50 protein-coding genes, 1 tRNA gene and 5 pseudogenes (1 of these 56 running past the window's edge) are annotated in these 55,890 nt (G+C 62.6%); 27 read left to right on the top strand and 29 right to left on the bottom strand.

The window, feature by feature from the left end; translation table 11 throughout:
* On the top strand, positions 1-579 hold a 579-nt coding region (locus C266_RS06655; RefSeq protein ID WP_010808886.1), incomplete at its 5' end, for an IS3 family transposase.
* 142 nt (positions 580-721) lie between these two features.
* Here C266_RS06655 and C266_RS06650 read toward each other — a convergent pair.
* From C266_RS06650 to C266_RS06635, 4 genes are all read right to left on the bottom strand, one after another.
* Positions 722-1,624 carry a hypothetical protein gene (locus tag C266_RS06650; RefSeq protein WP_010808885.1) on the bottom strand — a complete coding sequence of 301 codons (903 nt, stop codon included), beginning with the start codon at positions 1,622-1,624 and terminating at the stop codon, positions 722-724.
* A gap of 332 nt (positions 1,625-1,956) precedes the next feature.
* Entirely contained in the window at positions 1,957-2,436 is a 480-nt protein-coding gene (locus C266_RS06645) for a DUF1348 family protein (RefSeq protein WP_010808884.1), read from the bottom strand.
* Between the two features lie 145 nt (positions 2,437-2,581).
* On the bottom strand, positions 2,582-3,052 hold the full coding sequence (gene cynS, locus C266_RS06640; protein ID WP_010808883.1) for a cyanase: 471 nt from the start codon (positions 3,050-3,052) through the stop codon (positions 2,582-2,584).
* 63 nt (positions 3,053-3,115) lie between these two features.
* Entirely contained in the window at positions 3,116-3,775 is a 660-nt protein-coding gene (locus C266_RS06635) for a carbonic anhydrase (RefSeq protein WP_036661880.1), read from the bottom strand.
* A gap of 152 nt (positions 3,776-3,927) precedes the next feature.
* Between C266_RS06635 and cynR the strand changes: the two genes are divergently transcribed.
* Complete coding sequence (gene cynR / locus C266_RS06630; RefSeq protein WP_010808881.1) at positions 3,928-4,818, top strand: transcriptional regulator CynR; 891 nt, start codon at positions 3,928-3,930, stop codon at positions 4,816-4,818.
* Here cynR and C266_RS28365 read toward each other — a convergent pair.
* Together C266_RS28365 and C266_RS06615 are read right to left on the bottom strand one after the other, a co-directional pair.
* A pseudogene (locus tag C266_RS28365) lies at positions 4,784-5,149 on the bottom strand (sigma 54-interacting transcriptional regulator); the annotation flags it as partial. The gene cynR and the pseudogene C266_RS28365 overlap by 35 nt on opposite strands.
* Positions 5,150-5,702: 553 nt before the next feature.
* Complete coding sequence (locus C266_RS06615) at positions 5,703-6,494, bottom strand: AraC family transcriptional regulator (RefSeq protein ID WP_246831148.1); 792 nt, start codon at positions 6,492-6,494, stop codon at positions 5,703-5,705.
* A gap of 105 nt (positions 6,495-6,599) precedes the next feature.
* Here C266_RS06615 and C266_RS26690 point away from each other — a divergent pair.
* Positions 6,600-6,797 (top strand): annotated as a pseudogene (locus C266_RS26690) (PhzF family phenazine biosynthesis protein); the annotation flags it as partial.
* A 96-nt stretch (positions 6,798-6,893) separates the two neighbouring features.
* Positions 6,894-7,089, top strand: a pseudogene (locus C266_RS28035) (IS3 family transposase); the annotation flags it as partial.
* 27 nt (positions 7,090-7,116) lie between these two features.
* Here the strand turns inward: C266_RS28035 and C266_RS06605 are convergent.
* Complete coding sequence (locus C266_RS06605; protein WP_010808876.1) at positions 7,117-7,704, bottom strand: TetR/AcrR family transcriptional regulator; 588 nt, start codon at positions 7,702-7,704, stop codon at positions 7,117-7,119.
* A gap of 160 nt (positions 7,705-7,864) precedes the next feature.
* Here C266_RS06605 and C266_RS06600 point away from each other — a divergent pair, with 160 nt between their 5' ends.
* From C266_RS06600 to C266_RS28250, 3 genes are all read left to right on the top strand, one after another.
* Positions 7,865-8,113: a hypothetical protein gene (locus C266_RS06600; protein ID WP_010808875.1), complete on the top strand. Its 249-nt coding sequence runs from the start codon at positions 7,865-7,867 to the stop codon at positions 8,111-8,113.
* Positions 8,114-8,239: 126 nt separating this feature from the next.
* A complete protein-coding gene (locus tag C266_RS06595; protein ID WP_036661827.1) occupies positions 8,240-8,719 on the top strand; it encodes a DUF1348 family protein in 480 nt (159 codons plus the stop codon).
* A gap of 242 nt (positions 8,720-8,961) precedes the next feature.
* Entirely contained in the window at positions 8,962-9,093 is a 132-nt protein-coding gene (locus tag C266_RS28250) for a hypothetical protein (RefSeq protein WP_256380696.1), read from the top strand.
* A gap of 28 nt (positions 9,094-9,121) precedes the next feature.
* On the opposite strand, the pseudogene C266_RS26685 reads toward C266_RS28250, so the two are convergent.
* Positions 9,122-9,406 (bottom strand): annotated as a pseudogene (locus C266_RS26685) (sigma 54-interacting transcriptional regulator); the annotation flags it as partial.
* Position 9,407: 1 nt separating this feature from the next.
* On the opposite strand from C266_RS26685, the pseudogene C266_RS28290 reads away from it, so the two are divergent.
* Positions 9,408-9,578, top strand: a pseudogene (locus C266_RS28290) (helix-turn-helix domain-containing protein); the annotation flags it as partial.
* 303 nt (positions 9,579-9,881) lie between these two features.
* On the opposite strand, the gene C266_RS06585 reads toward C266_RS28290, so the two are convergent.
* On the bottom strand, positions 9,882-10,886 hold the full coding sequence (locus C266_RS06585; protein WP_036661823.1) for a site-specific integrase: 1,005 nt from the start codon (positions 10,884-10,886) through the stop codon (positions 9,882-9,884).
* A 189-nt stretch (positions 10,887-11,075) separates the two neighbouring features.
* Positions 11,076-11,162 (bottom strand) — tRNA-Leu (locus C266_RS06580).
* Positions 11,163-11,456: 294 nt separating this feature from the next.
* On the opposite strand from C266_RS06580, the gene hpnD reads away from it, so the two are divergent.
* A complete protein-coding gene (gene hpnD, locus C266_RS06575) occupies positions 11,457-12,323 on the top strand; it encodes a presqualene diphosphate synthase HpnD (RefSeq protein WP_010808871.1) in 867 nt (288 codons plus the stop codon).
* 126 nt (positions 12,324-12,449) lie between these two features.
* Here the strand turns inward: hpnD and C266_RS06570 are convergent, their stop codons facing one another.
* The 3 genes from C266_RS06570 to C266_RS06560 form a co-directional block, all read right to left on the bottom strand.
* Complete coding sequence (locus tag C266_RS06570) at positions 12,450-13,676, bottom strand: DUF1501 domain-containing protein (RefSeq protein ID WP_010808870.1); 1,227 nt, start codon at positions 13,674-13,676, stop codon at positions 12,450-12,452.
* An 87-nt stretch (positions 13,677-13,763) separates the two neighbouring features.
* Positions 13,764-15,482, bottom strand: coding sequence for a DUF1800 family protein (locus C266_RS06565; RefSeq protein WP_010808869.1), 1,719 nt, complete (start codon positions 15,480-15,482; stop codon positions 13,764-13,766).
* Between the two features lie 96 nt (positions 15,483-15,578).
* The gene (locus C266_RS06560; protein ID WP_144265732.1) at positions 15,579-15,908 is read right to left on the bottom strand and encodes a hypothetical protein; all 330 of its coding nucleotides are present in this window, start codon (positions 15,906-15,908) and stop codon (positions 15,579-15,581) included.
* Between the two features lie 169 nt (positions 15,909-16,077).
* On the opposite strand from C266_RS06560, the gene ompR reads away from it, so the two are divergent.
* From ompR to C266_RS06540, 4 genes are all read left to right on the top strand, one after another.
* Positions 16,078-16,803, top strand: a complete 726-nt coding sequence (gene ompR / locus C266_RS06555; protein WP_010808867.1) for a two-component system response regulator OmpR — start codon at positions 16,078-16,080, stop codon at positions 16,801-16,803.
* A 180-nt stretch (positions 16,804-16,983) separates the two neighbouring features.
* A complete protein-coding gene (locus tag C266_RS06550) occupies positions 16,984-18,324 on the top strand; it encodes an ATP-binding protein (RefSeq protein ID WP_010808866.1) in 1,341 nt (446 codons plus the stop codon).
* A 235-nt stretch (positions 18,325-18,559) separates the two neighbouring features.
* Complete coding sequence (locus C266_RS06545) at positions 18,560-19,108, top strand: peroxiredoxin (protein ID WP_010808865.1); 549 nt, start codon at positions 18,560-18,562, stop codon at positions 19,106-19,108.
* Positions 19,109-19,167: 59 nt separating this feature from the next.
* Positions 19,168-19,695, top strand: coding sequence for a carboxymuconolactone decarboxylase family protein (locus tag C266_RS06540; RefSeq protein WP_010808864.1), 528 nt, complete (start codon positions 19,168-19,170; stop codon positions 19,693-19,695).
* Positions 19,696-19,800: 105 nt separating this feature from the next.
* On the opposite strand, the gene ispF is transcribed toward C266_RS06540, so the two are convergent.
* Both ispF and ispD read right to left on the bottom strand, forming a co-directional pair.
* Positions 19,801-20,322, bottom strand: a complete 522-nt coding sequence (gene ispF, locus C266_RS06535; protein ID WP_051126171.1) for a 2-C-methyl-D-erythritol 2,4-cyclodiphosphate synthase — start codon at positions 20,320-20,322, stop codon at positions 19,801-19,803.
* 63 nt (positions 20,323-20,385) lie between these two features.
* A complete protein-coding gene (ispD, locus tag C266_RS06530; RefSeq protein WP_010808862.1) occupies positions 20,386-21,108 on the bottom strand; it encodes a 2-C-methyl-D-erythritol 4-phosphate cytidylyltransferase in 723 nt (240 codons plus the stop codon).
* A 108-nt stretch (positions 21,109-21,216) separates the two neighbouring features.
* On the opposite strand from ispD, the gene mfd reads away from it, so the two are divergent.
* The 8 genes from mfd to serB all read left to right on the top strand — a co-directional run bounded on the left by mfd (position 21,217) and on the right by serB (position 32,715).
* Entirely contained in the window at positions 21,217-24,681 is a 3,465-nt protein-coding gene (gene mfd, locus C266_RS06525) for a transcription-repair coupling factor (protein ID WP_010808861.1), read from the top strand.
* Positions 24,682-24,906: 225 nt separating this feature from the next.
* Positions 24,907-26,124 carry an acetylornithine deacetylase gene (gene argE / locus C266_RS06520; protein WP_010808860.1) on the top strand — a complete coding sequence of 406 codons (1,218 nt, stop codon included), beginning with the start codon at positions 24,907-24,909 and terminating at the stop codon, positions 26,122-26,124.
* A 236-nt stretch (positions 26,125-26,360) separates the two neighbouring features.
* A complete protein-coding gene (locus C266_RS06515; protein WP_010808859.1) occupies positions 26,361-27,647 on the top strand; it encodes an MFS transporter in 1,287 nt (428 codons plus the stop codon).
* A gap of 106 nt (positions 27,648-27,753) precedes the next feature.
* On the top strand, positions 27,754-28,782 hold the full coding sequence (locus C266_RS06510; protein ID WP_010808858.1) for a threonine/serine dehydratase: 1,029 nt from the start codon (positions 27,754-27,756) through the stop codon (positions 28,780-28,782).
* A gap of 98 nt (positions 28,783-28,880) precedes the next feature.
* Positions 28,881-29,906, top strand: coding sequence for an ornithine cyclodeaminase family protein (locus C266_RS06505; RefSeq protein WP_010808857.1), 1,026 nt, complete (start codon positions 28,881-28,883; stop codon positions 29,904-29,906).
* A gap of 156 nt (positions 29,907-30,062) precedes the next feature.
* Positions 30,063-30,629: a cysteine hydrolase family protein gene (locus C266_RS06500; RefSeq protein ID WP_010808856.1), complete on the top strand. Its 567-nt coding sequence runs from the start codon at positions 30,063-30,065 to the stop codon at positions 30,627-30,629.
* Positions 30,630-30,679: 50 nt separating this feature from the next.
* Positions 30,680-31,705: a GlxA family transcriptional regulator gene (locus tag C266_RS06495; protein WP_010808855.1), complete on the top strand. Its 1,026-nt coding sequence runs from the start codon at positions 30,680-30,682 to the stop codon at positions 31,703-31,705.
* 122 nt (positions 31,706-31,827) lie between these two features.
* Entirely contained in the window at positions 31,828-32,715 is an 888-nt protein-coding gene (gene serB / locus C266_RS06490; RefSeq protein WP_010808854.1) for a phosphoserine phosphatase SerB, read from the top strand.
* Between the two features lie 65 nt (positions 32,716-32,780).
* Here the strand turns inward: serB and C266_RS06485 are convergent, their stop codons facing one another.
* From C266_RS06485 to rimO, 4 genes are all read right to left on the bottom strand, one after another.
* Positions 32,781-33,998: a cystathionine beta-lyase gene (locus tag C266_RS06485; protein WP_010808853.1), complete on the bottom strand. Its 1,218-nt coding sequence runs from the start codon at positions 33,996-33,998 to the stop codon at positions 32,781-32,783.
* A 53-nt stretch (positions 33,999-34,051) separates the two neighbouring features.
* Positions 34,052-35,233, bottom strand: a complete 1,182-nt coding sequence (gene bktB / locus C266_RS06480; RefSeq protein WP_010808852.1) for a beta-ketothiolase BktB — start codon at positions 35,231-35,233, stop codon at positions 34,052-34,054.
* 203 nt (positions 35,234-35,436) lie between these two features.
* A complete protein-coding gene (locus C266_RS06475; RefSeq protein ID WP_010808851.1) occupies positions 35,437-36,372 on the bottom strand; it encodes a sugar kinase in 936 nt (311 codons plus the stop codon).
* Positions 36,372-37,739, bottom strand: coding sequence for a 30S ribosomal protein S12 methylthiotransferase RimO (gene rimO, locus C266_RS06470; RefSeq protein ID WP_010808850.1), 1,368 nt, complete (start codon positions 37,737-37,739; stop codon positions 36,372-36,374). The genes C266_RS06475 and rimO overlap by 1 nt, the downstream gene beginning before the upstream one ends.
* Positions 37,740-38,479: 740 nt before the next feature.
* Here rimO and C266_RS06465 point away from each other — a divergent pair.
* Entirely contained in the window at positions 38,480-39,721 is a 1,242-nt protein-coding gene (locus tag C266_RS06465; protein ID WP_010808849.1) for an alkaline phosphatase family protein, read from the top strand.
* 2 nt (positions 39,722-39,723) lie between these two features.
* Positions 39,724-39,978, top strand: coding sequence for a hypothetical protein (locus C266_RS26680; RefSeq protein WP_081636187.1), 255 nt, complete (start codon positions 39,724-39,726; stop codon positions 39,976-39,978).
* 316 nt (positions 39,979-40,294) lie between these two features.
* Here the strand turns inward: C266_RS26680 and phaR are convergent, their stop codons facing one another.
* From phaR to phaC, 4 genes are all read right to left on the bottom strand, one after another.
* A complete protein-coding gene (gene phaR / locus C266_RS06455; RefSeq protein WP_010808847.1) occupies positions 40,295-40,882 on the bottom strand; it encodes a polyhydroxyalkanoate synthesis repressor PhaR in 588 nt (195 codons plus the stop codon).
* A gap of 161 nt (positions 40,883-41,043) precedes the next feature.
* Positions 41,044-41,784 carry a 3-ketoacyl-ACP reductase gene (locus tag C266_RS06450; protein ID WP_010808846.1) on the bottom strand — a complete coding sequence of 247 codons (741 nt, stop codon included), beginning with the start codon at positions 41,782-41,784 and terminating at the stop codon, positions 41,044-41,046.
* A 182-nt stretch (positions 41,785-41,966) separates the two neighbouring features.
* Positions 41,967-43,148, bottom strand: a complete 1,182-nt coding sequence (locus C266_RS06445) for an acetyl-CoA C-acetyltransferase (RefSeq protein WP_010808845.1) — start codon at positions 43,146-43,148, stop codon at positions 41,967-41,969.
* Between the two features lie 60 nt (positions 43,149-43,208).
* Positions 43,209-44,969, bottom strand: coding sequence for a class I poly(R)-hydroxyalkanoic acid synthase (gene phaC, locus C266_RS06440; protein WP_370855823.1), 1,761 nt, complete (start codon positions 44,967-44,969; stop codon positions 43,209-43,211).
* Positions 44,970-45,253: 284 nt separating this feature from the next.
* On the opposite strand from phaC, the gene C266_RS06435 reads away from it, so the two are divergent.
* Positions 45,254-45,493, top strand: a complete 240-nt coding sequence (locus C266_RS06435) for a hypothetical protein (protein ID WP_010808843.1) — start codon at positions 45,254-45,256, stop codon at positions 45,491-45,493.
* Between the two features lie 27 nt (positions 45,494-45,520).
* Here C266_RS06435 and pgeF read toward each other — a convergent pair whose 3' ends face one another.
* Both pgeF and C266_RS06425 read right to left on the bottom strand, forming a co-directional pair.
* Complete coding sequence (gene pgeF, locus C266_RS06430; protein ID WP_036661810.1) at positions 45,521-46,342, bottom strand: peptidoglycan editing factor PgeF; 822 nt, start codon at positions 46,340-46,342, stop codon at positions 45,521-45,523.
* Positions 46,323-47,483, bottom strand: a complete 1,161-nt coding sequence (locus C266_RS06425) for an RluA family pseudouridine synthase (RefSeq protein ID WP_010808841.1) — start codon at positions 47,481-47,483, stop codon at positions 46,323-46,325. The genes pgeF and C266_RS06425 overlap by 20 nt, the downstream gene beginning before the upstream one ends.
* Positions 47,484-47,504: 21 nt before the next feature.
* Between C266_RS06425 and C266_RS06420 the strand changes: the two genes are divergently transcribed.
* Both C266_RS06420 and C266_RS06415 read left to right on the top strand, forming a co-directional pair.
* Positions 47,505-48,332: an outer membrane protein assembly factor BamD gene (locus C266_RS06420; protein WP_010808840.1), complete on the top strand. Its 828-nt coding sequence runs from the start codon at positions 47,505-47,507 to the stop codon at positions 48,330-48,332.
* Positions 48,333-48,464: 132 nt separating this feature from the next.
* Positions 48,465-49,184, top strand: a complete 720-nt coding sequence (locus tag C266_RS06415; protein WP_010808839.1) for a glutamine amidotransferase — start codon at positions 48,465-48,467, stop codon at positions 49,182-49,184.
* A gap of 76 nt (positions 49,185-49,260) precedes the next feature.
* On the opposite strand, the gene C266_RS06410 is transcribed toward C266_RS06415, so the two are convergent.
* From C266_RS06410 to C266_RS26080, 3 genes are all read right to left on the bottom strand, one after another.
* Positions 49,261-51,486 (bottom strand): ATP-dependent DNA helicase, encoded by a 2,226-nt coding sequence (locus C266_RS06410; RefSeq protein ID WP_036661872.1) that lies wholly within the window; start codon positions 51,484-51,486, stop codon positions 49,261-49,263.
* Positions 51,487-51,605: 119 nt separating this feature from the next.
* Positions 51,606-51,809: a YdcH family protein gene (locus tag C266_RS06405; protein WP_010808837.1), complete on the bottom strand. Its 204-nt coding sequence runs from the start codon at positions 51,807-51,809 to the stop codon at positions 51,606-51,608.
* Positions 51,810-51,923: 114 nt separating this feature from the next.
* Positions 51,924-52,820 (bottom strand): hypothetical protein, encoded by an 897-nt coding sequence (locus C266_RS26080; protein ID WP_144265731.1) that lies wholly within the window; start codon positions 52,818-52,820, stop codon positions 51,924-51,926.
* 105 nt (positions 52,821-52,925) lie between these two features.
* On the opposite strand from C266_RS26080, the gene C266_RS06395 reads away from it, so the two are divergent.
* On the top strand, positions 52,926-55,280 hold the full coding sequence (locus C266_RS06395) for a Tex family protein (RefSeq protein WP_010808835.1): 2,355 nt from the start codon (positions 52,926-52,928) through the stop codon (positions 55,278-55,280).
* Between the two features lie 173 nt (positions 55,281-55,453).
* Here the strand turns inward: C266_RS06395 and C266_RS06390 are convergent, their stop codons facing one another.
* Positions 55,454-55,890: the final stretch of a potassium transporter Kup gene (locus C266_RS06390; protein WP_010808834.1), read on the bottom strand. 1,456 nt of this gene lie beyond the right edge of the window; 437 of the gene's 1,893 nt are visible here — the last part of the coding sequence; its start codon lies beyond the right edge, outside the window — the gene reads right to left on this strand; the stop codon is at positions 55,454-55,456.

The raw sequence follows: 55,890 nt of genomic DNA, 5'->3' as shown, positions 1-55,890 counted from the left end.
AACCACGCATACAAGCGCGCCACGGTGGAGCGCATCGACATTCCCAACGTCCTGAATCGGGAGTTCGACGTGGCTACGCCGAATCAGGTCTGGTGCGGCGACATCACGTATTTATGGGCGCAGGGGCGCTGGCATTATCTGGCCGTGGTGTTGGACCTGTTCACGCGCCGCGTTGTCGGCTGGTCATTCTCGACGAGCCCCGACGCCGACCTCGTAGTGAAGGCATTAGACATGGCGTTCGAGCAACGCGGTCGGCCCACGGGCTTGATGTTCCACAGCGACCAGGGCGGTCAATATGCTAGCCGGAAATTCCGTCAGCGACTGTGGCGCTATCGAATCAGGCAGAGCATGAGTCGGCGTGGAAATTGTTGGGATAACAGCCCGATGGAACGCTTGTTCCGAAGCTTGAAAACGGAATGGGTGCCAAGCACTGGATATATAAGTGTTCGAGAAGCACAGCGGGACATCAGCTATTACCTGATGCAGCGATACAACTGGACTCGACCACATCAATTCAACGAGGGTCTAGCCCCGGCAGTCGCAGAAGAAAAACTTAACTCGGTGTCCGGCGTGGGTTGACCACTACACTATGCCCGGTCATCCTAGCTAGATCCAACGGCGGTAGCGTCTTCGCCAGGCGAGTGATTGACCTGACTGATTTTTTCGTACCACGGGCGTCTAGAGATTCACGGCCCCTTGATCCGAGTCGAAAGCGCACCCTTTAACCGAAGATTTTCCACCATGGTCGTTTCATAGGACCAACGCTGTTACGCGTAGAAGCCGCTCGACAAATACTCCCCATGGCAGAGGTGTTTGTTGCGGCCACAATGGCTCGGTTTGAAATGCGATAGAGCGCTTCCGACAAGGATTCATATGTCGCTTGATCTTCGCCATCAAAGCCAAGGTCATTCCATGACCCCATACCTCCGAAAACCCACGAGGACTGAGCGGCCGAAAGAAGTTGGATCGCCTCCCTCGAAATAAGAGAGGAGTTGGCAAATTCCTTATGGAAACCGTGAATCGGCGACTCTGCGGAAAGATCCTCCAACCCTCTGGCAAAGCAAGCTGCGAAGCCGTCCAGCCCCTTTTGAGTTGCGAATGCTTCGACTCGCATAAGGACACCGCAAAACTGGTCGCGAAGCGACTGAAGATCGACTTGCTCGATTTCGCTTGGCGGTCGGTTCCCTGCCACTCGTCCGTAGGTCACTCGCCATATTCGCCTGTCGGCGCTCTGCTGGTCACCAACAACCCAGCGAGCCGCCCAATAGTCGGAACTATTGGGCTTATTAGCTTGCACGGACCAGACCCCGCCGCCGCCAACGAAACCTACAAGCATCCTGTCGGTCACTGCCACCCCCTCGACATTGGGATCATTTGATGGCCCATGCGACATCCTCAACTCCATAAAACCATGCTCCTTCAGGTATTGGAACCATGCGGTCGGGTCAGCAGCAATTTGTCGTTCGGACCAGCCGGTCGGCGTCTTGTCCAAATCCACAAAGTGAACGAATTCGCAGAATGTGTTCGCACTGTGCTCCATACCCATGCCAGGGGAGTCGACATCTCGCAACACAGCGTTTCCTTCGAGAACTAGCGCAACGATTTGGGCGATGGTCCCTTGCATGTTTTTCCTTACGGGTAGTGATGCTTCTAGGTAGCTTGTGTTTCACCCGTATAGGGCGAACATGCGGTAAGGAGAGTGTCCCCTTAGCCAACTGCGGCCGATCGTCGATTCCGCAGACCGGCGATCTGGAAGACTGCTTTGCAGCTCAGACCTGACACCGGACACAAATCATACTTTCACCCAAGAGGAGCAAACGAAAAGTCGCGAATAATTCAACGACATTTAAGTCGCTGCATCCCGACGGCGCGCCGGCGCACGCCCAACAATCCGTCATTCGTCGCCACTGGATTGTTGGGCGCTAATCGCTCATCGCGGCTGTAACGATCCGGGCTTCAAAGTCCCAACTCGCTCAGTCCCGGATGATCGTCCGGCCGACGGCCCAAGGGCCAGTGATACTTGCGCTCCGATTCCTTGATCGGCATGTCGTTGATGCACGCATAGCGACGTTGCATGAGACCATCCTCGCCGAACTCCCAGTTCTCGTTGCCGTAGGAGCGGAACCAGTTGCCCGAGTCGTCGTGCCATTCGTAGGCGTAGCGCACGGCAATGCGATTGCCGCCGAACGCCCACAGTTCCTTGATCAGACGATACTCGTGTTCCTTCTTCCATTTGCGCTCGAGGAACGCCTGCGCTTCCGCGCGATTGTTCGCGAACTCTGCGCGATTGCGCCATTTCGTGTCGAGCGAATAGGCGAGCGCGACCTTGGCGGCGTCGCGCGAATTCCAACCGTCTTCCGCGAGACGGACTTTCTCGATGGCCGTCTCCAGCGTGAACGGGGGAAGCGGCGGGCGAATTGCTGCGGGTGAAGTCATTTCGGATCTCCTTGTGGGGTACAGCGCGTTGCTGGTGCTCGACGTGGAGCGCGGCCCCGTCATCGTGCAACCCGAGAGGGCAAGGCCGCCCGAAGCAAGCCCGGCACCGGTGCTCAGTAAGAATTTTCGTCTTTGCATCATGGGTTCAAAACGGCTTGGTCGGCAGATACTTGCCGTCGAGCGTGATGACGGCACGCTCGCCGCCTTCAGGGTCCGGCACCTTCTGGATATCGAGTTTGAAGTTGATCGCGCTGATGATGCCGTCGCCGAATTTCTCGTGAACCAGCGCCTTCAACGTCGAGCCGTACACCTGCACCATTTCGTAGAAGCGGTAGACGGTGGGATCGGTCGGCACGCCACCCGGAATGCTGCCGCGCACGGGAATGGTTTGCAGCAGGCGAACGGCGGCGGCGTCGAGCCCGAGGCGTTCGGCGACGAGCTTCGCCGCATTCTCCGGCAGCGCATGCTGACCGAGTAGCGCGGCTGTCGTGTATGCGAGGCTCAAGCCCGTGCCTTCGTTGATGGCTTCGAAGGTGAGGTTCTTGCGCACCTTCGCGTCGACGATCGTTTCCGTCAATGCTTCGCGTGCGTTCGGTGTGACTTGCGATTGGGTCATGATGTTGCTCCTTGGGTAAAAATCAACCTGGTGAGATCGACAGTCGGTGTGACAAGCCGGGAATCAGAGCGCAGCCACGCACTCGGCGGGCGTCGCGGTGACATCGGGATGCGCAGCGAGCGGCACGAACTGGCGGGTCGCGGCGTCGAGCGCGTCGATCGAGCCGGATTCGATGTCGTAGACCCATCCGTGCAAATTTAGGCGGCCTTGCGCGAGTCCCAGTGCAACTGAGGGGTGGGTCTTGAGGTTGTCGAGCTGGGCGATGACGTTCTCGCGCACCATCGAGTCGACGCGCTCGCGCTCGCCCGCATGTTCACGCGCCTCGTTGACGAGCCTCGCCGAGTCGGCGTAGCGCAGCCAGTTCGCGACAGCGGGCATATGGTCGAGGCACTTGCACGTCGCGACGGCCGTCATCGCGCCGCAGTCCGAGTGGCCGCATATCACCACATCCGTCACGCCGAGCGCGGCCACCGCATATTCGACCGTTGCCGACACACCGCCGGGCTCAGGACCGAACGAAGGCACGATGTTGCCGGCATTGCGGATCACGAACAGATCGCCCGGTTCGCGCTGCGTGACCAGTTCGGGAACCATGCGGCTATCGGAACAGGAAATGAACAGTGTGCGCGGCGTCTGACTGGTGGCCAGCTTGCGGAACAACTCCCTGCGCGCGGGCATGATGTCCCGCTGAAACTTCAGAAAACCGTCGATGATCTCTTGCATGGTCAGCTCCATTCAATCTGGCGTTCGTTGCCGTGTCGGTCAGTGCGGTGCGTTGGACAGAGAATGGACCTGTTCCGTCATAGCGTCCAAGACGGGTTTATGATGCTAACCATAGGAATCACCAATAGTTATCGAGGACGAGGAGATTCACCATGCTGTTGCGTCATATCCGTTACTTCCTGGCCGTCGCGGAGCACCGCAATTTCACACGCGCCGCCGAGGCGCTGCACGTTTCACAGCCCACGCTGTCGCAGCAAATACGGCAACTGGAAGACACGCTGCGCACGCAGCTCCTAGACCGTTCGGGGCGGAACGTGCAACTCACGGATGCCGGCGCGGCGTGGATGCGCTATGCGAAGCTCGCGCTACAGGATCTGGATGCGGGCGTGCGGGCGATACATGACGTTGGCGAACTGAGCCGCGGCAATTTGCGCCTTGCCGTGACGCCGACCTTCACGGCGTATCTCGTGGGGCCCGTGATCGATCGTTTTTATGGCCTGCATCCCGGCATCGCGATCGACATTCAGGAAATCACGCAGGATCAGATCGAAGCGCAGCTCGCCGATGACAGGCTCGACGCCGGCATCGCGTTCGAGCCCGTCCACACTGCGGAAATCGAAAGCGAGCCGTTGTTTCGCGAGACGCTGAGCCTCGTCGTCGGCGGAGGCCATGCGCGCGCGACGCGCCGCAAGCCGCTGTCCGCGCAGGACTTCGCCAACGAACGGCTGGTGCTGCTGAACAAAGCGTTCGCGACGCGGCGTTACATCGACGAATACTGCGCGCGGAACCGGATCCGCCCGCAGGTTGCCATCGAGGTCAGTTCGATCAGTGCGATCGTCGAGATCGTGCGGCGTGGGCAGCTCGCAACCGTACTGCCCGATGGCATCGCGCGCGAGCATACCGCGCTGCACCCCGTGCTGCTCGACCCGCCGCTGCAGGCGCGCACGGCTGTGCTGCTGCAACGCAAGGACGCGTATCGGACGGCGGCGAGCAAGGCCTTCGTCCAGGTGTTGACGGAATTGACGAAGAACTTCCGACGCTGATGGAGATCGCGTACGTGACGCGCAAAGCGAAGAGATCAACACGCAACGCGCGCTCCGTTAACTTCGACACCTGCGATGCCGACACCACCGGCGTGGGTTGTTACGAAGCGGCGTGCCGCCGCCACACGAAGTGCTCGAGCAGCAGCGGCACGTCTTCGCGGCGCTCGCGCAACGGCGGCAGCCCGATCTGCGCAACGTACAGCCGATACAGCCGATCCGCGCGAAAACCGCCTTCGGCGGCCAGCGCCACGAGATCGGCCTTCGATGCCGCGATCACGCGGCAATCGACGGGAATCGACTCGTTCGCGCCGAGCCGTTCCAGCGTGCGTTCCAAGACATGCTGAGGCGTCACAACGGTAACGTCGCCGAGGCGAGCGATGCGCTCGACATGTCGAAAAAACGCTGTGTCAGCTGAAGAGCATGACCGTACGGTGAGACGGTGAGGAGTGGGCGCGACTTCGGCCAGGAACTGAATAAGATTGACGCGGCGTTGAAGACAGCCGGGGTCGACGCTAAGCAACTCGAGCACCTGGGCCTAGAGGCGCGTTCACGAATACCTGGAAAGAGGTTTATCGTCAGGCTAACGCCCGCAGTTTTGCTGGCGTTCAAGCTGAATCAGGGCCGTGGCTTGAACACCGACGGGATCGACGATGAACCTGTTGTTCATGCCCTTGCTCTGGGCGCCTGCGGTAATCTCGTCGTGATGCCAGCTTTAAACACGTTGACGTAAATATAGCCTTAGCAGGTCACGGAAATGGATGGCAAATTCTAGACTGACGATACGTCCTCCTCGCGCCTGAGTACTGAGGCTGGCACATTTCAGCCTTCAGAAGATCCGAGGATGCCGCGTCGCCATCGGCGCTTCGGGCATGTGCACTTCAAGGTTACGCCTTGAAGGATCGCGGTAGCGCCAATCCGTGCTTCCGAAACAGGCGGGCGACATAGGACGGGGAATCGAGACCGACCGCTGCCCCGCCATAACGACCGTCATGCCGGCTGATTGCAATAGCTGCGTGGCGTGATGCACACGCCCGCGATTGATAGTCGACGATGGATTCGCCAGTGACGTCGCGAAACAGGCGCGTCAACGTGCGCCGTGACAGGCCGAACTCGTAGGCAATGCGATCGAGCCCCATCGATTGATCGAGCGTCGCGTCGAGAAATCCCTGAATGTCTTTCACGAGGTCACGGCGCGCGTCGATGGGTGTCAACGGCAGACGGCCCGCGATCAGTCCCGCCTCGACGCACGTGGCCGCCAACGTCTTGTTAGTCAGTTCCCGCCGATAGGCCGCGAGTTCGCCGACGTCGTGCTGACCGGTGTCGGTGGCGAGACGCACCGCGTTGAGCAGCGCCAACGGCTCGGACCGGATTGCAATCTTCGCGCACGACAGGCTTCTTTGCGCCTTGCGCTTGCAGAATGCGACGAAATCACTCGCCACGTAGACGGCGACGTGTCCCTGCTCCATCCGATAGCCGTGCGTATCGTGCAGGCTCTGCGGCGGCACCACGACAAACGACTTGGGCACCAAGCGCAAGGGCGAGGCGTTCGATTCGACGTTCAGGATCAGTTGGCCCGTGCGCGGCAGCAAGAACATGTACTCGTCATGCTCGTGGGACTGCGTGCGGTAATTGCCGATCGAAACCTGCCGAACATTGGCAATGCGATTTTCGGACAAATGGGTATTGGCATCGGATAGTGCGTCACGAATTTACCCTTGGGCGCTCCATGCGGTGGGTAGCGACTGGCCATAGCGGATGCGGATTCGCTTTCGGCGGACGAGATGATGGCGATCGCCGCGCGCTACGGTCACGAAAGCGCATTCGTGTGCGAACCGCGTGATACGGGCAGCACGTATCGTCTTCGCTTCTTCGTCCCCCGGCACGAGATGGAGATGTGCGGCCATGCGACGCTCGGTGCATTGTGGCTTCTGCGGCGGCTTGGCCGATGGACATCCCGCGTCGCGACGCTCGAGACGTTGAGCGGCATCGTCGACGCTCGCTTTGACGAAAGCACGCAATCCATCGAAGTGAGCCAGCCCAAAGGCATCGTGCAATCGATCGAAGACGCGCGGTGGAAATGCGTGGTTGGCAAGGCCGGCCGACCAACTGCTTTATTGGTGTGCGAGCAGGCCACGGCGTACGAACTGTGCACACGGGAAGCAAGTGCACAGGCGGGGCGCGAAAGCCGGACGACGACAGCGTGCCTCTGTACAACTGGAAGAACTGTTACGCGGATGAGAGGCCTCTGCGTCCATGAAACTCGACACGGGTGTTGACGTCCACGCAGAAATGGCTCCGTCAGGCAGCTTTGGACCTGCGCCTTTTCGACGCGCCTTCTTCGATTCTCGCCAGTACACGCTTGCCCGAATCCACCACTGTGGGATCATGTGTCACCTGATAGCGCACAATCATGCCTTCTACGCAGAGCATCGCATCTGCGGCGACGGTAGCAGGCGACTGGAGCCCGAGGCGGCCAGCAAGTTCAGAAATGTACTGCTCAAGCGCGTGCTTATGGGATACGGCCTGCTGAAGGTGCCCCGGGTCTCCCGTCGATCCGGCTTCGGCGACCACATTGATAAAGGCGCAACCACGGAAGTCTTCCTGCGCGAACCATTCACCTAAGGCTTCCGCGATGACGGACAGCTCGGCACGCTGAGCAAAACGAGCCTCCACCTCTCCGACAAACCAGCGCATCCAGAACTCATGACGACGGTCCAGGAACGCTGCAATAAGTTCGCTCTTGGAGGCGAAGTGCCGGTAAAGCGACATTTTTGCGACGCCTGACTCGGCGATGATCTTGTCGATGCCCGTGGCACGGAACCCGTCCTGATAGAACAGGCGCGCTGCGGTTTCCAATATCCGGTCGCGTGCGGAGGGTTGTGACATTTCGGCCCCTTTTTTGCCAAATCATGTCTGCATTATCGCAGACAGACCTGTCTCTGCATAGCCACCGAGAGGCGCAGAAATTTCTTGACAGACAGACCTGTCTACACCAACATTGATACAGACCTGTCTGAATCAATCAAGGTCCGTCAAGGAGACTGTCATGTGCCCCTCAGATTTCGAAGTCACTGCCCTTCATCAAGCTCTGCAGGCGGATAAGTCGAATCCGGCCACATGGCGCTGGTACAGCGATCTGGTCGACAGCCAACGACTCGCGCTTCGCCTCAAAGAAGACCAGTGGGTCGTCGCGATTGACGGCAGCGACTTTGCATGCGCCGAGGGCCTGTACGCGGCCGTGCGTTGGACGCACATCATGACGCACTCCGGCGGTTACATCACCTTCGCGGCGTAAGCGAGCGAAGTCCGCCATGCACACGCGCTAATCGCCAGACTAAACGATCAAGAACACGCAGCACTGCTCTTATCCACTCTTCGGCCCGGCATCGGGTCTTCATCCACCAACCACTGAGGTAATACCATGTCGACTAATACTGAAATCCGTCCGCCGCTCCCTCCTTTCACACGCGAATCCGCCGTCGAGAAAGTGCGTCTGGCCGAGGATGGCTGGAACACCCGCGACGCTGCCAAAGTGTCCCTCGCGTATAGCCTGGATACTCGCTGGCGCAACCGTGCTGAATTCGCAAACGGCCGCAATGAAGCCAGAGGGTTCCTTGAGCGCAAATGGTCGAAGGAGCACGAGTATCGTCTCATCAAGGAGCTGTGGGCGTTCACTGGTAACAGGATCGCCGTGCGTTACGCCTACGAATGGCGTGACGACTCTGGTAACTGGTACCGGTCCTATGGCAACGAGAACTGGGAGTTCCGCGAGGACGGTCTGATGGTGAATCGCTACGCTTGCATCAACGATTTGCCAATAAAGGAAGAAGAGCGGAAATTCCATTGGCCGCTCGGCCGTCGTCCGGATGATCATCCCGGCTTGTCGGATCTCGGCCTCTAATAGCTGGGCTGATCGTATCGCTTCGATTGGAAGCACGCGGGGAAACAAAGGCAAAGGTGAGGCAGTCTCTGCGACGACGGGCTCCCGACGCTTGGTATGAAGCAGCAACCCAACCCAGCTTGGGAGTTCCAGGGTGTCACGCTGTCCTTTCTCACCTAGTCCGCCCTCAAACGAATGCTGCCCACTCCCATGTGGGCAGCAAACCTTGCAGCCCTTGCTTCTGGAATCCACTTGGTGTCCTCGTGTGGCTAACGCACGGACTGAACGGCATCCTGTCTGTAATTGAATCGGAGAACCTTGGTGGGAAGGTTGTGCTGCTCGACCCGCCGCTGCAGGCACGCACGGCTGTGCTGCTGCAACGCAAGGACGCGTGACGCGCAAAGCGAAGAGATCAACACGCAACGCGCGCTCCGTTAACTCCGACACCTGCGATGCCGACACCACCGGCGTGGGTTGTTGCGAAGCGACGTGCCGCCGCCACACGAAGTGCTCGAGCAGCAGCGGCACGTCTTCGCGGCGCTCGCGCAACGGCGGCAGCCCGATCTGCGCAACGTACAGCCGATGCAGCAGATCCGCGCGAAAACCGCCTTCGGCGGCCAGCGCCACGAGATCGGCCTTCGATGCCGCGATCACGCGGCAATCGACGGGAATCGACTCGTTCGCGCCGAGCCGTTCCAGCGTGCGTTCCCAAGACATGCAGCGGCGTCACACCGGCAACGTCGCCGAGGCGAGCCATGCGCTCGGCATCTCGAAAAAGACGCTGTATCACAAGCTGCGTCAGCGTCCGCTGTCTGGCCATTCACATCGTGCCCGGCTTTTTCTGTCGCTACTCGGAGTCAACACGAACTCATTTAGATAAACTTAGCAGCAGCCGCAAACAAATCATCGTAATTTATGGGGCTCAATCCTGATAACGTTTATATCGGTCCAGCAACTTTGTCGCGTCGTCTGGAATCCGAATGACCGGTGATTGCCCCAGACCTGTCACAGCATCACAGTCGTTGCGAACGTCTCAGTTGGGTCGACAGCGGACGCTCTTACCCAATACCCAAGAGAAAAAAGCCCGTCCCCCGCATAATCAACGGGCAATTTTGCTAATCCCAGATCTGGTGAAATCGCGACTCCCGGAGTGAATGTTGCGCATTCAGTATCTCCGCGGCTATTAGCCGAGGCGTCCCGCTATATCTGTTGCCGTCGCGTTGTAATACGTCATCAGTTCAGAGATGTTTCTGTGGCCAGTCATCCTAGCGAGATCTAACGGTTGTAATTTCTTCGCTAGGCGAGTGATGGCTTCGTGTCGCGTATCGTGAAACGTCACATCCGGGATCTGTGATCTGTCTCGCGCCTTCCGAAATAGCGCGTCGCGGCTCGACGCAGACAAGGCGAATAGCGATTCGCCTTTCGGCACCGCCGGAAGCATCTTCAGAAGCTCAATCGCGCGGGAGGACAGCGGCACGTTGCGTGCCGTGCCATTTTTCGTCATTGGGAGCCGTGCGAACTTGCCGTGGTAGTTCACCGACGAGGCTGTAAGAGCCAGGATTTCGCTAGAGCGCATCGCCGTCTCTATCGCGAACAGAAAGGCAACTGCCACACGCTGCATCGGCGTTTCTACGGGCAGTCCCTCTTCATAGCCCAGGCTCGCAAGCAGCAACTCGATTTCCTCTTGCGAAATCAACCGTTCCCGCCCCGGCGGGTCCGGCGGGCGCTTCACATCCGCCATCGGGTTCGTCACCAGCCAGCCCCACTCCTTCCGGGCCACCAGGAACGCGTGCGACATCAGCGACATTTCCCGTGACGCGGACGCACCCGACACCTCACGCATCCGCGCGTCCCGCCAAGCCGCGATATGGCTTGGCCGAAGGTCGATCAACTTGATGTCTTTGAATTTCCGTCCGCCGATCTCCTTGCCGCCGATCAGGGGCAAACGCAACCTCTCCCATCTCGCGCCACGCTTCGTGTGGGTCACCTTCAGCTCATACTCCTTGAGCACATCCCCAACCGTCAGCGTCTTACTCCCTGCCCCGCTGGCAATCGACCGCAACTCCGTCTCTCGTTGCGCGCTCCACGCCATCGCTGCCGCTCTCGTATCAAACGTCCTGCTATCTCGCTGGCCATCAACCATCACTTGCACGCGCCAGCCCTTCGCCACCTTTTGAATTGATGCCATTTCGTGGGGAAACCTCGGGTAAAAAATGGGGGACCCAGCACGATTTTAGGTGTGAAGAGGTGAGTTTTGGAGCAAGTGGGGGAACAATCAGAATCGACGCAAAAACCCCGCCTCGCCTTATTCGGCGAGCGTTTGCGAGTTTTTGCGGGAAGAAGTGAGACCTACGTAACCGATGCCAAAACGGGGAGTTGGTGCGAGGAAGGGGACTCGAACCCCTACACCCTTGCGGGCGTCAGGACCTAAACCTGGTGCGTCTACCAATTTCGCCATCCTCGCAGCCCGTGGGCGTCGTCACCTTTATGGGGAAACGACATCCCGGCATCGGGTTGACGGCATGCGTGTCCTGGCGGACATGAAAAGGGGCGACTCGTCGCCCCGCTGCATGCGTCAAAGCAGGCGAGCATTCTACATGATGTGCATTTGACCGGCAATCTCTTACAACGCCATCTCCCTCACGCCCGCCCCCAGGCCCGCAATGCTAGAATTCGCACCAATTCATGGCTCTTGCCCCCGGTTGCGCGCCCGCGCACCGACATCCGGGCACCTGGCCAAACCGATACCCCCATTCGCATGCAACCCCACGAGACCGCCGACGACTCCCCCGGCACCCCCGCGCAAGCCAGCGACTACTGCCGCCAGAAAGCCGGCCCCGCCGGCTCCGCGCTCTATTACGCGCTGCTCCAACTGCCGCCGTCCAAACGCGACGCCGCCTACGCCGCCCATGCCTTCTGCCAGGAAGTCGCCGATATTCACGCCGCCGTCCACGACCCCGGCGTCGCTCACGCAAAACTCGATTGGTGGCGCCAGGAACTCGCGCGACTCTTCGCCGGCACCCCCGCACACCCCGTCACGCGCGCACTTGCCCCTGTCGTCAAAAACACCCACATCGCACGCGCCTCATTCGAAGCCGTGCTGCATGGTGCCGAGATGGATCTCTCCCAGATGCGCTATCTCGACTTCGCCGGCCTCTCGCACTATTGCGACGCCGCCGGCGGTGCCCCCGCCGAACTGGTCGCGCACATCTACGGTTTCGACGACCCGCAAACCCCCGCGCTTGCCCGCACCCTCGGCCACGCCATCACACTCGGCCGCCGCGTCACCGACGCAGGTGTCGACGCACGCGCCGGCTACGTCTATTTCCCCATCGACGAATTGCAACGCTTCGGCGTCACCGCCGCCGATCTGCAAAACGGGAAGTACTCGCCAGCCTTCATCGAACTCATGAAGTTCCAACACGCCCGTGCGCGTCAGACCATCGCCGAAGCCGCCGCCGCCATCCCCAAACAAGACCGCCGCAAGCAAAAGCCTTTGCTCGCCCTCGCCGCACTGCAATTGGCATTGATGGATGAGGTCGCCGCCAGCGACTATCAGGTGCTGCACCAGCGCATCGATCTCACACCGCTACGCAAATTCTGGCGCGCCTGGCGCGCTCGCTGAGACCTGCCGCCCCGCTTCCGTTCGCAGATCCGCGACTTCGCCCTGACGATTCGCGGATCCCGCAAACGCACACAGCAACCGTCCCCTGCTCACCTGCACAACTCCAAGCCCCACCGCACCAGCACCTCAAACCCGTAACACATCCAACGGCTTGAACGCACCACTCAACACCGTCTGCGGATTCAGCCCCCACCAGCGCTGCAGCACCGTCGCATACACTTCGCGGAAATCGACGGCAAATGGCAGATTGCCATTCCCATCGAGCCGATCCAATCGCGGCACGTCCCCGTAGAGGCCGCCGCGAACACGCCCGCCCGCAATGAAATGCGGCGCCACCGTCCCGTGATCCGTCCCCTGGCTCTGGTTCTCGCGCGGACGCCGGCCAAACTCCGCATACGTGACGATCATCGTCGATTGCCAACGATTCAACTCGGTCAGCCCAGCCCGCAACGCCATCATCCCCAGCGACAACTGACGTAATAGATTCGCCTGCTGCCCCGGTTGATTCTGGTGCGTATCAAAACCGTTGAGCGTCAGACGCAACACAGCAACGCCGCGCCCCGGCAGCGGCACGCCCGCCGAAGAGTCCGCCGCCGCAACAACCTGCAGCGCAGTTTTCACCACGTTACCGAACGCCCCCGGCGGCATCGGCGTGCGCAGCACGTACTGTCCCTGACGCGGCCGCAGTCCGTCCGCCGCCTTCACGATGTCGTTCTCCACACGCAGCACATGCGCGAGCGCCGGGTTGCTCACCTGCACCGCATTCGCCGACGCCAGCGTCGCATCCCGCAAGAACTGCGCGGGATTGGTCAACGTCACTGCCCGGGCACCACCGCCCAATGGCCCCAACTCCGCACTGCCCACAATCACGCCATCGGCGTCGAAACCCGGTGGCACCGCTTGTTCCGCGAACGCGCGCGACAACCAGCCGTCGCGCAAATACTCGTCGGAACGCGACGCCGTATTCCATATCTCGATAGACCGGAAGTGCGACAGATTCGGCTGCGCATACCCCACACCCTGCACGATCGCCAACTCCTTCGCCTGCCACATCGGCAACAACGGACGCATCTCCGGATGCAAGCCACTATGCCCGTCCAGTTGCACCACCTGCTCACGCTTGATGCCAATACTCGGGCGCAGACTCGCATACATCGGGTCAGCATAGGGAATGACGGTGTTCAACCCGTCATTGCCACCTTTGAGTTCGATCAGGATCAGCAGATTGCCGTAGTTCCCGCCCGCCCCCGGCAGTGTCCCGGACAGATCATGCGCAGCCGCCAAGACCGGCCCTGGTGCCAGCCATGCAGCACCAAGGCCACCGGCAAAAGTCAGAAAATCGCGTCGACGCATCTCACACCTCTCACGGCTAGTCCCGTACGAATGGATACGCAGACGTCGCCCAATGACACTCATCCCGTGCGGCCCGCCATCACTTCATCACTTCAATTGATAGGCGGGGTCCATCAATAACGCCTGCAAATAGGCTGCACTGTTCACGCCGGCCGTTTGCGGCACCGCAGGCGCGAACGGCAACACCGCCCGCTGCAACGCCTCGCGCGCCCTCTCATCCGGAACGTCGACCGGCCCCAGCGCGTAAGGTTGCAGCCAGCGCGATAGATCGAAACGCACGCCCGCGACGGTTCTCGGCATCGCTGCCGCAGGACGAAGCGCCGTGCGTTGCACACCAGAACTCGCCGACGACGACGGCAACACCATCGACGGTCCACCGGCATTCGCGTTCTCCGTCGCCCGGAACATGCGCTCCACGAACTGCTTTCGCGCCAACAACGTAGTGCTGTCGATCCATGCATCGCCGCCGGGCCACCCCTTCACATTCGGCGGACGAAGCAGGTCCTGCCCAAGTGCCCGCATCTGCTGAGCCAGCATCTGCGGATCGTCGTAGCCAATGTCGAACTCGCGCACGGTGTCCGTCACGAACTCCGACGGCGACTTGACCAACGTACCCCGTGTTCGCGCATCCCAAAAGGCAGGCGTCAGCAATAGCGCACGCATCGCTACACGAATGTCGTATCCGCTCGCGCGAAAGGCGCTCGCCACACGTTGAACCTGCGACGGCTCTGGCGTCGGCGATACGAACTCGCGCCACAATTTGCCGGTGATGAACGTCGCTGTCTCCGGACGCGCCAGCAAAATGTCGAGCATCTGATCGCCATCGAAGTCGCCGGTCTGGTTCAGCACGGTCTTCGCGCCCACGTCATGAACATTGGCGCGCCAGACATAGCTCATCGTCGGCCGATCAATACTCCAGCCGGTATAGGCGCGCGCCGCCTCACGGACATCCTGCTCGGTGTAATGCCCCTCGCCCAGCGTGAACAGCTCCATGACCTCACGCGCGAAGTTCTCATTCGGATGCCCCTTCCGGCTGCCCGCACCATCGAGATAGACGAGCATGGCCGGGTCCTTCGACACCTCGTGCAGCAACACGCCGAAATTGCCCAGCGCATTCGCACGCAGCAGCACGTTCTGACGGTAAAGCACGACCGGCTCGCGAACCTTGTCGTCGCTCGACACGAAGTGGTTGTGCCAGAACATCGTCATGCGCTCAGTGAGCGGCGACGGCGTGCTCGCCATCTCCTGCGCCCACCAGGCAGCCAGCGACGCCGCCATGCGATCACGTCGCTGGTTCAGCTCACGGCGCTGCTCGTCGGTCATGTTCTTGACAGGCGCGCCATAGAGCGGCGGATCGGCCGCCCATGCGGGGGGTGGCGTCACGGCAGTACGGCGTGTTTGCTCCAGCAGGCGGTCGACGGCCTGCGCGCGCGTCAATCCGACGAATGGCGCCAGTTCGCGAGCGTCGGGCGAGTAGCCGGTGCGGGTGAGGAGGTAGCGAGCGTCGTCGGTTGTAAGGGCACGCGTCGAAGGATCGACGGCAGTGTTCGTTGCATGCGTCGACGTCGAACGCGCCGTATGCGTCACGCCCGCGTGCTTCGCCCCCGCAGCGTGGACCACCAACGGCGACGCCAGCCAAAAGGCGGCGAGCAAGCCCGGCACGAGCCGCCGGCAGGCGAGCGGTTTCAGGTAGACGGATAGTAACGGCGGCGGTGCGATCCGTTCCCTCGCCTTCTCGTTACGCTTGCGGCGAGCGCAAAAAAAGCCAGCGTCGACAGCGGCTGGCGATGTTGGATTCGGCTTCATGGGACGCTCGCGTCAAAGTGACATCACTGGCGTTTTGGGAGAAGCGTTTGGCGACGTTTCCGAAACTGATCTGGCACCAACGTAGTGCGCGTCATGCTAGTGACTGTACAACTCGCGCACAGCGTCTTGAATATGTTGACGAAGCAAGCGCCGGTCTTCCGGCGACATATGACCATTCGGACGGCGGCCCGGCGGCGTGTTCTGCAGATCGTCGTTGCGGCGCTCGGCAGAGGTATCCCCCTGCGACTGCCCATTCTTCGACGGATTGCGAGGCGACGGCGCTGGCACCGAGCGCTGCTGTCCAGACGGACTCACGCCATGAGATTGCGTGCTGAAATGGGCCACGGGACGGGCATACGTCACACCCAGGTGTCCCCAGAGCATGATTCCCCCGAACAGTAGCGTCAACTCAGCAGCCCATCTCATCTTGTGCGTATGTCCTTCATGCCATGCGGCAGGTTTTCGCCCTGGCAGGGGTGCAAGTGTACCCACTGCCTATGGTCAGCGCACAAGGGGTAGGGTAAATTGTGTAACCCTTTGTAACCCGCTTTGGCGGCCTCCTCAGTTCGCAACATTTCGGGCTAAGATACGTGGCATGGAAAACAAAAATTCTCCCAAAATTCTGGTTGTCGACGACGATCCGCGCCTGCGCGACCTGTTACGTCGTTACCTCGGGGAACAGGGTTTCAATGTCTTTGTGGCCGAAAATGCAACGGCCATGAACAAGCTTTGGGTACGCGAGCGCTTCGATCTGCTCGTGCTGGACCTGATGCTCCCCGGTGAAGACGGTCTTTCTATTTGTCGCCGCCTGCGTGGCGCGAATGACCGCACGCCGATCATCATGTTAACGGCCAAAGGCGAGGATGTCGACCGTATCGTCGGCCTCGAAATGGGTGCCGACGATTATCTGCCGAAGCCCTTCAATCCGCGCGAACTCGTCGCCCGAATTCATGCCGTATTGCGCCGTCAGGCGCCGCCTGAACTTCCCGGCGCACCCAGCGAAACCATGGAGACGTTCGAGTTTGGCGACTTCGCCCTGAACCTCGCCACGCGCACGCTCACCAAAAACGGTCAGGAAATCGCGCTCACGACGGGCGAGTTCTCGGTGCTCAAGGTATTCGCGCGCCATCCGCGCCAGCCCTTGTCCCGCGAGAAGCTGATGGAACTCGCACGGGGGCGCGAATACGAAGTGTTCGACCGCAGCCTCGACGTGCAGATCTCGCGCCTGCGCAAGCTCATTGAACCGGACCCGGGCAGCCCTCGCTTCATTCAGACCGTCTGGGGCCTCGGCTACGTGTTCATTCCGGACGGCGGCGCGTGATCGGCCACCTTCGCGTCTCACGCTGCAAAACGACGCCGGTCGCAACAAGCTCGCGCACCGGCGTCGTGTCTTGTTTCACGTCGCATCCCATGCCGCACGTCGCGCTTCGTCCCGCCCCCCGTCATCCGGCACACCGGGCCTGCGGGCACGCACAAATCACGCTTTAGACGGAGCAACCCCATGCATCCGATCCGGATGGTACGCGGGCTGTTCGGCGGTCTTTTCTGGCGTACCTTTTTCCTCATCGCACTGCTTATCGGCGTCAGTCTGGCCGCCTGGTATCAGAGCTTTCGCGTGATCGAACGCGAGCCGCGCGCACAACGGGTTGCGCAGCAGCTCGTGTCGATCGTCAAGCTCACGCGCACCGCCCTGCTCTATTCCGAACCCGATCTGCGCCGCGCATTGCTCCAGGATCTGGAGAGCAATGAGGGCATCCGCGTGTATCCGCGCGAACCGGCAGACAAGGTCGAGAAGCAGCCGGGCGGCGTGGTGCAGGATCTGATCGTGCGCGACGTGCAACGGCGTCTTGGCACGGACACGATCATCGCCGCCTCGGTCAACGAGATCCCGGCCATGTGGATCAGCTTCAAGATCGACGAAGACGACTACTGGGTCGCCATCGAGCAAGACCGGATCGACACGGCCACCGGCCTTCAACTCTTCAGTTGGGGGACCTTCGCGCTGGCACTCTCGCTCATCGGCGCCGCCTTCATTACCGCGATCGTGAACCGGCCGTTCGCCCGGCTCGCCCACGCCGCTCGTGCCATTGGCGAAGGGCAACGCCCCGATCCGCTGCCCGAGCGCGGCATGGGCGAGGCCGCCGAGGCCAACCGCAGCTTCAACCAGATGGTGGACGAACTCGAGCGCCTCGAAGCCGACCGGGCACTGATGCTCGCCGGCATCTCGCACGACCTGCGCACACCACTCGCCCGGCTACGGCTGGAGACGGAGATGAGTCCGTCCGACGAGAACGTCAAACGCGACATGATCAGCGACATCGAGCAAATGGACGAGATCATCGGCCGCTTTCTCGATTACGCCCGCCCAGCGTCGCGCACGATGCAGGCGCTGGACCTGTCGGATATCGTGCGCGAGACCGCCACCTCGTTCGACGGCAGGGAAGACCTCAACGTCACCATCGAACTTGCCGAAGCCACCGCAGTGCTGGCCGAGCGCACCGACCTCAAGCGCCTGCTCACGAACCTGCTCGAGAACGCGCGCAAGTATGGCCGCGACGCCGAGACCGACATCGCCAACGTTCACATCACGACGCGCGTGCTCGGTGAACGCGTCGAGATGCGTGTGCGCGATACCGGCCCCGGCATTCCCGAGGAGCAACTAGCCCTCGTTTTCCGCCCGTTCTATCGGGTGGACACGGCACGAACCAAGGCAGACGGCACCGGCCTTGGCATGGCAATCGTCCAGCGCATTGCCACACGCTACAAAGGCATCGCCTCGCTGCGCAATGTTCGTCCGGGCACCGGCCTTGAAATCATCGTGTCATTCCCGCTAGCTAAATAGATGTGATCGCGCGGGAATTTGGCTATGCTCAAGGCTTCTTCCGCGCGGCATCACACAACATCCTATCGACGGGATTTGATTTAACTATCCCCGGCATAAAAATAAACTATTGCTGCCATTGATTTGATAGCGTATACTGCCTTGGTTGACCGGGATCGCATGATCCCGGTCAGTTGCTGGTTGCGATGTACCTGTGACATCTCGACATAAACCGCACTAATTTAGGAGTAAATCGATGAAGACTGTCGGCGACAAACTCGAAGCGTTCTCGGTAGTAGCTGCCAAGCCCGGTTTCAACAACCACGAAGAAAACGGTGTGTCGGCTTTCGAAACGATCACCGAAGCCTCGTTCCCGGGCAAGTGGAAGATCATTTACTTCTACCCGAAGGATTTCACCTTCGTGTGCCCGACCGAAATCGTTGAGTTCGCCAAGCTGGCCAACGACTTCGCAGATCGTGACGCTGTTCTGCTCGGCGGTTCGGGCGACAACGAATTCGTGAAACTGGCATGGCGCCGTGAGCACAAGGACCTGAGCAAGCTGAACCACTACTCGTTCGGCGACACCACGGGTGCTCTGATCGACCAACTCGGCGTGCGTGAAAAGGAAGCCGGCGTGGCCCTGCGTGCAACGTTCATCGTTGACCCGGACAACGTCATTCAGCACGTTTCGGTGAACAACCTGAACGTCGGCCGTAACCCGGAAGAAGTTCTGCGTATTCTGGACGGCCTGCAAACCGACGAACTCTGCCCGTGCAACCGCGCGGTCGGCGGTGCAACGCTGTAAGCGTCGTCTCGAAGCCCGCGCAAGCGGGCTTTTTCAGCCCAAAGCAATAGGAGAAATTTATGGAATTCATCACCGCGATTAAGGCGCAGATCCCTGACTACGCCAAGGACATTCGCCTGAACCTCGACGGCACGATCGCCCGCTCCTCGCTGGAAGGCAACGACGCCGTTGGTGTGGCCCTCGCGGCCGCCTTCGCGGCCAAGAGCCAGCCGCTCATCAAGGCGATTCGCGAAGCCGGCGTATTGTCCCCGGAAGAGCTTGAAGGCGCGTTGACCGCCGCCGCGCTCATGGGCATGAACAACACGTGGTATCCGTACCTCGAGATGGCCGATAACGCCGAACTCAAGAACGAGAAGGCCCAACTTCGCATGAACGGCTACGCCACGCGAGGCGGCGTCGATCAGCGTCGCTTCGAGATGTATGCCCTGGCGGCGTCCATCATCGGCAAGTGCCACTTCTGCGTGCAGTCGCACTTTCAGTTGCTCGCCGCCGAGCATGGGATGAGCACCGCGCAACTGCGTGACGTCGGCCGTATCGCCGCTGTCATCAACGCCGCTGCGCAAGTCCTCGCCGCCGAGGCAGCGTAAGGTAAGGCTTGGCGCGGTGCCTCGACACTGCGCGAGCCATCAAAAACAAAACGGCGCTACCGGCTTTGTCCGGTAGCGCCGTTTTGCTTTGGGTCTGACCGGCGCTCAGCGCCCGACGAGCAATGCCGCCGCCTGTGCTTCAATCCCTTCCTGGCGGCCGAGATAGCCCAGCTTCTCGTTGGTCTTCGCCTTCACGTTCACCTGACCGGCGGTGATGCCCAGCGCATCGGCAATCGATTGGGTCATGGCGGCAATATGCGGTGCGAGCTTCGGCGCCTGCGCAATGACCGTACAGTCCACGTTGACGATCTCATAGCCATGCTCGCGCACACGACGCATGGCTTCCTTGAGCAATACAACGCTGTTTGCGCCCTTGAACGTGGGATCGGTGTCAGGGAAATGACGCCCGATGTCGCCCAGCGCCGCGGCACCGAGCACGGCGTCGGTGATGGCGTGCAGCAGCACGTCGGCGTCCGAATGGCCCAGCAGGCCGCGGTCGAACGGAATCGTCACCCCCCCCATCACGAGCGGGCGGCCGGGCACGAGGGCATGCACGTCGTAGCCCTGACCGATGCGGAGCTTGAACAACGTAGCGAGCGAGACATTGGAAACAGCGGGTTCAGTCATGGGGAATCGCCAAATGCGAAAAAACAGTACGTCAGATCAATGCAGCCGGTAATCACTGCGCCTTCACGCGGACTTGGCCGCACCGAGGAATGCTTCGGCAAGCACGAAATCTTCGGGATATGTCACCTTGAAGTTGCGCAGGCTGCCGCGAACGAGTTTCGGTGTGAGGCCGATACGCTCGATGGCGCTGGCCTCGTCCGTGACTTCGGCTCCCGAAGCAAGCGCGTCTTCCAGCGCCTGACGCAACATGCCAAGGCGGAACATCTGGGGCGTCTGTGCCTGCCACAGCCCATCACGCGATTCCGTGGTCTGTACGGCGGCCAACCCGCCCTTCTCGGCCGGCGCCTGCTCACGCTTGAGGGTATCGGCCACGGGCAACGCGAGAATGCCGCCGACCGGATCGTCGCGCAGCGCTTCGACGAGTGCGCGAATCAGCGCAGGAGTGATGCCAGGACGTGCAGCATCGTGCACAAGCACCCAATCGCTGTCCTGCGCCCCGAACTCGGTGAGTGCCTGCAGGCCGCCAAGGACCGACGCATGGCGCGACGGGCCGCCGCAACGGCGCACCGCAAAGCGCAGCGTGCCGAAGCGCCGCCCGTCGAAGTGATCGTCGTCGGGCGCCAGCACCAGCACGGTCTGAGCGAACTCGGAACAGGCGTCGAATGCGGCAAGGGCATAGTGAAGCATGGCACGTCCGCCGACGCTTCGGTATTGCTTGGGCACGTCGGCCCCGGCGCGTACACCGGCCCCGGCACACGGGATGACGGCAAAAAGTCGGTCGCTCACGATAAAACGCAGGTAAGGATAAAGCAGGGATTTTATAATAGACGCTGACTGTCACGGGGCCCCATGCGAGTGGAGCCCCGTGCTTTGCCATTTCTGCAACGTTTTCCTATGTCCTCCGCCAACGCCTTATCCCGTAGTACCGTGCCTGTGCCGCTCGTGAAAGCGGGACAGCGTTACGCTTTTGCCGGCTCGCACGCGTCCAGTGACGCCCTGCTCATTGCCCGTTATTTCGAAGAGAATCGCGAGCGCCTGCCGCTGCTCGCCGTCGTGTGCGCCCAGGCCACCGACGCCCTGCGCCTGCAGCAGGAACTGAAGTGGTGTGCACCCGAGGCGCGCGTGCGGCTGCTGCCCGACTGGGAGACGCTGCCCTACGACACGTTCTCGCCGCACCAGGATCTCGTGTCCGAACGGCTTGCCACCCTGCACGATCTCGGCGAGAAGCGCTGCGACATCGTGCTGGTGCCCGCGACCACTGCGCTCTATCGCATGGCGCCGGCAAGCTTCATGGCGGCCTACACGTTCTTCTTCACGCAGGGCGAACGTCTTGACGAGGCCCGGCTGAAGTCGCAACTCACACTCGCGGGCTACGAGCATGTGAGTCAGGTGATGCGCCCCGGCGAGTACTGCGTACGCGGCGGGCTGATCGATCTCTTCCCGATGGGCTCGGCACTGCCCTATCGCCTCGATCTGTTCGACGATACCGTCGACAGCATTCGCGCGTTCGATCCCGACACGCAGCGCAGCCTGTATCCGGTCAAGGAAGTCCGTCTGCTGCCCGGGCGCGAATTCCCATTCGACGAACCCGCGCGCACGGCGTTTCGCGGCCGCTGGCGCGAAGTCTTCGAAGGCGATCCGAGCCGCAGTCCAATCTACAAGGACATCGGCAGCGGCGTGCCGTCGGCAGGCATCGAGTACTACCTGCCGCTGTTCTTCGAAGAAACGGCCACGCTGTTCCACTATCTGCCCGCCGACGCGCAACTGGTGTTCGTGGGCGATCTCGACGCGGCGATCCACCGCTTCTGGAACGACACGCGCCAGCGCTACAACTTTCTGTCGCATGACCGCGAGCGTCCGGTGCTGCCGCCCGAGCAATTATTCCTGCTCGATCAGGACTTCTTCGCGCTCGCCAAGCCGTTCGCACGGCTGACGCTGCCCGCGCCGGGCGATGGCAGTTGGGCCACCCCGCTGCCGCCGCTGGCGGTCAATCGCCGCGCCGACGACCCGCTCGCCGCGCTGCGCGCCTATCTGGCCCGTACACCGGCGCGCGTGCTGTTGGGCGCCGATTCGGCCGGCCGCCGCGAGACGCTGCTGCAACTGCTGCACGACAACGATCTGCGCCCCTCCACGGTCGAGTCGCTCGAAGACTTCCTGACGTCAGACGCGCGCTTCGCCATCGGCGTCGCCCCGCTGGCCGCCGGCTTCCTGCTGCCGGCCGAAAACCTCGCGTTCATCACCGAAAACGAGCTGTACGAAGGACTTGCGCGCCGCGCGGGCAAGCGCCGCCAGGAACAGGCGACGTCGGTCGACTCGATGGTACGCGACCTTGCCGAACTCAAGGTCGGCGACCCCGTGGTTCACAGCCAGCACGGCATCGGCCGCTATCAGGGCCTGGTCAGCATGGATCTCGGCGAAGGTGAAACCGAATTCCTGCATCTCGAATACTCGGGCGCGAGCAAACTGTATGTGCCGGTCTCGCAGTTGCACCTGATCTCGCGCTACAGCGGCGCCGACCCCGACACCGCGCCACTGCACTCCCTCGGTTCGGGCCAATGGGAGAAGGCGAAGCGCAAGGCCGCACAGCAGATCCGCGATACGGCGGCGGAACTGCTCAACCTGTACGCCCGCCGTGCCGCGCGCTCGGGCTACGCTTTCGAGTTGTCGCCGCGCGATTACGAGAAGTTTGCCGACAGCTTCGGCTTTGAGGAAACACCGGATCAGGCGGCCGCGATTGCCGCCGTCATGAGCGACATGACCAGCGGTCGTCCGATGGACCGTCTGGTGTGCGGCGACGTCGGCTTCGGCAAAACCGAAGTGGCCTTGCGCGCCGCCTTCATTGCCGTGCTCGACAGCAAACAGGTCGCTCTGCTCGCGCCCACCACGCTGCTCGCCGAACAACACGCGCAGACCTTCTCCGATCGCTTTGCCGACTGGCCGGTGCGCATCGCCGAACTCTCCCGCTTCAAGACCACAAAGGAAGTGAACGCGAGTGTGAAGGCGATCAACGAAGGACAGGTCGATATCGTGATCGGCACGCACAAGCTGCTCTCGAACGACATCCAGTTCCAGCGCCTGGGCCTCGTCATCATCGACGAAGAGCACCGCTTCGGCGTGCGTCAGAAGGAAGCCCTCAAGGCACTGCGCGCCGAGGTCGACGTGCTCACGCTGACTGCCACCCCGATTCCGCGCACGCTCGGCATGGCCCTCGAAGGATTGCGCGACTTCTCGGTCATCGCCACCGCGCCGCAGAAGCGCCTGGCGATCAAGACCTTCGTGCGACGCGAGGAAGATGGTGTAATTCGCGAAGCCATGCTGCGCGAACTCAAGCGTGGCGGGCAGGTGTATTTCCTGCATAACGAAGTCGAGACCATCGAGAACCGCAAGGCTCAGTTGGAAGCCCTTGTGCCCGAAGCCCGCATCGTGGTCGCCCACGGCCAGATGCACGAGCGTGATCTCGAGCGCGTGATGCGCGACTTCGTGACACAGCGCGCCAACGTGCTGCTGTGTACGACCATCATCGAGACCGGCATCGACGTGCCGACCGCCAACACCATCCTGATGCATCGCGCCGACAAGTTCGGTCTCGCGCAGTTGCACCAGTTGCGTGGCCGCGTGGGCCGCTCGCACCATCAGGCGTACGCCTATCTGCTCGTGCACGATCCGAAGGCCCTGACCAAGCAGGCACAACGCCGTCTCGAAGCAATTCAGCAGATGGAAGAACTGGGCGCGGGCTTCTACCTCGCCATGCACGATCTCGAAATTCGCGGCGCGGGCGAAGTGCTGGGCGACAAACAATCGGGCGAAATCCATGAAATCGGCTTCCAGCTCTACACCGATATGCTGGCCGACGCGGTGAGTGCGCTGAAAGCCGGCCGCGAGCCGGATCTCACTGCACCGCTCGCCGTGACGACCGAGATCAATCTGCACGTCCCGGCCATTCTGCCAAGCGATTACTGCGGCGACGTGCAGGAGCGTCTCTCGCTCTACAAGCGGCTCGCCAACGGCACGAATCCCGATGCCATCGACACGACGCAGGAAGAACTCGTCGACCGCTTCGGCAAGTTGCCGCAACAGGCGCAGGCACTCATCGAGACGCACCGTCTGCGGTTGCTGGCCAAGCCGCTGGGTATTGTGAAGATCGATGCGAGCGAAGAAGCCATTGCCCTGCAATTCGAGCCGACGCCCGCCGTCGACCCGATGCGCATCATCGAACTGGTGCAGAAGCATCGCCACATCAAACTCGCCGGGCAGGACAAACTGCGCATCGAAGTGAAACACGCAGAACTGACCGACCGCGTGCGCGCGATCAAGGAGACGTTGCGAGCCCTCGGCTCACCCGGCGCAAAAGCCGCCTGACACACCCGGCAGCGACGGCACACCGAAACGCTCGAAAAGACCTCGAATCCGGTGTGCGCCGCAGCAATTTCAGTCGTTCGCCGGGCAAGCGCATCCGGACAAACCCCCGTCCGGCGCGCAAATTCCCGCGAGGCAGGAATGGTTGTTCACACAATCTTTTACCTCTAAATTATTTTTGAGTACCATTTCCCAGTACGTATGACTGGAAGATTCCCGGAGATTCGAATGACAAGCGCTTCCCCTCAAGCCATCGCGCCGCAAGCCGCCAGCGAGGCCCAGCCAGCATCGCTCGACTGGATCACGAAGCTGGTCAGCATCGATACCACCAGCCGCGAATCGAACCTCGGCCTGATCGAGACGGTGCGCGACAGCCTCAAGCATTCGGGTGTCGAGCCGTGGCTCTCGTATGACGCGACCAAGCGCAAGGCCAATCTGTTCGTGACGCTGCCCGCCGCTGACGGCAACACCCAGGGCGGCATCGTGCTGTCGGGTCACACCGACGTGGTGCCGGTCGACGGCCAGCCGTGGGATACCGATCCGTTCAAGCCCGTGGTGCGCGACGGCAACCTGTATGGCCGCGGCACCTGCGACATGAAGGGCTTCATCGGCGCTGTCATGACGATGCTGCCGGAAATGCGCGACGCCAAGCTCAAGACGCCGTTCCATTTCGCTTTTTCCTACGACGAAGAGATCGGTTGCGTGGGCGCGCCCGTGATGCTGGCCGAGCTGCGCGAGCGCGGCATTCGCCCGGACGGTTGCATCGTCGGCGAGCCGACGAGCATGCGCGTGATCGTCGCCCACAAGGGCATCAACGCCTACCAGTGCTGTGTGCGCGGTCACGCAGCGCACTCGTCGCTCACGCCGAAGGGCTCGAACGCCATTGAATACGCGGCACGTCTGATCTGCTACATCCGCGATCTGGCCGATCACTTCAAGCAGAACGGTCCGTTCGACGAGTTGTTCGACGTGCCGTTCACCACGGCGCAGACCGGCACGATCTCGGGCGGCATCGCCCTCAACACGATTCCGGCACTGTGCGAGTTCGTTTTCGAATACCGCAATCTGCCGGGCGTCGACGCCGAAGGCATCTTCCAGCGCATTCAGCAATACGCGCTGGACGAGCTTGTGCCGAAGATGCAGAAAGAGCATCCGAACGCCGGCATCGAGTTCAAGCGGATTGCCGCCGCCCCGGCGCTGGACGCCTCGGAGCAGGACGCCATCACGCAACTCGTGCGCGCCCTGACCAAGGACACCGACAAGCGCAAGGTCGCCTACGGCACCGAAGCCGGTCAGTTCCAACTGGCGGGCGTGCCGTCGATCGTATGCGGCCCTGGCAATATCGAGCAAGCGCACAAGCCCAACGAGTTCGTGTCGCTCGAACAGATCGCGCAGTGCGAGTCGTTCCTGCGCAAGCTGATTCGCAGCAATACCGTCGACGCCTGAACCGTCGCCTGAATCATTTCAGGCCAAGGCGCCGGCTGTCACCTTACCGGGCCGTATTCCGCTAGCGGGATGCGGCCCGTTGCCTTGGCGGCGCCGGTCCGGCATCGCGCAAGGCAACAAAGCAGCAAAGCAGCACGCCGTACACAGTCACAGACGTCTATTGCAAAGGCGCACAAGACATCCCTTCGCAAGATAACAAAGCACATACGCCAGACAAGGTATTGGAGATCTCGCCCATGAGTGCAAGCGCAGCCCCCAACGCGACGGCCCCGTCCGCCCGCACCACCCCGCACGCCTGGCGTGTGATCGTATCCGCATCGATCGGTAACGCCCTCGAGTGGTTCGATCTCGTGGTGTACGGCTTCTTCGCCGTGACCATCGCGAAACTGTTCTTCCCGACCGGCAACGACACGGTGTCGCTGCTGCTCACGCTCGGCACGTTCGGCGTGTCGTTCTTCATGCGCCCGCTCGGTGCCATCGTGATTGGCGCCTACGCCGACCGCGCCGGCCGCAAAGCCGCGCTCACGCTGTCGATTCTGTTGATGATGGTCGGCACGCTGCTCATCGCGCTCATGCCGACGTATACCTCCATCGGGGTGCTGGCGCCAGTGGGTATCGTCATCGCCCGCATGGTGCAGGGCTTCTCGGCCGGCGGCGAATTCGGTAGCGCCACGGCGTTCCTCGCCGAGCACGCGCCGCAACGTCGCGGCTTCTTCTCGAGCTGGCAGGTCGCCTCGCAAGGTCTCACCACGCTGCTCGCCGCAGGTTTCGGCGCGCTGCTCACCGGCAATCTGTCGCCGGAAGCGATGGCGTCGTGGGGGTGGCGTGTCCCCTTCTTCTTCGGCTTGTTGATCGGCCCCGTGGCGTATTACATTCGCCGCCGTCTGGACGAGACGCCCGAGTTCCTGGACATCGAGCCCACGCAAAACCCCCTGCGCGATACGTTTGCCAGCCAGAAGGAACGCCTGCTGCTCGCCATCGGCGTGGTCGTGATGGCCACCGTCGCGACCTATCTGGTGCTCTACATGCCGACGTATGCGGTCAAGCAACTGGGTCTGCCGTCCTCGGCCGCATTCTCAGCCGTGCTGCTCACGGGTGTCGTGCAACTGATCGTCGCACCGATCGTCGGCCACTGGTCGGATACGCACGGCCGGATCAAGCCGATGCTCGCCGCCGCCGTGGCATTGCTGGTGCTCGTCTACCCGATGTTCCGCTTCCTCGATGCGAATCCGACGTTCGGCTCGCTGATGGTGTTCCAGATCGTGCTCGGCCTGCTGATGACGACCTACTTCGGCGCCCTGCCCGCACTGCTCACCGAATTGTTCCCGACACAGGTGCGCACCACGGGCCTCTCTCTGAGCTATAACATTGCAGCAACGGTGTTCGGCGGCTTCGCACCGTTTATCATCACGTGGCTCATTGGCGCAACGGGCAACAAGCTCGCGCCGAGCTTCTATCTGATTTTCGCTGCCGTCATCAGCATTACCGCGCTGCTGCGCAGCCGCAAGCTCGGCCTTCGCTGAACCATCGAGCCCGGCAACGCCAAGCGGCTACGGGAGCCGCGGCGCACATCCGCTCACCGGTGTGCGCCCCCTCCCGGCATTTCACGACTAAGGAGACAACGCCCAAGTGACGCAATCGACCCACGACCTGCACGCCGAAACCATCGACGGGCAACCCGCGCCGACGAAAGACGCCATCGCCGCCTTGCACGAGAAGCTGCTTCCTTATGTGCGAACGACGCCGGTATTCACCCGCCGTGACTTTCCGACGCTCGGCGACACCCAGGTGACATTCAAGTACGAACTGTTGCAGGCGTCGGGCACGTTCAAGGCGCGCGGGGCGTTCTCGAACCTGCTCTCACTCGACGAAGCGCAGCGCAAGGCGGGCGTGACGTGCGTGTCCGCCGGCAACCACGCCGTGGCCGTGGCCTACGCCGCGCGAGCAACGGGCATCGGCGCCAAGACGATCATGCTCAAGACCGCCAGCCCGGCACGTTCCTCGCTGTGCCGTGAATACGGTGCGGAACTGATACTCGCTGACAACGTTCACGAAGCGTTCGACATGGTCAAGCGCGTAGAACAGGAAGAAGGCCGCTACTTCGTGCATCCGTTCAACGGTTACCGCACGGTGCTCGGCACGGCCACGCTGGGCTACGAATGGGCGAAGCAAGCCCCCGACCTCGACGCCGTGATCGTGCCCATCGGCGGTGGCGGCTTGATTGCCGGTGTAGCCACCGCGTTCAAGCTGTTCGCGCCACACGTGAAGGTGTACGGGGTCGAACCGGCCGGTGCCGACGCCATGGCACAGAGCTTCGCTGCAGGCGGCACTGTCAAGATGGGGCCGATGACCGGTATCGCCGACAGCCTGATGGCACCGCACACAGAGTTGTACAGCTATACGCTGTGCCGCCGTCATGTCGATGAGTTGGTCACGGTCACCGACGACCAGATGCGCGCGGGCATGCTCACCCTGTTCCGTCAATTGAAGCTGGCTGTAGAACCCGCCTGCGCGGCGGCGACCGCCGCGCTGATGGGACCGCTGCGCGAGACACTCATGGGCAAGCGCGTCGGCGTGCTGCTGTGCGGCACCAACACCGACACGGCGACGTTCAACCGCCACATCGAAGCGGCGCTCGCAGCCGAAGCGAACGGCTGAACACCTTTTCCCCCTCTGACGAAACGCCTGACGCGACCTGACGGTCGCGTCTTCGCTTGGCGCCTCGGTCACTGCCCGCACGTTCACAAGGAACTCGCATGTCCGCCACCTCCTTAACGCCACCCGTTCTGCTGCTCGACGCTGCGCAAATCACCGCGCTCATGCCCGTGGCCGACGCGATCCCCGTCATGTCCGCCATGTTCGGCGCGCTCGCCCGTGGGCAGATTCACCTGCCGTTGCGCCAGATCATCCGTGCGCCGGAAGCGCTCGGCGCAAAAGGCATGCTCGGCATGATGCCCGCATTCCTCGGCAGCGCTGCGGCCGGCATGCCGGTCTATGGCGCCAAGGTCGGCACCTTCTTTCCCGGCAACAGCGCGCACGGCAAGGACCCGCATCAGGGCTGCGTTCTGTTGATGAGCGGGGAGACGGGCGAACTCCTCGCCGTCATGAACGCGGCGGAGATCACCGGCATTCGCACCGCCGCCGTGACCGGACTGGCGACACGTCTGCTCGCCCGCCCCGACGCCTCTCGCCTCGCCCTGATCGGGGCAGGTCATCAGGCGCACTGGCATCTCGCGGCGCTCGCGGCGGCGCGCCCGTTGCGGCACGTGTATGTGGCAAGCCGCTCGCTCGCCACGGCACAGGCTTTCGTCGACAAGGAACAGTCGAACTACAGCTTCCCCCTCGAAGCCGCCGAGAGCGCGAAAGCGGCCGTGTGCGACGCCGATATCGTCGTGACGGTGACGAACGCAACGGACCCGGTGTTGCAAGCCGGCTGGATCGCGCCGGGCACACACGTCAATCTGGTGGGCAGCAGCACACCTCGTCATCGTGAAGCCGATACCATGCTCATGGCGCGAGCCCGGTTGTTCGTCGACCGGCGTGAATCGACGATCAACGAGTCCGGCGACTATCTGGCGGCTGCCGCCGAAGGCCGTATCGGACCGGAGGACCTGCTTGCAGACCTCGGGGAACTGGTCATTCGCACGCATCCCGGGCGCACCAACGCCGAAGCCGTCACCTTGTTCAAGTCGCTCGGCATGGGGGCGCAGGACGTCGCACTCGCCGCCGCGCTGTATCAGCGGGCGCAAGCCGCCGGCATTGGCACGCACGCCGCGATCTGAACGCCTGTCTATCCGGCATTCGGGGCATTCGATCGGTTGACAGGCATCGACCGTTGATGTCCGGATACGTCCGATTCCGGTCTGCGAGCGGTCTGTCGTGGTCCCTGAGCGCCTCGTAACATGGCCTCACCGTCACCCAACCTAACGGAGTCGCTCATGTCGCAAAATCAAACCGCCCAAACGTCCCGCACCGCCCTGCTCGTCATCGACGCCCAGGAATCGTTCCGTCAGCGTCCGTACTGGCGCGAAGACGATCTCGCCACGTACTTCAGCCGGCAACAAGCGCTCGTCGACGGTGCGGTGGCGCGTGGCGTCCCCGTCGTGCAGGTGTTCCATATCGATTCGGGCGTGTTCTCGCGTGACTCGGGCTTCGTGCGCACGCTCGAAGAACTTCGTATCGCCCCGGTATTCACGGTGGACAAGGTGAAGCACAGCGCGCTGGCCGGCTCCACCCTCGGCGCGTGGCTCGTCGAACATGGCATTACCCGTCTGATCGTTTCCGGCATCCGCACCGAGCAATGCTGCGAGACGACGACCCGTGCGGCGTCCGATGCGGGTTACGAAGTGGACTTCGTCACGGAAGCCACCCTCACCTTCCCGATGCAACACCCGCGCACCGGACGCGAGTTGTCGGTGGCCGACCTCAAGGAGCGCACCGAAACGGTCCTCGTCGACCGCTTCGCCCGTATCGTGACGGTTGAGGAAGCGCTCGCGGCGGTGTAATGTCGCTCTCGAGCCGACGTTGTCCGAATTTGTCCTGAAGGCCTGCTGCGATGCCACGACTGCAACCCGTCTATCTGCTGGTCATGCCCAATACGCTGCTGCTCGACATCGCAGCGCCGGCCGAGGCGTTGCGCATCGCCAATCATCAGCAGGACGACGTGCGCTTCGTGTTGCGCTATGTCGGCACACAGCGCTCGGTGGCCACCTCCGTCGGCCTGCGCCTCTCGCCGCTGGACGTGCTGCCAGGCGACGTGCCCGACGACGCCTGGCTGGTCGTCGCGGGCACCGTCGAGAAGCCACTGCCGGAGCAAGTGACGGACGATGGCACGATGACGGACTTATCCAACTTATCGGACGCCCCGGCAGAAGACGCCGAAGCCCGCGCCGTTGCGTGGCTTCGGCAAGTGGTACGCCCCACGCACCAACTGGCGTGCATCTGCACGGGCGCGCTGCTGGCCGCACGCGCGGGACTGCTCGATACGCGCGCCTGCACCACGCATCACGGCAGTTGCGACGAGTTGCGCGCACTGGCCCCAAGTGCGCGCGTAGCGGACAACCGGCTCTACGTGCATGACGGGAACGTGTGGACGAGCGCCGGCGTCACCACCGGGCTGGATCTGATGCTCACCCTCATTGCCAACGCCACCGGCCCGCTGTGCGCGGCTGCGGTGGCGCGCCAGATGGTTGTCTACGCGCGGCGTGCCGGCGCCGACCCGCAGTTGTCTCCCTGGCTCGAAGGCCGCAACCACCTGCACCCGGCATTGCATCGGGTACAGGACGCCATCGCCGCCGATCCCGCCCACGACTGGACACTCGCCACCATGGCCGACATCGCCTGCGCGAGCGAACGGCACGTGACGCGACTCTTCCGCGAACACGCCGGCGTCGCGCCCATCGACTATCTGCATCGACTGCGCATCGCGCTCGCGCGCGAGATGCTCGGCAACAGCCATCTCGATCTGGAGCGCATTGCCGAGCGCACCGGTTTCGGCTCCAGCCGCCATCTGCGGCGCGTCTGGCACAAGTTCGAGGCACTTCCGCCGAGCCGCGCGCGTCGCGCCACGAACGACGGCTGAGGCGCGCCCCGTGCGACGGATGGGCATCCGGAATCTCGCGCCCGTCCGGGAAACCGGCGCGAGGCCGCCGCAACCCGGTAGAATGTCGGTCGCACGTAAAACGCAAGACTCTCGACTTCAAGATGGCCAACGACCTCGTCATTCTGGGCAGCGCTTCACCCGCCACGCCCGCCGCTCCCGCTACGGCATTCCCGCCTCACCTGCAAGCCGCCGTCGGTGCACTCGTGCCCGGTGCCAGTGTCACGTTTACGCCGGGTGCGGCGCGCATCGCCGATGTCCCCGACAGCCCGGCCCTGCGCACCGCGATGCATGCGTTTGCCCAGCAGCACGAGGTCGATGCCGTACTCGTCGACAGCCAGCGCCGTCTCACGGATTTCAAGCTGGTGGCCATGGATATGGACTCCACGCTCATCACCATCGAGTGCGTCGACGAAATCGCCGATTTCTGCGGATTGAAGGCGGAAGTTTCGGCGATCACCGAGGCCGCCATGCGCGGCGAGATCAAGGACTTCAACGAAAGTCTCACGCGCCGCGTAGCCTTGCTCAAGGGGCTCGATGCCAGTGCTTTGGAGAAGGTGTTCGACGAGCGCCTGCAACTCTCGCCCGGCGCGCAGACCATGCTGCACGGCGTGCAGTCGCTCGGCATTCGCACGCTGCTGGTGTCGGGTGGCTTCACCTTTTTTACGGAACGCCTGAAGACGCGTCTGAATCTGGATGTCGCCCGCGCCAACACGCTGGAGATTGTCGACGGCAAGCTCACCGGTCGTGTGCTGGGAGAGATCGTCAACGCCGAAGTGAAGGCGCGCACGGTGGCCGAAGTGGCGACCCAATTCGGCATCCGTCCCGATCAGGCCATTGTTATGGGCGACGGCTCGAACGACCTTCAGATGATGGCGATTGCCGGGTTGTCGGTAGCGTTCCGTGCAAAACCCGTGGTGCGCGAGAAGGCCTCCGTCGCATTCAATTACGCCGGGCTGGACGGTCTGCTCTCACTGTTCCGCAAGGGCTGAACGTGCCCCCGGGCGGACACGGCTTGCGCAATCCGCGAGCCGTTCCTCCGCCCCGGATCGCAACATCAGGCGCCGAGATGCGCCTTGAGGCTCGCCTCGATATCCGCCTGCAAATCCCGCACGTCTTCGAGACCGATGTAGAAGCGCACCAACGCGCCCTTATGCGGCCACGGCGTTGCCGTACGCATCGACGGCACGCGGTATGGCACGACAAGGCTGTGCGCCCCGCCCCAGCTGAAGCCGATCTTGAACAAGCGTAGCGCTTCGATGAACGCATCGATCTGCGCTTGCGAGTAGCGCTCGTCGAACACCACGGAGAACAGACCGCCCGCCCCCGAGAAGTCGCGACGGAAATGCTGATGACCCGGGCAGTCCTCGAATGCCGGGTGCAGCACCGCCGCAATCTCGTGGCGCGTTTCCAGCCATGTAGCCAGTGTCATCGCAGCGCGGTCGTGCGCCTCGAAGCGCAGTTGCATGTTCGGCAGGCTGCGCAGCACGAGACTGCAATCGTCGACCGACACCCCCACACCCATACGCATGCGGGCGCGCTTCAGACGATGGTGCACGTCGTCGTCGACGGTCACGACAGCGCCCATCAGCACATCGCTGCCGCCCGACTGGTATTTGGTCAGCGCCTGCACCGAGATGTCCACGCCGTGATCGAATGGGCGGAACGCCAGGCCAGCCGAATAGGTGTTGTCGATGGCGGTGAGCACACCGCGCTCGCGCGCAACGCGTGCGATGGCCGGCACGTCCGGCACTTCCATCGTGACCGAACCCGGCGCTTCGAGCCAGATCACCTTCGTATTGGGTTGAATCAGTGCACCGATGCCGTTGCCGATCATCGGATCGTAATAGCGCACCGTGATGCCGAACGATTCGGCAAGCCAGTCGCCGTGCTCACGATTCGGGCTGTAGGCATTGTCGGGAATGAGCACGTCGTCGCCGCTCTTGACGAGGCCGAAGTACACATTGGAAATGGCCGCGAGGCCAGACGGGAACAGCAGGCAATGCTTGCCGCCTTCGAGTGCCGCAAGACGCCGCATCAACTCCATCGATGTCGGCGTCGCATGCAGGCCGTAGCGCCACTGGCTGTCGTTCTTCCAGTCGAGCGCACGCATGGCGGCCAGATCGGGGAAAATCACCGTCGACGCACGGGCGACAGGCACCGGCATGGCGGCAAACCCTGCGGGCAATTGTGTGTCGGTATGCAGAATATTGGTCTGCCAGTGCCAGCCGTTGGCTTCCGGCGTATCGAGGGGCTTGCGGTTGTCTTGCGTCATCACGGCTCCGGAATGGCTCGGGCCGGCAACACCGCCGGCCCCCGGGGTGTAACTTACACGCGCTCGAACACGGCTGCAATGCCCTGCCCACCGCCGATACACATGGTCACCAGCGCGTAACGGCCACCGATGCGCTGCAACTCATACAGCGCCTTGACCGTGATGAGCGCACCGGTGGCGCCGATCGGGTGCCCCAGCGATATGCCGGAACCGTTCGGGTTCACCTTGGCCGGATCGAAGCCGAGATCGCGCGTGACCGCGCATGCCTGGGCCGCGAACGCCTCGTTGGCTTCCACCACGTCGATGTCATCCACCTTGAGACCCGCACGCTCCAGCGCCTTGCGCGACGCCGGCACGGGGCCAATCCCCATATAGTTCGGATCGACACCGGCGTGGGCGTAGCTCACCAGCCGTGCCAGCGGCTTGGCGCCGCGACGCTCGGCTTGCGCGCGCTCCATCAGGATGAGGGCCGCAGCGGCATCGTTCAGTCCTGAAGCATTACCGGCGGTCACCGTACCGTCTTTCTCGAACACGGGGCGCAGCTTCGCCATGTCTTCCATGCTCAAACCGGCGCGCACGTGCTCGTCGGTCGTGAACGAGATATCACCCTGCTTCGACCTGATCGCGATCGGCACGATCTGATCGTTGAAATAGCCGGCCGCCATCGCGTGCGCAGCACGCCGATGCGACTCGACAGCCAGACGGTCCTGATCGTCGCGCGTGATGCCCCACTTCTTCGCGATGTTCTCCGCCGTCACCCCCATATGGATGTCGGCAAACGGGTCGTGAAGCGCGCCGAGCATCATGTCGACGAGACGCGATTCGCCCATGCGCGTGCCCCAGCGGGCACCCGGCATGACGTACGGCGCGCGGCTCATGCTCTCGGCACCGCCTGCCATCGCGATGTCGGTGTCACCCAGCAGGATCGACTGCGCTGCGGAGACCACCGCTTGCAGACCTGAGCCGCATAGGCGGTTCACGGTCATCGCGGGCGCGTTCTGGCTCACCCCTGCCTCGATGGACGCCACGCGCGCCAGATACATGTCTTTCGGCTCGGTATGGATGACGTTACCGAACACGACCTGTCCTATGTCCTCGCCACTGACCTTCGCGCGGGCCATGGCCTCGCGTGCGACGATGGCGCCAAGTTGCGTCGGCGCGAAATCCTTCAGGCTGCCGCCAAAATCACCAATGGCAGTGCGCACACCGCTGACGATCACGACCTCTCGTTGCATGTCTCTTCTCCTGGTGGATATCAGTTCGTAACGAGTATAGCGCTATGGGGGTTACCGCGATGGCAGGGTCTGCGGAGGGAAACTTCGATGAGGTGGTTGGTGCCGGGGGCAGCACGGTCGTGCGCCGCCCGTCGCTCGCTGGGACTGCTGGAAGCGCCGGGGCAACGATTGTGCCCCGGTCATGCGCTGACGAGGCTCAACCCTCAGCCCGCCAATTGCCTGAGCACCTGCTCCGCACGCGGCACGGGCGCGACCGCGCCGTATCCGGTTGTCGACAATGCGGCGCACACGTTGGCGTAGCGTGCCGCAGTGAACGGATCGTCGCCCAGCGCCAGGCGGGCCACGAACGCGCCGCCGAAGCAGTCGCCTGCCCCAGTGGCGTCAATCGCCTGCACCGGGTATGGCGCGACGATACGACGTTCCTCCGGCGTGGCGACATAGCATCCCTCGCGGCCCAGCTTGAGCGCCACGACCTTCACCCCATGGGAGAGAAGCTCGTCGAGGATGGCGTCGCGATCTTCCAGTCCGGTGATGGCCGTCACGTCGTCCCAGCTCGGCAGGCAGACGTCGGTCAGACTGAACGCTTCGCGCATCGTGGCGCGAGCGCGGGCCAACGGCCACAGCTTCAGACGCAGATTGGTATCGAACGACACGTTGCCGCCAGCGGCACGGATCTTCGACATGGCGTCGAAGGCGGCGTCGCAGGCGCTCACACTGATCGCCAGGCTGATGCCGGACAGATGCAGGAACGATGCCCCCGCCAGCGCCTCGCACGGCAGGTCCTGTGCGTGATAACGGCTGGCAGCGGAACCCGCGCGCAGGTAATCGAAATGGTGCCCGCTCTCGTCGTGCGACACGAAATAGACCCCGGTCGGCGCTTGCGCATCAACGCGAACGTAACGCGTATCGACCGCTTCCTCACGCCACAGATCGAGCAGCATGCGGCCGAAGAGGTCATCGCCAACCGCGCTCACGAAACCCGTGCTCACTCCTTGACGACGCGCCGCGATGACGAAATTGGACGTGTCGCCGCCGAAGCCCTGCAAGTACCGACGGGCATCGTCGGGCGACTGATTGAATTCCACCATGGCTTCTCCCATGGCGAGCACTTGCGGAATGGACGGACCCGCTTGCGTCATCAGGCCACCTCACCCCACAGGTCGTGGCCATCGGCGCCGGTCACGGTCACGTTCACGAACTCGCCGACCTTCAGGCGCTTGGCCGCCTTCGGCGTGGGTTCGATGTACACGAGGCCGTCGATTTCCGGGGCGTCCGCCGCTGAACGGGCAACGCCGCCGTCTTGGTTGATCTCGTCGACAATGACCTGAATCGTGGTGCCGACCTTGCGCTGCTGGCGCTCCGCCGAAATCGCTTCGGCCACTTCCATGAAGCGCGCGCGACGTTCTTCGCGAACTTCGTCGGGCAACGCGCCCGGCAGTTCGTTGGCCTTCGCACCCTCGACCGGCGAATAGGCAAAGCAGCCCACGCGGTCCAGCTCGGCCTCGCGCAGGAAATCCAGCAGATACTCGAATTCGGCTTCGGTCTCACCGGGGAACCCGGCAATGAACGTGCTGCGAATCGTCAGGTCCGGGCACACCTTGCGCCACGCCTGAATGCGCTCGAGATTCTTCTCGCCCGAGGCGGGACGTTTCATGCGCTTGAGCACGTCCGGATGCGCGTGTTGCAGGGGCACGTCGAGATACGGAAGGATGTGGCCCTGCGCCATCAGCGGAATGATTTCGTCGACGTGCGGGTACGGATACACATAGTGCAGACGCACCCACGCGCCGTACTGCTTGGCCAGTTCGCCCAGCGCCGTCACCAGTTCGGTCATGCGGGTCTTGAGCGGACGGCCCGCCCAGAAACCGGTGCGGTACTTCACATCGACACCATACGCGCTGGTGTCCTGCGAGATCACCAGCAACTCCTTCACGCCGGCCTTGAAGAGATTCTCGGCCTCAAGCATCACTTCGGCGACGGGGCGCGAATCGAGATCGCCTCGCATCGACGGGATGATGCAGAACGTGCAGCGATGATTGCAGCCTTCTGAGATTTTCAGATACGCGTAGTGGCGCGGCGTGAGCTTGATCCCGGCCGGCGGCACGAGATCCGAGAAGGGATCGTGCGGCTTGGGCAGGTGCAGGTGCACCGCGCTCATCACTTCGCCCACGGCGTGAGGGCCGGTCACGGCCAGCACCTTTGGGTGCACGGCGCTCACGATGTCCTGCCCCGCCGCGTCCTTCTTCGCGCCCAGGCAACCGGTGACGATCACTTTGCCGTTCTCGGCGAGCGCCTCACCGATGGCGTCGAGGCTTTCCTGCACCGCGTCGTCGATGAAGCCGCAAGTATTGACCACCACGAGGTCTGCGCCGTCATAGGTACCGGAGATGGCGTAACCTTCGGCGCGCAGTTGGGTCAGGATCTGCTCGGAGTCGACCAGAGCCTTGGGGCAGCCGAGCGAAACGAAGCCGACTTTAGGGGTGCCGGCGGGCAATGGGCGGGACATGGGGCGAAATCCTGATCTAGTAAATACGTGTGACGATCGAGCGGCGAAACACCGGAGAGGCCTCAGAGCCATTCCGTCTGCGTCACCGGCAATGCCAACGCAATGCCCGGGAACGCGAAAAACCGCTTGCCGCCGAAACCGCCGCAAGACCTGACCTGCGGCGAAGAACCGCGTATTTTACCTTGTTCGCCCGCGGCGCGTTCCAACTATCGTTGCGATGTCCACCCCGTGGGCTCCCGCAGGCGACTCATGCCGACAATGACGAAGCGTTCTGCGCTCGGGCGATGCTGAAGACAGGGAGACGTGACCGGCCATGCAGGGACATTCGCGCCCGTGTGCCGGGCGATCGTCTTACCGGTGAGTCCTGCGCCCTCTGCTCTCACTTCTTGAAATAACGTTCGTCGTGTGCTTTTATAAAAACTCACTCAACGTACTACGAACGGTATGTGAGACGGGAACGCTGAAGGGCCGCGCACAAAAGCCATCGTGTTGCCTGGTACGCGCTGATCCATTGACGATCAACGCGGAAGACCTTCAATCTGCAGCGATTTGACCGACCTGAAAAAAATCGAAGATGACTCGGCAATCGATGTCGGAGCTCAAATACTGAATGTACAAATGCTCCATGGGAATGACGCTCTCGCCGAGGCCCGGGATCAACACCACGCACTACGCAAGTGGACGCCTTAATGAACTGCAACCCTTAGTCGAGGGCCGACAAACGACAGGAGGAGGCATTCATGAATGTAAACGCATCGATCGCATCCGCACCGGCCCAGACTCCCATCCAGCATGTGTTCGTGCTGATGCTGGAGAACCGATCGTTCGACCACCTGTTTGGACTGTCGGGCATCCCCGGCATCGTCGCGGCCACGTCCGGGAATGCCAACGCCTACGGCAGCACTGACTATCCGTTTGGCCGCGACGCGCCCGACCAGATGCCCACCGACCCCGGACATGAGTTCACGGACGTGATCGAACAGCTTTGCGGTGCGGGCGTCCCGCCCCCGAATGGACGAGCTTACCCGCCGGTCAATAACTCCGGCTTCGCTTCGAACTACGCGACGACCCACTCCGAAGGCAATCCACCACAGACCGCCGACGTGGGCAAGATCATGCTGGGTATCAACACCGCCAGTCAGTCGCCCGCGCTATACAAGCTGGCGACACAGTTCATGCTGTGTGACGGCTGGCGCTCGTCGGTGCCCGGCCCCACCTGGCCGAACCGGTATTTCGTGCATGGTGCGTCCTCGGCGGGCCTCGACCATTCGCCGACCTCTGCCGAAATAAACGAATGGGAGACTTTGGACGGCTTCGTCTACCCGAACGGTTCGATCTTCGACGCGCTCGCCAACCTCAAGTACCGCCTCTACCAGGATGACTCGGGCTCACTTCTGGGGCGCGTGCCGCAGGTCTCGTCCATCAAGGGCATTAGCTTCTTCGACATCGACGACCTGTCGCACTTCGAGGCCGATCTCGCGGCAGGCTATACCGCCCACTACACATTTATCGAGCCGGACTACGGCGATATCGTGCACCACACTTACGAGGGCGGAAGCTCGCAGCATCCGATGGACGGTCTAACCGGCGGCGACCAGCTCGCGGCCCGCGTCTACAACGCGATTCGCAACTCGCCAATCTGGGAGAGCAGCCTGCTAGTGATCCTGTATGACGAACACGGCGGCTTCTACGACTCAGTCAACCCCGGCACCGCGCCCCCGCCGAACGACGGTGCGGCCTCGACCCTGAACAAAAATGGATTCCTGTTCGATGTCTACGGCGTGCGCGTCCCCGCGATCGTGGTATCGCCCTGGGTAGCGCAAGGCCAGGTGGATCACACGGTGTATGACCACGCCTCAGTACTCGCAACCGTCGAGCGCCTGTTCGGTCTTTCGCCGCTGACCGACCGCGACCGGAACGCCAAGGATCTGCTGCCCCTGATCACAACGACCTGCCGCACTGACTGCCCTCAGAGGATCTGAACATGGCCCAAGCACCTTCCCCGGATCCGCGCAACAACAAGCCTCTGCGCGACGGCACCAGTCTTATGGCCTACCTGCACGTACTGAGGAAAGCCCATATTGCCCTGGTTGGGCGCGATAAGGGGCATCAGCGCTTCCAACAGGTGGTCACGCTTGGTCATGCCAAGAAATACATCGAGGAACTGATGCCGCTGCTGCTGGCAGAGCGAGACAGACACCGGAAAGCCCGGCGCAGTGACGGGTTGCGCCATACATGACGGCCGTTTTGAGGCCAGATAGGCCAACCTGGCGGGCCGTGTGTTGATGCGAGGCACGCCAGCCGTTGCAAAGGTTGCTCACAACACCCCGCCCGGCGGCTACACCATCGTTCGTCAGCGTGACGACGACCCGCAAAGCAACGGAAAGGGCCTCAACCATTCTGTCTGCGTGTCCGGCAATGCCCTGGAGCGCAGAAACCGCTGCAACTCAGCCAGAAGCGAAGAACCGCGTAATCTTCACCTCGTTCGCCCGCAGTCCAATCCAACTCTCGTTGCGATGTACGCCCCGTGCCACATCGCAACGTCGCCAAACCATTCAGGGCTTCTTGTTCGGGTCCTTGCCCGGTGCGCCGGGTGCACCCGGTGTTCCAGGGAACGGGAACGTGCTGAACATGTTCTTCGCCTGGCTCTGCATCTGCTCCTGCATCTGCACGAACAGGTTCTTCGACTGCTCGATGTAGTTGGTCATCATGCCCTGCATCATCGGCGCCTGCATGTTCATGAATTGCGCCCAGACGTCCGGGTTGAAGGCGGCGCCTTCATAGATGCCCTTCGACTGATCGGCCAGCTTGTTCTGAATTTCGATGAACGTCTGGATGTTCTTCTCGAGATACGTGCCCATCATCCCTTGCAGCGCATGGCCATAGAAGCGGATGATCTGGGACAGCATGGCGCTCGAGAACATCGGCACGCCGCCGGTCTCTTCTTCCAGAATGATCTGCAGCAGAATGCTGCGGGTCAGGTCCTCGCCCGTCTTGGCGTCGACGACCTTGAACTCCTCGGTCTCAAGCACCAATTGCTTCACATCGGCAAGGGTGATGTACGTACTGGTTTGGGTATCGTACAGACGCCGGTTCGGATACTTTTTGATCAGGCGCTCGTCAGTCTTCTTGCTCGCGGTCATGCGGTGGGTTTCCTGCATTTATGAAGGACTTCCCCGACCGACGGTCGGGGTTAGTCACATATTATCGATTCTAGGACGTTTGCTGCTATGCGGCAAAGCCCTAACCCTCAATGGGGCGCGCGGCTCACTTCGGCCCTCGCCGGCCCCCGCCCCATTACCGCTCAACCCATGTGCAGGCCGCCGTTCAGCGAGAAGTCTGCGCCCGTCGAGAAGCCCGAATCGTCCGATGCCAGCCACGCCACGATGGAGCCGATCTCGCCCGGCTCGCCCAGGCGCCTGACCGGGATCGTCGCAATGATCTTGTCGAGCACGTCCTGACGAATCGAGCGCACCATGTCGGTTCCGATGTAGCCTGGCGACACGGTATTGACCGTCACGCCCTTGGTCGCCACTTCCTGCGCCAGCGCCATCGTGAAGCCGTGAATCCCGGCCTTGGCCGTCGAGTAGTTCGTCTGACCGAACTGCCCCTTTTGTCCGTTGACCGACGAAATGTTGATGATGCGGCCCCAACCGCGCTCGCACATGCCTTCGATCACCTGCTTGGTGACGTTGAACAGGCTCGTCAGGTTGGTATCGATGACCGCATCCCAATCCTCGCGCGTCATCTTGCGGAAGACGATATCGCGCGTGATGCCGGCGTTGTTCACCAGCACGTCGACCTCGCCGACTTCGGCTTTCACCTTGTCGAACGCAGCCTTGGTCGATTCCCAATCGCCGACGTTACCTTCTGACGCGATGAAATCGAAGCCCAACGCCTTTTGATCTTCCAGCCACTTCACGCGGCGCGGCGAATTCGGACCGCACCCTGCCACGACCCGGAAGCCATCCTTGTACAGCCGCTGGCAAATGGACGTACCAATACCGCCCATCCCGCCTGTCACATATGCAATGCGTTGAGTCATGGAACGCTTCCCCCTAAATAACGGCATATCTGCCGCCCGTTGCGACTGCCGATTGACCGACGCGCAGGCCACGCGTTCCCGCGCGACCCTTTCGTCTCCTGACTACCCCGGCATGAACCCGTGCGCGTTGCACGCACGGGCGATGCCGATTCGATTCTTTTGCGCTGCGATTCGGCCGCGCGTCAGACGCGCTCAACGGCCAGTGCCACGCCCATGCCGCCGCCGATACACAGCGAGGCCAGGCCGCGATGGGCGTCGCGACGCGCCATTTCATGCAGCAGCGTCACGAGAATACGGCAGCCCGACGCCCCGATCGGGTGACCGATGGCAATCGCGCCACCATTCACGTTGATCTTCGAGGTGTCCCAGCCCATCTGCTTGTTCACCGCCAGTGCCTGCGCCGCGAACGCTTCGTTGATTTCCATCAGATCCAGATCGCTCGCCTTCCAGCCTGCACGCGCAAGGCAACGCTGCGAAGCCGGCACCGGACCGATGCCCATCACCGACGGATCGACACCCGCGTTCGCATAAGCCACGATGCGTGCGAGCGGCGTAAGCCCCAGCTGCTCGGCGCGCTTGGCCGACATCACCACGACAGCAGCGGCGCCGTCATTGATGCCCGAGGCGTTTGCCGCAGTCACCGTGCCGTCCTTCGCAAACGCGGGCTTCAGGCCAGCAAGCGACTCGGCCGTCACGCCATGGCGCACGAATTCGTCGGTCTTGAAGACGACCGGATCGCCCTTGCGCTGCGGAATCGAGACCGGCACGATTTCGGCGTCGAAACGCCCGGCCTTCTGAGCCGCTTCCGCTTTGTTTTGCGACGCCGCAGCAAAGGCATCCTGCATTTCGCGGGTAATGCCGTACTCCTTAGCGACGTTCTCGGCCGTGATACCCATATGGTATTGGTTGTACACGTCCCACAGGCCGTCGACGATCATCGTATCGATCAGCTTGGCGTCGCCCATACGGAAGCCGTCGCGCGAGCCCGGCAGCACGTGCGGTGCGGCGCTCATGTTCTCCTGCCCACCGGCCACGACGATGTCGGCGTCGCCCGTTGCGATCGCGTTGGCGGCGAGCATCACGGCCTTCAGACCCGATCCGCACACCTTGTTGATGGTCATGGCCGGCACCATCGCGGGCAACCCCGCCTTGATCGATGCCTGACGCGCCACGTTCTGCCCCGACCCTGCGGTCAGCACCTGGCCCATGATGACTTCGCTGATGTCCTCGCCCTTGAGCTTCGCGCGCTTGAGAACCTCATCGATCACGATGGCCCCCAGATCCGGCGCTGCCACCTTGGCAATCGAGCCCCCAAATTTACCGACTGCGGTGCGCGCAGCCGACACAATCACGATATCCGTCATGTCTCTTTCCTCGCTTTCAAATGAGTCGAACCAGGGGGATTCCCTTGAATTGCCACTCGCTCACGCCTTGGTTTTGACGTAGCGGCCAGGCGCCGGTTCGATGGGTGCATAAGCAACATTACCATACGCTTTTGGCGGTTTGACGCGTTTTCCTGCGTAGCCCGCCAGCCACTCGCTCCAGTCGCTCCACCAACTGCCGGGGTGCTCCGTCGCGCCGGCGAGCCAGTCGCTTGAGTCGACACCGACATCGTCGTTGCGCCAGTAGCTGCGCTTCTTCTTCGCCGGCGGGTTGACCACGCCGGCAATGTGACCCGACGCGCCCAGCACGAAGCGGCGTTCCCCCCCCAGCAGCGGCAACGACCGGAACGCGGAGGTCCACGGCACGATGTGATCTTCGCGCGAGCCGAACACGTAGGCCGGGGCATCGATCGTCCCCAGATCCACAGGCACGCCGCACGTCTGCACCACGCCAGGCCGCTTCAGTTCGTTCTGCAAATATAGATGACGCAGATACCAGCAGAACATCGGCCCCGGCAGGTTGGTGCCATCGCCGTTCCAGTACAGCAGATCGAACGGCTGGGGCGCATTGCCCTTCAGATAGCTGTCGACCACATAATTCCAGACCAGATCGTTCGGACGCAGGAACGAGAACGTATTCGCCAATTCCACGCCGCGCATGAGGCCCGGCGGTTGACCCAGCCCGCCCCCGATCGTCTGCTCGCGGAACTGCACATGCGGCTCGTCGACGAAGACATCCAGCACGCCGGTATCGGAAAAATCGAGCAGTGTCGTCAGCAAGGTCACACTCGCCACCGGTGACTTGCCGCCCTTTTGTCCCTTCGCCGCCAACACGGCGAGCGCGGCGGCGAGCAATGTCCCGCCGACGCAGAAACCGAGCGCGTTGATCTGCGGCTGTCCGCCGATTTCGCGAACGACGTTGATCGCTGCGATCGGCCCTTCACCCACGTAGTCGTCCCACGTTTTGTGCGAGAGCGACGCGTCGGGATTACGCCAGGACACGACGAACACCGTATGCCCCTGCTCCACCGCATAGCGGATCAGCGAGTTCTCGGGTTGCAGATCGAGGATGTAGTACTTGTTGATACACGGCGGCACGACGAGCAACGGGCGTTGGTGCACCGTCGGCGTCAGCGGCTTGTACTGAATGAGCTGGATCAGGTCGTTCTCGAAGACCACGGCGCCTTCGGTCGTCGCCACGTTGCGGCCGACTTCGAATGCGGCCTCGTCGGTCTGCGACACTTTGCCTTTGCCCATGTCGACAAGCATGTGCTGCATGCCGCTCAGCAGACTGTCGCCGTGCGTTTGCACGAGGCGCTGCTGCGCATCCGGATTGGTCGCAATGAAGTTGGCCGGCGAACTGGCCGCCACCCATTGCTCGACCGCGAAACGAATCCGTTCACGCGTCTTGGCATCCGCGTCGACCAGATCGGCCATGCGCATCAGGAAGCGCCCGTTGAGCAGATAGAGCGCCGCGGGCAACGCGTAAAGCGGATTACGCCAGCCGTCCCCCGCAAAACGCCGGTCGCCTAATGCAGGCGCCGTGTCCAGACCGGGTTGATTGAAGCTGGCGACAAGTTCGGAAAATTCACGCGCGTATTCCGTCTGAAGTGCGTTCAGACGTGTCGGATCGACGTGCAGCGACGTCGGTGGCGGAAAGCTGCCCGCCTTGTTGAAAAGCTCGAAGAGTCCCGCGAACGGATTCGCGGCACTCGCTGCCCCATTGGCAGCAGAGAACGACGGGCCGGCAGCTCCCGGCAAAGCCCCGAACAGTTGTTGCGCGGCCTTGAACCACTGCGACATGTCCTGAGCGGAGAGCGAAGCGGAGGGAAACTGCTGAGCAAACGAGGCGGCAAACGAGGCCGGATCGAAGTTGGCACTGGCGCGATTCATGATAGCCTGAGTGTCACGTCCGTTGCGTTCACGGGCCGGCGCCCGAAACGCGGCAGCGTGCTTCGCTTTATAAGCGATGCGCCCCGCCTGTGAAGCATTCTTGCGTGCGCGCGCAGGTGTGTCAATGCTTGCGGCGAACGTCCAGAGCGCATTGTCCCGTCGCCCCACCTTTTTTTGAATGCGCGTTTGTCCCGATGTTTATCGTCATTCTCGGCTGGCTCTACGTTATCGCGATGGTTGCCATCACGACACCCTCCGCCTGGGTGGGACTCATCATCTTTCTGGCCGGCGGGCTCGGCCCGGTGTTGCTAGGGTTGTACATCGCAGGAAGCCGTGCACGACGCACCCGCAAGATGCGACCCGATGACGCAACCGCGCAAACGACATTCTCTTCAGATCGCGAGCCCACCCACACACACGACCGCGTTGAGTGAGTCTCGCTCAAGCCTGCATGAACAGTGTCATGCAGTGCGCCAGATCAGCGCAGCCATGCGCCCCGTCGTTCGATCACGCCGGTACGAATAGAAACGCGCCGGATCGCCGACCGTGCACCACTGCCCGCCTGACACGCTTGTCACACCTTCGCGGGCAAGCCGCAAACGAGCAAGCGCACACAAATCCGCCAGCGACTTTCCCATGCCGGCCGCCCCACGCGCAATGAATGCGGCTTCCGTCGCGTCTCTTTCGTCCGGCGTCGCCGCAGCGAGAAACGCCTCGCGCACTTCCGGACCGACCTCGAACGCCTGCGGGCCGATGCAAGGACCGAGCCATGCCATGACCTGCGCATCGGCCCCGCCTTGCGGCAAACGGGCACGCAACGCCTGCACGGTCTGCTCGATCACCCCCGCACAAAGCCCGCGCCAACCGGCATGTGCAGCGCCTACCGCACGCCCCTGCGCGTCGCATAGCAACACCGGCAGGCAATCCGCCACCATGACTGTGCTCGCCAGCGCTGCCGCGTTCGTGACGCTGGCGTCGGCCTGCAGCGGATCGCCGGCATCCGATGCTTCGAGGGCCGCTTGTGCATCGACCACGCGGGGACCGTGAACCTGCGCCACCCACGCCGACGGCACGCCCGTGCGGGCCGCGAGCAACGCACGATTAGTGTGTACTGCGACAGGATCGTCGTCTGCCTTGTAACCGAGATTGAACGTGGCTTGCGGCCCTTGGCTCACGCCACCTGCACGTGTCGTAAACACAGCGCGAACGTTCTCCGGGGCGGGCCAGTCGGGGACGATCCAGTCCGTGGGCATCGAGTCTTGCTCAGGCAGGGAAGAAGTCATCGAGCGAGTCGGGAAGCATTGAGAAATCGAATTCGAGTCCGATCGCGGCCATGAGATCGCGCATGTCGTCAGGCAGCGGGGCTTGCCAGTGCATGGGACGGCCGCCGTCGGGATGGATCAACCCCAATCGCCAGGCGTGCAACGCCTGACGTGCGAAATTGCCCGGCAATGCCGGGCGCTTGTGACGGGGTTTGTATAGCGGGTCGCCCAGTAAAGAATGCCCCAGATGCGAGAGGTGGACGCGAATCTGATGCGTACGCCCCGTATCCAGTGAACAAAGGACCAAAGACACCGGGGAACCGTCCCATTCTGCGCTGGCGACGGTCACAACACGCGTACGCGCCGGTTTACCGCCTTGCCCCGGCACCACGGCCATGCGGGTGCGCTCGCGCGGGTCGCGGCCGATGGGAGCATCCACGACGGTGCGCTGCGGCGGGCGCCCCCACACCAGCGCGGCGTAGTGCCGCTTGACCGTACGCGCCTGCAACTGGCGAACCAGATCGGTCTGCGCGATCAGCGTGCGTGCTACGACCATCAGGCCCGACGTCTCCTTGTCCAGCCGATGAACGATGCCCGCGCGCGGCAAATCGGCAGCCGCCTGACCATAGCGATGCAGCAGGCCGTTGAGCAATGTCCCGGACCAGTTGCCTGCCGCCGGATGCACGACCAGACCTGCAGGCTTATTGAACACGGCAAGCGTCGCGTCCTCATAAATGGCGTCGAGCGGCACGGGCTCCGGCGCGAAGGCGAGTTGTTCGGGCAATGCAGCCGGGGTGATGAGGACAGCCTCGCCGCCCGCCACTTTCTGGCGAACTTTTGCCGTCTCGCCGTCAAGCGTAACGCGGCCGTCTTCGACCCACGCCTGCAAACGACTACGGGAATATTCAGGAAAACACTGCGCGAGCGCTTTGTCCAGGCGCTCTCCAGCCAGTGCGTCGGGAAGCGTGGCGCTGAGCGGCACATTGACGCCAACCCCGTCCGACAATGCGGAGCCGGCCGGCGAAGCCCCGGAAAGCGGGCCATGGGGAGGACTCGGGAGCGCCTCCGGAAGCAAGTCGAGGTCGTCGTCAGACGAATCCTCCGCATTTTCCGTGGCGAATGAGGCGGTTACGCTATAATCCGGCAGAATTGAACGGGTCATCGAGAAGTGAAGCTAACGAGCATGCAAGCCCTGAAACTTGTCAAACATCTGACGCTGGCCGCCTTCGTGGTCGGCAGCGTGGCCGCCTGCGGCATTCTGCCGGAGAAAGTCGACGAAACGGCCGGCTGGTCGACGAACAAATTATACTCGGAAGCCAAGGACAGCTTTGATAGCGGCGACTACACCAAGGCCGCCAAGTATTACGAGTTGCTTGAAGGGCGCGACCCGTTCGGCCCGCACGCGCAGCAAGCGCAGATCAATACGGCTTACGCCTATTACAAGGACAACGAGCCGGCGCAGGCCCTCGCCGCCGTCGACCGCTTCATCCGGTTGCATCCGGACAGCCCGTCGATCGATTACGCCTATTACCTCAAGGGCCTGATCAACTTCAACGACGATCTGGGTCTGTTAGGCCGTTTCTCGGGCCAGGATCTCAGCGAACGCGATCCGAAGGCACTGCGCGCGGCGTACGACAGCTTCAAGTATCTGGTTGAGCACTACCCGAGCAGCAAGTACGCGAACGACGCCGCCCTGCGCATGCGCTATGCTGTGAACGCCATGGCCGCTCATGAAGTGCACGCCGCCGAGTACTACTATCGTCGTGGCGCCTACCTCGCTGCCGTCAACCGCGCACAGACCGCGTTGCAGGACTACGATCAGGCGCCCGCGCTGGAAGATGCACTGGGCATCATGATCAAGTCTTACGACAAACTCGGCATGACCGAACTGCGTGACGATGCCCGCCGCGTGATGGAAAAGACCTATCCGAAAAGCGGCTATCTGACCGTGGGCCGTCGCATCGACGGCGACGGCAGCGACAAGAAGTCCTGGTGGCAGATCTGGCGTTAAACCGCTGCCCTTGTCCGATTGCCTCGCCGGAAAGCCCTCGCTCGCGAGGGCTTTTTGTTTCCGCTCAGTGTTCCACTGCTACCGAAGCCGTCATGACATGCATGTGAAGGCTTCCTACCTGGAGATGGTTTCGTGACGGCTTCCCCCGCCTCCCGCAAGACATTGCTCGCCCTGCGTCACGTGCATTTCGAAGATCTCGGCACGCTCGCACCGTACTTCACCGAACGAGGCTACACCATTGCCTACGTGGACGCACCGCTTGCCGATCTGCGTTCGATCGATGTTCTCGCGCCCGATCTGGTCGTCGTGCTGGGCGGACCGATCGGTGCCTTCGATGAAGCGATACACCCGTTTGTCGCAGAGGAACTGGCGTTGGTGAAAGCGCGCCTGGATGCCGGTACACCGATCCTCGGCATCTGTCTCGGCGCGCAACTGATGGCACGCGCGATGGGCGCGAAGGTATATCCGCTCGGCGTGAAAGAGATCGGTTATGCCCCATTGACGCTTACCGATGCCGGGCAGACGTCCCCGTTGGCGGCACTGGGCGATGCCAGCGTGCTTCATTGGCACGGCGATCAGTTCGACATCCCGGCCGGTGCCGAGCATCTGGCGCGCACTGCGATTGGGGAGAATCAGGCTTTCGCTTCAGGCACGCATGCCTTGGGATTGCAATTCCATCTGGAAGCCGACGCCGCGCGCATCGAAGCCTGGTTGGTGGGGCACGCTTGCGAATTGGGTGCCGCGAAGATCGATCCGGTCGCGTTGCGCGCTCAGGCACGCGAGCACCACGCTCGATTGTCCGACGTGGCCCCGGCGGTCATTGGGCGCTGGCTGGATGCGATGCCGGCCTGACGCGGGACCGTAGTACTTCGCACGGTCGTGAGGGCCAGACGCCTCCGTCTGGCCGCTCTCTCTGAACGTCAGCGAATCAACTGTCCGCGTCGGCGGCGATCTCATCGAAGAAACCGCGCACGATAGGCAGTTCACGGGTGCGCTTGAACGGCGGCAGGCTCTGCCAGATCCGTCGCCCATAAGGCTTGTCGACCAGACGCGGATCGCAGATCATCAGCACGCCGCGATCCCCCTCCGAGCGGATCAAGCGCCCGGCCCCCTGTTTGAGCGTAATGACCGCCTGCGGCAACTGGTGCACAGCGAACGGGCTGAGCCCCTTCTTCGTGAGCGCATCGAGCCGCGCGGCCAACACCGGATCGTCCGGCGGCGCGAACGGCAATTTGTCGATGATGACGAGCGACAACGCCTCGCCGCGCACGTCCACCCCTTCCCAGAAACTCTGGCTGCCGATGAGCACGGCATTGCCAAGCGCACGGAATCGGTCGAGCAACTCGGTGCGGCTCGCCTCGCCCTGTACAAGCAGCGGATAAGGCCAGCCACGGCGGTCGAACTCCTCGCGCAGACGCTCAGCCGCCCGGTTCACCGCGCGCAATGTCGTACACAGGACAAAGGCCCGCCCGCCGCTCACTTCCAGCACAGGCAAAGCCGCGTCGAGCACAGCGTCGGTGAATCCCGGCGAGGATGGCTGCGGCAATCCGCGCGGCACGTACAGCAAACTCTGGTTCGGATAATCGAAGGGGCTGGCGAGCGAGAGCGACTTGCCGGCATCGAGGCCCAATTGCGCCGCGTAGTGCATGAAGTTGCCCTTCACCGACAACGTGGCCGACGTGAAGATCCAGGCTCTTGGCGCACCGGCCCGTTGTTTTGCGAAGATCGGCGCAATCGACAGCGGGGTCTGATGCAACTGCACCGCCTGCGAAAACACTTCAATCCAGCGCACGGTCTCCGGCGGCGTGTATGTCTTTTCCGCCCTGCCTTCGCCTGTCGCGTTGTCCTGCGCCGCCTTGGCTTCGACGGCAAGCCGCGCAGCTTCCGCCTCGCGGGCGCGGGCGGCCTTCTCGCGCTTGCTGTCGGTGACGCGCGGCGCGTCCGGGTCCAGCAACGGCAACGGCTGCTCGCCGGGTACAGGCGGCGTCGCCCCCGTCTGCCAACGCTCTAGCTGCTGATGCAACTCCAGGGCACGACGCAAGCACGTCGCCAGCGCCTCGGCCCGCTCGGACTGATGTTGGAGCGTCTCGATTATGTCCAGTAACGCTACATCCACACCGTCGAGCGCGCCGAACAACTCGTGATCGTCCGCCAATTGCGCCACCGACATGCGCGTATTGTCTTGCCCGAACGTCAGACGCACGTCGCGCGCCGCCCGCTCGAGATTCGCACCGAGCTTGACCCAATCGGCCGCATCGCGCGCATGAATCAGCCCTTCCGCCACGCAATCGCGCGCTAGTTCGAGCATCTGCCCCGTCGACACGGTCTCGCCGAAAAAGAGCGTGGCCGTCTCGGGCAACTGGTGCGCTTCGTCGAAGATCACCGTGTTCGCGCTCGGCAGCAGTTCGGCCATGCCGGTGTCGCGCAGCATCACGTCCGCAAAGAAAAGGTGATGATTGACCACAACGAGGTCTGCCTGCTGCGCTTCCTTGCGCGCCTGCATCACGAAGCAATCTTTGTAACGCGGACACTCCTGACCGAGGCAGTTATCGCGGGTGGACGTGACTTGCGCCCAGATCGGCGCGTTCTCGGGCACGGACGCCAACTCCGCCTTGTCACCGCTGTGCGTGACTTGCGCAAAAGTCACGATTTCACGCAACTGCGCCGCTTCGTGGCGCGAAGCAAAGCGCCCTTCCTGCTGGGTGCGCTCCAGATAGTAATGGCAGAGGTAGTTCGCACGCCCCTTGAGCATGGCCACCGTCACCGGCACGGCGAGCGCCTTGCGCACGGTGGGAATGTCGCGCGCGAAGATCTGATCCTGCAAATGCTTGGTGCCGGTCGAGATGATCGTCTTGCCGCCCCACAACATGGCGGGCACGAGATAGGCGTAGGTCTTGCCTGTGCCCGTTCCCGCCTCGGCGATCAGCGTGTCGTGCGTGTCCATGGCCGCGGCCACGGCGCGCGCCATCTCGGTCTGCGGCTCGCGCGAGCGATAGCCGTCGATCGCGCGAGCGAGCATCCCGCCGTCGCCGAAGATTTCCTGCAACTCGCGCTCGCGTTTTGCGGCAAGCGGCTTGAGTCCGTGGAAAGTGGGCGCGTCGGGGCTTGGGGAAATATCGGGAGAATCGCTGGATGCGGCGGCGGAATCGGTCAAAACGGCAAGAAAACTCAAGGGCGCCGCAGATCCCACCAACAGGATTCACGACGCCGGCAATGGAAAGAAACTGCGTGAACGTCCGGGTGAATGTCGCGAACGTCGCGCGGGGCACCCGCTCAGGCGGGCTGGTCCGGCATTTGCTGCACTTGCAGCAGGGTAATCGTGTCCTTGATTTTCAGACGGCGCTTCTTGAGCCGGGTGACCTGAAGTTCGTCGTACGCGGGCTCCGTCAGCAATTTGTCGATCAGAAAATCCAGATCCCGGTGCTCTATCTGCAACTCGATGATGCGACGCCCAATGGAGTGAAGATCATGCTGCATCGTGGCAACTCTCCTGCAACTCTCAAATGTTCCGGTTCCTGCGGAAGGGGTGAAGGACACAAACGCTGCTATCGCAGGCCGCACAGCGCACAGCGCCGCCGGCCTGGCCATCGTTCATTGTCCCTGCAACGTCTTTTTCGCCGGCGAGTCGCCCGATTGCGATTCCTTGCGGCGCTCGTCGGACTTCTTCTGGCGCTCGATGGCGTCCTGCTGCTTCTGGTTGTACTTGCGCACGTTCTCTTCGCGCTCAGCCGCCTTTTGCGCCGCCGTTGCCTTCGCCTCATCGAGCTTTTGTTGCTGTCCGGCTTGCTTGGCATTGTACTGTTCAGCGTTAGCCGCACGCTGCGGGGCCTGCCCCGTTCGCTCGGTCACGCGCTGTTGATACTCGGCCTGCTTGGTCTCGTAATCCGAGACGTTCTTTGCACGCTCTGCGGCGCGCTGCGGCGCTTCAGCCGCCGTCTGAGCGTGTTTTTCCGCCAGACGCTCGTCGCGCTCCTGCGCACGCGCACGGCGCTCCTGATCTTCGAGCACCAGCCGCTGGCTGCGCACGGCCTTCAACGCTTCGCGCTGCTTGTCGCGAGCGTTATCGATGCAGTAGTTCACAAAGAACTTCGATGCACAGTCATACTTCGCTTGCTCGAAGCGATAGTCGATCCAGGCGCGCTGACGATCGAGCAGGGCATGGCGACCGGCGAAGTCGTCATCGGCAGGATGCAGATCGAGCTGGTCGTCGTAGGCAACGGGTCGATCGTCCTCGGCGGCTGCGGCGGCACTGGCTTTGCTGGCCGGCGACGGCGTGCGATCGGCCGTGGCATCGAACGGGACATGCGGCACCCGGAGCTGTTCGGTCGTACGGCCGGCGGCCTCGGCAGCCGAGAGCCCCTGTGCGAACGACGCGCCGGGCAGAACGGCCGCCGCCGTCATGACGCCGAACGCCCCAACCGCGCTCAGCGACACACGCACGTGATGGCGTGAATACAGGCACGAAAACAATTTTTCGAAGGAAATCATGAAGTTGAGCAGAGTGATGCCAAATTTTAGCATTGCCTGCCCGGACGCGCCCGCGGTTTATGGCAAAATGCCCCGCTCCTGGCACTTGGGTAACTCGCAACACTCATGACGCAAAACGTAGCCCTTCAGATCGTTCAACGCATCGCCGACGAACTCAGCGTGCAGCCGCGTCAGGTCGCCGCCGCCGTGCAACTGCTGGACGAAGGCGCCACCGTGCCCTTCATCGCTCGCTACCGCAAGGAAGTGACCGACAACCTCGATGACACGCAGTTGCGCACGCTGGAAGAGCGCCTGCTTTATCTTCGCGAGCTGGAAGAGCGCCGTGCCGCGATCCTGGCAAGTATCGAAGAGCAAGGCAAGCTGACCGACGAACTGCGCACCGCCATCGAGGCGGCTGAAACGAAGCAAACGCTCGAAGATCTTTACCTTCCCTACAAGCAGAAGCGCCGCACTCGCGCGCAAATCGCCCGCGAAGCCGGTCTCGACCCGCTCGCGCAGGCGTTGCTCGCCGACCCGACGCTCGACCCGCAAACCGAAGCTGCCAAGTTTGTCGACGCCGAAAAAGGCGTGGCGGACATCAAGGCCGCGCTCGATGGCGCTCGCGACATCCTGTCCGAACAGTTTGGCGAAACGGCCGAGTTGCTCGGCAAGCTGCGCGATTACCTGTGGAATCAGGGTGTCGTGTCGTCGAAGGTCATCGAAGGCAAGGAAAGCGAGGAAGGCGAGAAATTCCGCGATTACTACGACTACGCCGAGCCGATCGCTGCGGTGCCGTCGCACCGTGCGCTCGCCCTCTTCCGCGGCCGTAACCTTGGCATTCTGATGGTCAAACTGGGCCTGGGCGAAGAACTCGATGCCCAGGTCCCGCATCCGTGCGAAGGCGTGATCGCCGGGCACTTCGGCGTTCGCCAGCAGAACCGCGCCGCCGACAAGTGGTTGGCGGACGTTTGCCGTTGGTGCTGGCGCGTGAAGGTGCAGCCCCATCTGGAGTCGGAACTGCTCACGCAGATGCGCGAAAGCGCCGAGAACGAGGCCATTCGCGTGTTTGCGCGCAACCTCAAGGCGCTGCTGCTCGCAGCCCCCGCCGGCCCGAAGGGCGTGATCGGCCTGGACCCTGGCCTGCGCACCGGCGTGAAGGTGGCCGTAGTCGACCCCACGGGCAAGCTGCTGGGCACCGACACCATTTACCCGCACGAGCCGCGCCGCGACTGGGACGGCTCGCTCGCGCGACTCTCGAAGATCGCGGCCGCCACCGGCGCGGAGCTGGTGAGCATCGGTAACGGCACGGCCTCACGTGAGACCGACAAGCTCGCACTCGAGCTGATCAAGCGTCACCCTGAACTCAAGCTCCAGAAAATCGTTGTCTCCGAGGCAGGCGCTTCGGTGTATTCGGCTTCCGAATTCGCGGCGAAGGAATTCCCCGAACTCGACGTGTCGCTGCGCGGCGCGGTGTCTATCGCCCGCCGCCTGCAAGACCCGCTGGCCGAACTCGTCAAGATCGAGCCAAAGGCGATCGGCGTGGGCCAATATCAGCACGACGTGAACCAGCGCGAACTGGCGCGCATGCTCGATGCCGTTGTCGAGGATTGCGTGAACGCCGTGGGCGTCGACGTCAACACGGCATCGGCGCCGCTGCTCGCCCGGGTCTCGGGTCTGAACAGCACGCTCGCGAAGAACATCGTCGACTTCCGCGACAGCAATGGTCCTTTCCCGAACCGCGAGTCGCTCAAGAAGGTGCCGCGCCTTGGCGACAAGACTTTCGAGCAAGCCGCCGGCTTCCTGCGCGTGAACGGCGGCGACAACCCGCTCGATCGCTCGTCGGTCCACCCGGAAGCGTATCCGGTCGTCGAACGTATTCTGGAGAAGATCAAGAAGACTATCGGCGACGTCATGGGCAACGGCTCGGTCGTGCGCAGCGTCTCGGCGAACGAATTCGTCGACGAACGCTTCGGCCTGCCGACCGTGAAGGACATCCTGAGCGAACTTGAAAAGCCGGGCCGCGATCCGCGACCGGAATTCAAGACGGCAACGTTCCAGGAAGGCGTCGAGAAGCTAAGCGACCTGAAGCCGGGCATGCAACTCGAAGGCGTGGTGACGAACGTGGCCGCCTTTGGCGCGTTCATCGACATCGGTGTGCATCAGGACGGTCTGGTGCACGTCTCGGCCATGTCGACGAAGTTCATCAAAGATCCGCACGAAGTCGTGAAGGCCGGCGACATCGTGAAGGTGAAAGTGCTCGAAGTCGATCCGCGCCGTCAGCGTATCTCGCTCACCATGCGGCTGAATGACGATCTGCCGGTCGCCGGCGCCTCCGACCGTCCGGGCAGCAGCGGTGGTAGCGGCGCGCGAAGCGGTAACGGCGGCGGCCATCGTGGCGGTGGCGGCGGTGGCGGTGGCCGTCAACGCGAACCGGAAACGGTGAGCGCCATGGCAGCCGCTTTCGCCAAGCTCAAGCGATAGGCAAAGCGTGTCGTCGAGCGGTGCGTCACCCGCGCGCCGCGACAGGCCCGCCATCTTCGGATCGCGGGCCTTTTATTTTTCGGCCAGACGAAAAGAAGCCGGTGGAGATTGCGCGCCACCGGCTTCTTCTTTACCTCGTGCAGCACCTTCATCGAGAAGGCGCAGCACCGCCATCAAATCTCGATCTTCGTTCCCAACTCAACCACGCGGTTCGCGGGAATGCTGAAGAAGTCGGTCGGCTTGGCTGCGTTCTGATGCATCCATGCGAACAGGCGTTCGCGCCAGATCGACATGCCCGGCAGCTTCGTCGGCACAACGGTCTCGCGTGCGAGGAAGAAGGACGTATCCATCAGCTCGAAGTGCATGTCCGTCTTCGCTTCGAGCAGATGCAGCACTTCCTTCACGTCGGGCGTCTCGTTGAAACCGAACGTGGCAACTACGCTGTACAGGCCACCCGTGTGATCCTTGGCCTCGATCCGGTTGGCGTCCTCGACGTACGGCACGTCGACCGTCCGGAACGTCAGGAAAATGGTGCGCTCGTGCAGGATGCGGTTGTGCTTGAGGTTGTGCAGCAGACTCACGGGCACCTGCGTGTTGCCACCGGTCAGAT

Source organism: Pandoraea sp. SD6-2, from assembly GCF_000389825.1.
Lineage (GTDB): Bacteria > Pseudomonadota > Gammaproteobacteria > Burkholderiales > Burkholderiaceae > Pandoraea > Pandoraea communis.
Note: the sequence above shows the minus strand (reverse complement) of the source record. Positions and strands in the feature narration are given on the sequence as shown.

Bases quoted from the DNA above. Each gene is read 5' to 3' on its own strand.
- C266_RS06650 (WP_010808885.1), bottom strand. From the start codon at position 1,624: ATGCAAGGGACCATCGCCCAAATCGTTGCGCTAGTTCTCGAAGGAAAC.
- C266_RS06645 (WP_010808884.1), bottom strand. From the start codon at position 2,436: ATGACTTCACCCGCAGCAATTCGCCCGCCGCTTCCCCCGTTCACGCTG.
- cynS (WP_010808883.1), bottom strand. From the start codon at position 3,052: ATGACCCAATCGCAAGTCACACCGAACGCACGCGAAGCATTGACGGAA.
- C266_RS06635 (WP_036661880.1), bottom strand. From the start codon at position 3,775: ATGCAAGAGATCATCGACGGTTTTCTGAAGTTTCAGCGGGACATCATG.
- cynR (WP_010808881.1), top strand. From the start codon at position 3,928: ATGCTGTTGCGTCATATCCGTTACTTCCTGGCCGTCGCGGAGCACCGC.
- C266_RS06605 (WP_010808876.1), bottom strand. From the start codon at position 7,704: ATGTCACAACCCTCCGCACGCGACCGGATATTGGAAACCGCAGCGCGC.
- C266_RS06600 (WP_010808875.1), top strand. From the start codon at position 7,865: ATGTGCCCCTCAGATTTCGAAGTCACTGCCCTTCATCAAGCTCTGCAG.
- C266_RS06595 (WP_036661827.1), top strand. From the start codon at position 8,240: ATGTCGACTAATACTGAAATCCGTCCGCCGCTCCCTCCTTTCACACGC.
- C266_RS06585 (WP_036661823.1), bottom strand. From the start codon at position 10,886: ATGGCATCAATTCAAAAGGTGGCGAAGGGCTGGCGCGTGCAAGTGATG.
- hpnD (WP_010808871.1), top strand. From the start codon at position 11,457: ATGCAACCCCACGAGACCGCCGACGACTCCCCCGGCACCCCCGCGCAA.
- C266_RS06570 (WP_010808870.1), bottom strand. From the start codon at position 13,676: ATGCGTCGACGCGATTTTCTGACTTTTGCCGGTGGCCTTGGTGCTGCA.
- C266_RS06565 (WP_010808869.1), bottom strand. From the start codon at position 15,482: ATGAAGCCGAATCCAACATCGCCAGCCGCTGTCGACGCTGGCTTTTTT.
- C266_RS06560 (WP_144265732.1), bottom strand. From the start codon at position 15,908: ATGAGATGGGCTGCTGAGTTGACGCTACTGTTCGGGGGAATCATGCTC.
- ompR (WP_010808867.1), top strand. From the start codon at position 16,078: ATGGAAAACAAAAATTCTCCCAAAATTCTGGTTGTCGACGACGATCCG.
- C266_RS06550 (WP_010808866.1), top strand. From the start codon at position 16,984: ATGCATCCGATCCGGATGGTACGCGGGCTGTTCGGCGGTCTTTTCTGG.
- C266_RS06545 (WP_010808865.1), top strand. From the start codon at position 18,560: ATGAAGACTGTCGGCGACAAACTCGAAGCGTTCTCGGTAGTAGCTGCC.
- C266_RS06540 (WP_010808864.1), top strand. From the start codon at position 19,168: ATGGAATTCATCACCGCGATTAAGGCGCAGATCCCTGACTACGCCAAG.
- ispF (WP_051126171.1), bottom strand. From the start codon at position 20,322: ATGACTGAACCCGCTGTTTCCAATGTCTCGCTCGCTACGTTGTTCAAG.
- mfd (WP_010808861.1), top strand. From the start codon at position 21,217: ATGTCCTCCGCCAACGCCTTATCCCGTAGTACCGTGCCTGTGCCGCTC.
- argE (WP_010808860.1), top strand. From the start codon at position 24,907: ATGACAAGCGCTTCCCCTCAAGCCATCGCGCCGCAAGCCGCCAGCGAG.
- C266_RS06515 (WP_010808859.1), top strand. From the start codon at position 26,361: ATGAGTGCAAGCGCAGCCCCCAACGCGACGGCCCCGTCCGCCCGCACC.
- C266_RS06505 (WP_010808857.1), top strand. From the start codon at position 28,881: ATGTCCGCCACCTCCTTAACGCCACCCGTTCTGCTGCTCGACGCTGCG.
- C266_RS06500 (WP_010808856.1), top strand. From the start codon at position 30,063: ATGTCGCAAAATCAAACCGCCCAAACGTCCCGCACCGCCCTGCTCGTC.
- C266_RS06495 (WP_010808855.1), top strand. From the start codon at position 30,680: ATGCCACGACTGCAACCCGTCTATCTGCTGGTCATGCCCAATACGCTG.
- serB (WP_010808854.1), top strand. From the start codon at position 31,828: ATGGCCAACGACCTCGTCATTCTGGGCAGCGCTTCACCCGCCACGCCC.
- C266_RS06485 (WP_010808853.1), bottom strand. From the start codon at position 33,998: ATGACGCAAGACAACCGCAAGCCCCTCGATACGCCGGAAGCCAACGGC.
- bktB (WP_010808852.1), bottom strand. From the start codon at position 35,233: ATGCAACGAGAGGTCGTGATCGTCAGCGGTGTGCGCACTGCCATTGGT.
- C266_RS06475 (WP_010808851.1), bottom strand. From the start codon at position 36,372: ATGACGCAAGCGGGTCCGTCCATTCCGCAAGTGCTCGCCATGGGAGAA.
- rimO (WP_010808850.1), bottom strand. From the start codon at position 37,739: ATGTCCCGCCCATTGCCCGCCGGCACCCCTAAAGTCGGCTTCGTTTCG.
- C266_RS06465 (WP_010808849.1), top strand. From the start codon at position 38,480: ATGAATGTAAACGCATCGATCGCATCCGCACCGGCCCAGACTCCCATC.
- C266_RS26680 (WP_081636187.1), top strand. From the start codon at position 39,724: ATGGCCCAAGCACCTTCCCCGGATCCGCGCAACAACAAGCCTCTGCGC.
- phaR (WP_010808847.1), bottom strand. From the start codon at position 40,882: ATGACCGCGAGCAAGAAGACTGACGAGCGCCTGATCAAAAAGTATCCG.
- C266_RS06450 (WP_010808846.1), bottom strand. From the start codon at position 41,784: ATGACTCAACGCATTGCATATGTGACAGGCGGGATGGGCGGTATTGGT.
- C266_RS06445 (WP_010808845.1), bottom strand. From the start codon at position 43,148: ATGACGGATATCGTGATTGTGTCGGCTGCGCGCACCGCAGTCGGTAAA.
- phaC (WP_370855823.1), bottom strand. From the start codon at position 44,969: ATGTCGCAGTGGTTCAAGGCCGCGCAACAACTGTTCGGGGCTTTGCCG.
- C266_RS06435 (WP_010808843.1), top strand. From the start codon at position 45,254: ATGTTTATCGTCATTCTCGGCTGGCTCTACGTTATCGCGATGGTTGCC.
- pgeF (WP_036661810.1), bottom strand. From the start codon at position 46,342: ATGACTTCTTCCCTGCCTGAGCAAGACTCGATGCCCACGGACTGGATC.
- C266_RS06425 (WP_010808841.1), bottom strand. From the start codon at position 47,483: ATGACCCGTTCAATTCTGCCGGATTATAGCGTAACCGCCTCATTCGCC.
- C266_RS06420 (WP_010808840.1), top strand. From the start codon at position 47,505: ATGCAAGCCCTGAAACTTGTCAAACATCTGACGCTGGCCGCCTTCGTG.
- C266_RS06405 (WP_010808837.1), bottom strand. From the start codon at position 51,809: ATGCAGCATGATCTTCACTCCATTGGGCGTCGCATCATCGAGTTGCAG.
- C266_RS26080 (WP_144265731.1), bottom strand. From the start codon at position 52,820: ATGATTTCCTTCGAAAAATTGTTTTCGTGCCTGTATTCACGCCATCAC.
- C266_RS06395 (WP_010808835.1), top strand. From the start codon at position 52,926: ATGACGCAAAACGTAGCCCTTCAGATCGTTCAACGCATCGCCGACGAA.